Raw genomic sequence first — 57,671 nt, 5'->3', positions numbered from 1 at the left:
GCTACGCCCTCACCTTCGACGCCTCCGATGTGGACGGCTTCGTCGACGTGTTCACCTCGGACGGTGTCTTCGAGGCGGTCCTCGTCGGCGGCGACGAGCCGCTGATGACGTTGCGGGGCGCAGCGGACCTGCGTGGCTTCGTCGAACGCGGGGTGCCCGGTGGCGGGATCGCCGTGCACCATGTCGCGGGAGTCGTGTTCGACGTGCTGGACCGCGACGAGCCGCGCACCCGGGCGACCGTCATCGTCACCGCGCAGTTGGCGAAAGGCCCGGCGGTGGTCACCCACGGCTGGTACCACGACCGCTGGCGCGAGACGGACCGCGGCTGGCGCATCGCGCACCGCCGGTACGTCTCGGCCGGCTATCCCCCTGCTCCCCGTGCGACGAGGGAGGGATGACGGCTCCCGTACCGGCTGCCTGATCCGGCTTGGCCGAGCAGCTGCTTTGCCGTCGCGATACGGCCATGGCGGTCCGCTACTTGAGCGTGCGGGTGGCCGGCTTGTCGAACTCGCGGTCCGGCAGTGTCTGGTTGAGTTCCAGGAGCTTGTCCGCCATCCAGCCGACCGCGGCCGTTACGCGTCATGGCAGTCAGGGCCGAGCCGGCGGCGGCCCACTCATTCGTACCGGCCGTGCCCTGCTGTTGAGTGCCGGCGTTCTCGAGCCGCCGCGACGGCGGAGTTCACCGCTGGCGTTGCATGGAGAGGACCTGCCGCCAATGCTCTGCCGCCTGGCCCATGTCGTGGCCGAGGAGCTCGAAGAACTGGGTGGTGGTACGGAGCCGGTCGCCGGTGGGTGTGTCGGTGCCGAAGATCCCGACGCCGTGTCGCGTGGTGTCGGCCCAGAGCGCTATCGACCTGGCGCTGGCCGCCCATGTGTGGTACCAGACGTCCACGTCGACGAAGTACCGCACCCGGCGCGCCTCCCGCTCCCGGGCGACCATCTGTCGCTGCTCCAGCCACTTGATGGCATTGGAGATCGTCGCCGGACTGACATGGAGTTGCTGGGCGAGCTCCGTGGCGGTCAGGCTGCCGCCCTCGCTGAGGAACAGCGCGGCGAACACCCTGGCTGTCATGGGTGCCATCCCGCCCTCGATCATCATGGCGACGAACTGTTCTTCGAACTCCCGGGCTGTGCGGACGTCACGGTTGTCGGTGGTGTGCGGAACGCCGGCGTGGGGAGCGCGCTTGCGGCGGCGGGCGCGCCAGCTCGTCGCATGTTGGGCGCGCGCCGCCCGGTAGCCGTGCGGGCCGCCGTTCCTGGCGATCTCACGGGTGACGGTGGACCTGGACCGTCCCAGCCGGCGGGCGATCTCCGCGTACGTCAAGCCGGCCGTCAGGCCTTCGGCGATGCGGCGACGATCCTCGGCGGTCAGCCGGTCTCCTGGCATGTCATCCTCCCCGGTTGAGCCCTCGCCGGCCATGGCGAGTGCAGTTGCACTCAGCTACACACTCATTGCACCAAAATATGACTTCTGACCTGCGCAAATGAATTCTTCGAGTTGTCTCATCTCAGAACACGAGCCTAGCGTTTCCCCAGACCGAAGAGGAGGTTTCACCATGGAAAAGGTCATTCTCGTCACCGGCGCCTCCGCCGGCATCGGCAAGACCACCGCATTCGAACTCATCCGCGCCGGCCACATCGTCTACGGCGCCGCGCGGCGCGTACACAAGATGGACGACATCCGCGACGCCGGCGGACACGTCCTGGCGCTGGACGCACGCCGGCCGGAGGACCTGGAACGCGTCATCGGCACCATCGTCGCCGAACAGGGCCGTATCGACGTCCTGATCAACAATGCCGGCACCGTCCTGCACGGCGCGGCCGAGGACATCCCCATCGACCTGGCGCGCGACCAGTTCGAGGTCAACGTCTTCGCCCCGGCCCGGCTGACCCAGCTCGCCCTGCCGTACATGCGCGAGCGGGGGTCCGGCACGATCGTCAACGTCTCCTCCATCGGCGGCGAGATCGCGCTGCCGCTCGGCTGCTGGTACTACGCGACCAAGCACGCGCTGGAGGCCTACTCCGACAGCCTGCGCATGGAGGTGGAGCCGTTCGGCATCGACGTCGTGATCATCCAACCCGGCATCATCAAGACCGAGTTCGAGGACCACACGGCACAAGACCTCCGTAAGATCTCCGGCACGACCGCGTACGGGGAGATGGCCGAAGCCATGGCCGAACGCGCCGAGACACAGCTCGGCGAGAACACCCCGGCCAGCGACCCAGGTGTCGTCGCCACCGCCATCCGGCAGGCCATCGAAGCCGACAAGCCCGAGACGCGCTATGCGGTCGGCTACATGGCCGACAGGCTCCTGGAGCTCAACAGGACGTTGCCGGACCGCGAATTCGACAAGCTCCTCACGAACGCCGCGAAGTAGGCCGGCCACGATGTCGCACCAACCCAACTCACGCAGATGGTGGGCGCTCATCGCGCTCGTGCTCACGTCTCTGGCCGTGGGCTTCGACGTGACCATCCTGAATCTGGCGCTGCCGAGCATGGCCGAGGACCTGCACGCCGACAACGCCCAGCTGCAGTGGTTCGTCACCATCTACACGCTGGTGCTCGCCGCCGGCATGATCCCGGCGGGAATGGTGGGCGACCGCTTCGGCCGCAAGAGGACGCTCCTGGTCGCGCTGGTCATCTTCGGGGTCAGCTCGCTGGTCGCCGCCTACGCCCCCTCCACCGGGATCTTCATCGCGGCGCGTGCCGCGCTCGGCCTGGGAGCGGCGCTCATCATGCCCACGATGCTGGCGCTGATCCCGACGATGTTCACCGCGAAGGAGCGGCCGAAGGCGATCGGAACGCTGGCGGGCGCCTCGATGCTGGCCTTCCCCATCGGCCCGCTCCTGGGCGGCTGGCTGCTGAACCACTTCTGGTGGGGCTCGGTCTTCCTGATCAACATCCCCGTGGTCGTCCTGGCGTTCCTCGCGGTCGCCGCCTGGCTTCCCGAATCGCAGCGGGAGCGCGGCAGGCGGATCGACGTGGGCGGCGTGGTGCTGTCGAGCGCGGCGGTGACGGCGTTGACCTACGGCCTCATCGAAATCGGTGAGCGAGGCTGGACGGACGCAGCCGTGTTCGGACCGATCCTCGGCGGGATGGCCGGGCTGGCGCTGTTCGTGGTCTGGGAGCGACGGGCCGGCGAACCGCTGGTGGACCTGTCGCTGTTCGCCAACGCGCGCTTCACTGTCGGCACCGCGCTCGCCACGCTGGCCAACTTCACCATGTTCGGTGTCCTGTTCGCGCTGCCGCAATACTTCCAGGCGAACCTGGGCACGGACGCGATGGGCAGCAGCTTACGGCTGTTGCCGCTCATCGCAGGGATGCTCATCGGGATGTCTACGGCAGCCAGGCTGAGCAGGATGATCGGCCCCAAGCTCGCGGCCGGCCTGGGGTTCGTCCTGCTCACCGCGGGCCTGTTCTGGGGTGCCACCACCGATACGGGCAGCGGCACCGGGCTGGCGGCCGCGTGGACGGCCTTGTACGGACTCGGGCTCGGCTGCGTCCTGCCCACGGTCATGGACGCGGCGCTGGGTGCCCTGTCGCCCGGCAACGCCGGCGTCGGCGCCGCGGTGAACCAGTCCATCCGCACCCTCGGCGGCAGCTTCGGCGCGGCGGTCCTCGGCTCGATCCTCACGTCCGTCTACAGCGCCGCGGTGCCGCAGCAAGCACGCGAGAGCGTCTTCGCGGGGCTGGCCGCCGCACGATCCGCCGGCTCCGCGAGCCTGGCAGACACGGTCCGCTCTGCCTTCGTCCATGGTCTGGACATCGTCCTGGCCACCAGCGGCGGCCTCGGCCTCCTCGGCGTCCTCGTCGCCCTGGCCTGGCTGCCCGGTACGCCCGAGCGCCCCCGGCCGAGCACACCCCGGCACGCACAGGAGGCCCACGTACCAGATACTCGCGGAGCACGAAGATCAGGTGGCGTTCACTGAGGACAAGATCCGGCCCAGGAGCTCGCGGCGCAGGGTTCCGATGACCCGCTCACAGATGGCGTTCATCCTCGGCGTCCGCGGCAGAGCGGTGAGGCCCATAGCCCTTCGGCTTTGAAAACCTCCCGAAAGACGGAAGTGAAGAGCGGTCCCGATCGTGGATCAGGAACCGCAGCTCGGCGATACGGTCACCCACGTCCATGACCAGGTTACGGGCCTGCTGCACCATCCACGCCCCGGTCGGGTACGCGGTCACTCCGGCCAGGTGCAATCGCCGGGTGCCGTGCTCGATGAAGACCAGCACATTCAGCCGCTTGAGCAACACCGTCTCGACCACCAGGAAGTCGCACGCGATGATCGCATGGGCTTGAACGGTCAGGAACAGCCCCCAGGCCGGCCCGGTCCGGCCGGGGGCACCGGACCGATACCGGCCGCGTGCAGAATCCCCCACACTGTAGATGCTGCGATCGTGGAGCCCAGACGGGCCAACTCGCCCTGGATCCGCCGATGCCCCAGGTCGGGTTCTCCCGCGCCATCCGCACGATCAGCGCCTTGACCGGCCGGCGAGTGCGAGGGCGTCCCGGCCGTCGTCTATCGGTGAAGGTCCACTTGCGTGCTACCAGGTGACGATGCCAGCGCAGGATTGTCGCCGGGGCGACCGGAAACACCTCCACCCATCGGCGGCGATGGACCAGCCGCGACAACACCGTGAGCCAGAGCCGATCGGCATGATCCCACCGCAGCCGACCACCGAGTCGACGGCGGAACACCTGGTGCTCGTGACGCAGCACCAGCAACTCAGCCTCTATGGACAGATCAGAGCAGATCAGCGCCGCCGCAAGGCCGAACAGGCATCGCACCAACCGGTAGACCAGCGACAAGAACACCCCGCGATGGTGGCAGCCGCCGTTCTGATCGCGCAGCAGAATCCCAGTTCACCGCACGAAACCGTGTTTCCGAGCGGGACAGGCGCGCCGGTGGACCTACCCGCCCGAGCATCCTGGCCGTCCTCGGACACGACCACCGATCCGGGAGGCGGTGCTGCGACTGGCTCCAGAGAACCCCTTGTTGGGCTATCAACGCATCAGTGGCGAACTCGCCGACGTCGGCATCACAGTGCCACCCAGAACGGTTCGCGACATCCTGACGCGAGCCGGTCTCGAACCGGCGCCACGCCACACCGGCCCGGACTGGCGCCAATCATCAAGACGCTGATTCGCGCGCGCCGAACGCTGGATCGGTTCCGTCCGGCGCGAATGCACCGACTGGCTCCTCGTCTACGGCGAACTCACTCCGAATGATGCCGACGAAGTATCAGCGACACTACAACGACCATCGGCCGCACCGAGACCGAGACCTGACGATCATGTCACACAGCCTGATCTGGGATTTTGCCGTGCTCGGCGACTCGGCTCCCCCAGGGTCACAGCATGGCTCCACGGTTGCCATACATGATCGTCTTGCGGGTGTTCGGCTGGTTCGCGCTGTTCGCCCGGTCACAGACGTCGAAAGAGATCGAGATCCTCGTACTGCGCCACCAGCTCGCGGTCCTCCGTCGCCAGGTCGCCGCTCCCCGGCCATCGTGGGCAGACCGAGCGGTCCTTTCCGCGCTGGCGCGTGCGTCGACCCGACGACGTTGAAACGCATGATCGCTGGCGAGCTGGGCACGGTGCTGGCCGCCCGCAGCGGTAACACCAACAGCCCCATGCCCCGCCTGAGCAGCCGTGTCGGGCGCCCGCGGCACCGACCTGGCGGGGGTGCTGAGCGCGGCTGTCGCGGGCGGTCGCGACGACGTCATCAGGGGCCCTGGTGGTAACTTCGTCGAACCGTTCCACCCCGCGCAGTGTCGTGCTGAAAGGGCATTCCTTGCTGGTCGAGACTCTCATCACGGCGGTCGTCACCGTGGTGCGCCGCTGTGTGCGACGGCTTCGTGACCCGAGAGTGATCGGCGCCGTGGTGCTCCTCACGGCGTTAGTGGTGGTCGGGTTGTTCGTCACCTATCCGGACGCCGAGCAGATCCGCGGCTGGGCACGCGCGGCCGGTCCGTGGCTCCCGCTCGCGTTCTTCGTCACGCACGCGCTGGCGACCGTCGCCCTCCCGCGGACCCCGTTCACCCTCGGCGCCGGCCTCCTGTTCGGGCCGGTCACCGGCATCGCCCTAGCGATCTCCGCCAGCGCGATGAGCGCGGCGCTGGCCTTCCTGCTTGTGCGGGCGATCGGCCGCGCCGCGTTCGCCGCGCGGTTGACCCACCCGGCGGTCGCGGCGGTCGACCGTCGCCTCGCCCGTCGCGGCTGGCTCGCCGTCGGGTCACTGCGGCTGATCGGGCCGGTGCCGTTCCCGCTGGTCAACTTCTGCGCCGGCGTGTCGTCGATCCGGCTCGCGCCCTTCCTGATCGGCACGGCCGTCGGTGTGCTTCCCGGCACGATCACCGTCGTCGTTCTCGGCGACGCGCTCACCGGACGTACCGATCCGGCGCTGGTCGTCGTCTCTGCGATCTGCGCGGTGATCGGACTGGCCGGCCTGCTGGTCGACGCCCGGCTCGGCGTCGAGAAAGCGGACGCGGACGATCCGGCATGACCGGCCTGCGTTGCCGCAATCGCTCATGCCCTCAGGAATCGCCTCGGCGGAGGCCTCGGTCCAGCAGTAGTCCCTGCCTCCGACCTCACCGATCGTGGCGAACTGGACCGAGTAGCCGACCGCGCGCCTGCCCGGCAGCACCAGGCCCGCCACGCCGTCGCGGCACACCAGTCTGGCCACTCCGTCCGCGTCCGTGGTGCCGTCGCCGATCTGCTCGCCCGGCTTCTCCCCCGCCGCGCCGATCCGCGCGAAGAATTGGACGCGCGCGGAGGCGACGGGCCCGCCGTCCGCGGCGAACAGGTCGATGATGTAGTCCTGCACCTGGTCGTCCGGGTCGAGCAGGGTGACCATCTGCCGGCCGTCGGCTCCCTTCAGCGTGATCGTGTTCGCGCTCTTCGGCGGGACGAAGCCGGGCTTGGTGCTGAGCGACAGGCAGAACAGGTCGATGCCCACCTCGAACTGGAGCTTGGAGCTGATGTCCCGCATCTGCTGGTCGTAGCGGTGCAGCTGCACGCTCGTGGCGGGCCGCAGCCGCAACGTGTCGCTGAACGCGTCCTCGGCGGCCGAGTTGTCTTCCTCGGCCAGGGGTCCTGGAGGTCTCCGGGCACTCCGACGGCGGGGGCGGCTCCGGGCTGTCGCTGTGGCTGCAGGTACGCGATGTGGCGCGGGAGGAGAAACGGCTCCTGGAGGCCGGGGTCACGGTGGTACGTGAGGCGCGCCTGGAGCCATGGGGCGTCATCGAGCTGTGGATCGAGGATCCCACCGAGCATCGCATCCTGCTGGTGGAGGTTCCGTCCGATCACCCACTGCGCCGTGATCCCCGCTGAGGGGTTCACGCGGAGAAAACCGCTCGTCAGGGCAGGACTAAAATGAGAGCCTCGATGTTCGCGAACCCGGACACGCGGTCGGGTCGAGAGCCGGGGTGAGGAAACGACCTGATGGCCGTGAGCATGCACGACGTCGCGCGCGCCGCCGGAGTGTCCCAGCGGACCGTCTCCAACGTCGTCAACGACTACGAGTTCGTCCGCCCGGAGACGCGTCAGCGCGTGCTCGACGCCATGGCGGCGCTCGGCTATGTGCCCAACGCCGCCGCCCGTAGCCTTCGGGCCGCCCGCACCGGGCTGATCGCGCTCGTCGTGCCCAACTTCGAGTCGCGATACTTCGCCGACCTCGCCGGTGCGGTCGTCCACGAGGCCGAGGTGCGCGGATACACGGTGCTGATCGAGGTGACCGGCTCGGATCGGGAGCGCGAGCTGAAGGTCCTGGCCGGCGGCGCAATCAGCTCACGGACGGCGCGATCATGTCGGCGGTGTCGCTGCGGCCCGACGACGGGCAGCGCCACCGCCCCGACTATCCGATCGTGCTGGTGGGCGACGAGGTTCCGGAGGGACCGGTCCCGCACGTCGGCATCCCCAACCGGCAGGCCGCCCAGGCTGTGGTGCGCCACCTGGTGGGCCTGGGCAGACGGCGGCCGATGCTGCTCGGGTACGCCCCCGCCGGCAACGCGTCGGGACGGCTGCGCTCGCGGGGCTTCCTCGACGGGCTGGCGGAGGCGGGGCTGAAGCCGTGCGATGAGCTGCTGATCGCGATCGGCTGGACGCGCGCCGACGGTCAGCGGGCCATCGAGGAGCACCTCGCGGCAGGACGGCCGCTGCCGGACGCCATTTTCGCGATGAACGACTCCCTCGCGCTCGGCGCGCTGCGGGCACTGCAGGCTGCGGGGGTCCGGGTGCCTCAGGAGGTGGCGCTCGTGGGCTTCGACGACGTCGAGGAGGCGCGCTACGCGACGCCGTCGCTGACCTCCGTCTCCCCTGACGTGGACGCGCTGGCCGCCAACGCCGTCGCGTTGCTCCACTAGCAGATCACCGGCAAGCCCAGCGGGCGTGACCAGCACGTCCTGGTGGACTTCCAGCTGAAGGTCCGCGAGTCGAGCGGTTAGCCGGGCGGCACGACCACCCTGCGTCCGGTCTCGAACGCCTCAATGATCTTGTACGCGACCAGCAGCGCCCGCCGTCCGGCCGCCGCGTGGACCGGGGGCGGCGCACCGGCCCGCAGCGCCGGGACGAGCGCGTCGAGATGGGCGTCGAACGTCTCGTGGAAGGAGCGCGCGCGATCGTTGAAATACCCTGCCTCCCACACCGTGCGCGCCTCCGCGCCGGCGGCCGACAGCTCGTACTGTCTGACGGTGTCGTCGATCAGCAGGCGGCCGGCGTCCCCGTTGACCTCGACGTGGTGCGTGCGCGGGTAGGCGTAGGAGGAGTCGTACGAGCCGACCAGGCTGCCGACCGCTCCGCCGGCGAAGTGGGCGGCCACGGCCAGCGTCAAGCGCCCGGCGGTCATCTCGGCGCTGATCACGTCGATCGGGCCCAGCAGGTGTTCGAGCATGTCGATGCCGTGGCACTGGGTTTCGATGAGGTTGGCGTACGGGTGGTGGGCGGAGCCGCCCTCGCCGCCGAACCGCCAGGTCGCGAACGACAGGCGGCCCAGCCGACCGTCGGAGATGTCGCGCCTGGCGCGCACGACCGGCCCGGCGTAGCGGTGGTTGAAGTTGATCGCGAAGAACAGGTCGCCGGCCTCGGCGAGCAACCGGTCTGCCTCGTCCAGGTCGAACACCAGCGGCTTCTCCACCAGGAGCGGGATCCCGTACCCGATGAGCTCCAGGGTGGGCCGGTAGTGCTCGGTGTTGGGCAGGACGGACTCGACGGCCAGGCCCAGCGCGTGGACGGCCATCCGCGCAGGCCCGACCAGTTCCCGGCCCGCCTCGGTCAGCACCACCCCGCGGCCGACCCGGTGGAACAGAGCGTCGCCCATCTCGCGTTCCAACTGCTTGATCGACTGCGACAACGAGGGTTGCGCGACATAGAGCACCTCCGCCGCGCGGTGGAACCCACCGTGGTCCACGACCGCGAGAAAGCGCTCGAGCTGCCGGAAGTCCATCACAGGATCATCCGTTCGCGGCGACGCGGGTCCAGGAAACGCGCGCTCGTCTGACCGGCAGTCAGACGAGCGCGTCACGAGCAGACGCTGAGCGCGGCGCCCAAGCTCGACTCCCTCAGGAGTCGTGAAACTTGACACAAACGTCCAGAAACACGAGACCGAAGATCGCTAGGAGACGATGTCGAGGGCCTCGATCGAGACCTCCGGGCCGATGGTCAGGAAGGGCCGCTCGTCGCCGTCGTTGAGGTCGGCGGTGACGAGCCGTCCGGGCGCGGAGCCCGGCCGGACGACGCGGCCGCCGCTGATGGCGAGGTAACCGTCGAAGCTCCGCCGGGTGAAGCGGCGCTCGCCGCCGGTCGGTACGTCGATCGCGATCAGCGGGCTCTCGTCGTCGGGCTCCGGGTAGACGATCAGCTCCCGCTCGGAGGCCCAGACGGAGTGCGGGCCCGGCAGGGCGACACGTTCGGCGAAGGAGCCGGCCTCCTTGCCCGACAGGTCGAGGACGACGGTGGTGAGGACGTCGTCCAGCGTCAGGTACGTCGCCGCGAGGTGCAGCCCATCGGATGACCAGCTTATGGAGGCCTCCTCCCAGTAGCCCTCGGCCGCCCAGAGCGTGCGCCGGTCGCCGGTGCCGGTGTCGATCAGCACGATGCCGGCGACCTCGTCGCCGACGCCGGGGATGCCGGGGCCGTTCGAGAGGTCGGCGAGTACGGCGAGCCGGTCGCCGTCCGGCGAGAGGGCAGCGCGCAGGTAGTCGTCGGAGGTGAACTCCTGGCGGGCGCCGGTGGCGAGCGTGTGCAGCACCACCCGGGGCGGTCCGGCGCCGTCGTCCTGGCGCGCCGTGCACACGAGCCGGGTGCCGTCGCTCGACAGCGACACCGTCTCCGGCACGAGGTGCGGCGGCAGGCCTGGGACGGTCACGAACGCGTCGCTATCGGCGTCCAGCACGATCACGAGGGCCCGGCCGGGCCCTCGGGCCGCCAGGACCATCCTGGCCGCGCGCACCGGCCGTGCGGCCAGCGCGTCGAATGTGATCTCCCATGACCGGTCGACGACCACGACATCTCCTCTTGCTGATCCGGAGGGCAGCCTAGTCAAAGATCACAGATTTAGGGAGATCCCGGCATCTACCGCAAAACGATCTTATTGGTGTACCGTCCCGCTGCCAGACTTATGTTCTCTTTATTCGGGGTGAGCGTGCGGCGTCTCTGCGTGATCATGGTGGCCGTGCTCGTGGCCGGGTTCCTCGTTCCCGTGCACGAGCTGTTATTACCCAGATGGGCGGAGGCGGCCACCGCGTGCTCCCCCAACAGCAACGACTGGTCCAACGGCCGCAGCGGCCAGAAACGCTGCGTCTTCAACCACATGTACTCCACGCGCCGCCGCATCAACGAGGCGTGCCTGCGTGACCGTCCCGTGCTCGGGACCCACATCTACCAGCAGCCCAACGAGTGCAGCCCGTCCGGCGGCATCGAGGCCATCGGACAGGCCCGGGCCATCAAGTACCTCAGCGACCAGATCGGCGGGGGCGGCGGGCTCATCAACCCCGAGCTCCAGTGGGAGCCCACCCTCAGCGGCGGCAGCGACCGGCCCGACATCATCTACTACGATCGCGCCGGCAACAACTGGGGCCAGGTGATCGAGGCCAAGGTCAAGGACAACCCGGACTACTCCGGCTGGGGCGGGCAGGTCGTCCGGTACGTCAATGTGCTGACCCAGGACGGCGTCAGGAACGTCACCGCCGGCACGGTGCTCAACCGCTGGGGCACCTACGAGGACTGGTTCCAGGTCTACAGCAAGAACGCCTCGTGCAAGGTGGGCGACAAGGACGGCTACCAGCTCTCCACGTACCGGGCCCTCTCGCCCGTTCCCGGCCTGCTGCACATCGAGGAGGTGCGCAAGGAGCGCAAGTGCGAGGAGAGCAAGCGGCAGCCCACGCCGGGCAGCCCGCCCGCCGACATCCCCGAGCTGGACGAGAACGACGACGACCGCGACTGGCCCATCCCGGAGGCCCTGCGCCGGCTTCTCGACCGCCTCACCACCCCCCGCGGCGACTCCGGCTCCGAGAACAACAACGACGTGGCCAGGTACGGCAGCGCCGCCGCGGGCGCGGCCGCGCTGACCGCCTCCGTCGTGATGTTCCTCAGAACCCCGCAGGGCGTGCTGTTCATGCGCGCGGCCGGCTTCGCCACCGTCGAGATGGCGCTGGCGCTCGGCGTGAGCGCGCTGGTCGCGCTCATCCTGTTGTGGTACTTCTCCGAGTACGGCGGCCTGGTCAAGGGCGAGCCGCACTTCACCACCCTGGACGGCCTGGGCTACGACCTGCAGTCCGTGGGCGAGTTCGTCCTCGCCAACTCCGACAGGTACGGCCTGGAGGTCCACGGCCGGCTCAGCCCCGCCAGCGGCGGGCGGGACGTGTCGGTGATGTTCGACGCCGCGATGGAGGTCGGTGACCACAAGGTCGAGTTCCACGAGGACGACCTGTACCTCGACGGCCAGAAGTTCACGCTCGCCACCGACAAGATCCTCTACCTCGGCAAGGAAGCGTTCATCCTGCGCAAGGACGGCAAGTGGCTCGTCATGTTCGACGGCCTGGAAGGACCCGTCCTGTCCTGGAGGCGCGGCGCCGCCGGCGTCTACCTGCCGCCGTCCGCCGACAGCGACCTCGTGGGCCTGCTCGGCAACGCCGACGGCGACCCGAAGAACGACCTGAAGCTGCGTGACGGCACCCAGTTGCCCGCCAACGCGACGCCCGCCCAGCTCCACACTGACTACGCCAACTCGTGGCGGCTCGACGACACCGAGTCGATGTTCACCTACGGCCCGGGGGAGAGCACCGCGACCTTCACGAACCTGCAGTTCCCCTCCCGCATCGTCACCATCCACGACCTGACGCCCGAGCAGATGCAGCTCGCGAGCGCGCAGTGCGAGGAGAGCGGCGTCCAGCCGGGCGTGCCGTTCAACGACTGCGTCCTGGACATCGCGCTGACCGCGGACACCTCGTTCGCCGAGGCCGCCGCCGAGCAGAAGACGGTGAGCCTCGACCCGGCGACGCAGGTCGTGAACGCGAACGGAGACCTGACGGTCGACTTCGACGGCACGCTCGGCAAGAACGTGCTGCCCTCGCGGGTGTCGGCCGATCCTTCCGCGGGCACGTTCGCCGGGCCGTTCAGCGGCGACGACTCCTACCGGTTCTTCGTGCAGTCGCTGCCGCCGCACAAGAGCGGAACCCTCGGCTTCGACCTGCTGGCGGTCGGCGACTGGTCGTCCGACTCCGACACCGAGACGGTCAAGGTCGAGACCGACCGCGGCGACCCGCACACGATCACGCCCAGCGAGCTGACGCCCATCGCGTCCGGGACGCTGGCCAACGGCCTGCCCTGGACGAAGTACCGCGTCACGGCGCCCATCACTCACAAGAAGAGCCAGATCGAGGTCAAGGTCTCGGCCACCGGCATTGCCGGCCTCTCCAACCAGGCGTACGGCGTCGACAACGTCACGCTCGACCTCGACGTCGTCCCGCCGCAGACGTTCGCGGTCACGCTGCCGTTCACCGCCTCTGACGGCGTGCCCGGCGAGGGCGCGGGCAACCTGGAGGGCGAGGTCGCGGTGGACGAGTACCAGTTCACCCTCGCCCAGCCGGCCTCGATCTTCGTCAACGCGCAGGAGTGCCCCGGGTTCGGACTCAGGTGGGAACTGCTCGACGCCGCGGGCGCCAAGGCCGCCACCTCCAACCTGTGCGGCGCCAAGCGCGTCGACGGGCTGGCCGCCGGCGCCTACCGGCTGCGCGTCTCCCCGTGGAACGACGTGTTCGGCCCGTACAAGCTCAGCGTGAACACGCTGGGGGCCGACGTCGTCACGACCGCGGCGATCGACGGGCCCCAGGTGCCGATCCAGGTCACCGACCCGGGCCAGCGCGGCACCTGGACGTTCACCGGCACGGCCGGGCAGAAGGTCTCCGCCGTCCTCGGCGAGGGCACGCTGTCCTCCCTCGGTGACGCCACCGTGCAACTGCGCGGGCCGGACGGGAAGATCCTGGCGCAGGAGTCCTGCGGCAAGGAGTGCTTCGTCGACACCGAGACGCTGCCGGTGACCGGCACGTACTCGATGGTGTGGGACCCGAAGGACGCCAAGACCGGCTCGATCGCGCTGCGGCTGCACGGGGTGCCCGGCGCGGTCACCGGCACGGTCGCGATCGGGGCTCCCTCCACGCTGACGACCTCCGTCCCCGGGCAGACCGCGTCCTGGTCGTTCGCCGGCACGCAGGGCCAGCGGGTGGCGTTCGCGGTCAGCGGCCTGACCGGCGCCGCCAGCGCGTCGATCAGCAACCCGGACGGCACCCGGCTGTTCGGCTCCACCTACTGCCCGGCGGCCTGCGCCTTCGACACCACCACGCTGCCCGCGACCGGTACCTACACGCTGCTCGTCGACCCCACCGACCTGCACACGGGGCCGATCACGGCGAGCGTGATCGAGGGTGACGTCACCGGGACGCTGACCTCCGGTGGCGGGCCGGTGAAGCTGACCACGACCGGGCCGGGGCAGCGGGCCTACTGGACGTTCGCCGGCACGGCCGGGCAGCGCGTCGCCTTCGCCCTGACGGACGGCACGTTCAGCGGCGCGTACGCGTCGGTGCGCAAGCCGGACGGCACGGACCTGTTCAGGTCGACCTGGTGCAAGACGTCGTGCGCGTTCGACACGGTCGCGCTGCCGGTCGACGGCACCTACACGCTCGTCGTGGACCCGTCCAAGACGGCGGTGGGCTCCATCGCCGCGCAGGTGACCGAGGGCGACGTCACGGGCACGCTGACCGCCGGCGGCGAGCCGGTGAAGCTGACCACGACCGGGCCTGGGCAGGTCGCCGTCTGGTCGTTCGCCGGCACGGCGGGGCAGCGCGTCGCGTTCGGGCTGACGGAGGGGACGTTCGGCAGCGCGTACGCGCTGGTGCGCAAGCCGGACGGCACCGAGCTGTTCGACTCGACCTTCTGCAAGACGTCGTGCGCGTTCGACACGACGTCGCTGCCGGTGAATGGCGTCTACACGGTCGTGCTGGATCCGTCCGGCACGGCGGTGGGCTCCATGACCGCGCAGGTCACCGTGGGCGACGTCACCGGGACGCTCACGGCGGACGGCCCCGCCGTCAAGCTGACCACGAAGGGGCCCGGCCAGTACCCGATCTGGACGTACGCGGGCACGGCCGGGCAGCGCGTCTCGGTCACCTTCTCCGGCGGCACGTTCAGCAGCGCGAACGCGTTCATGCGCAAGCCCGACGGCTCGGTCTTGGTACCGTCGGTGTTCTGCGCGGCCTCCTGCTACTTCGACACGACCGTGCTGCCGGTGAACGGCGAGTACCAGGTGGTGGTGGACCCGGCCGGCATCCAGACCGGCTCCATCTCGGCCGGGCTCAACATCGTGCCGCCGGACGTCACCGCGCCGATCAGCGTCAACGGCGCGGCGGCCACGCTGACCACCACCATCCCGGGGCAGCGCGGCGTGTGGACGTTCACCGGCTCGGCCGGGCAGCGGGTGTCGTTCGACTTCACCGGCTCCACCTTCACCTACGCCTCGGACGCCACCGTCAAGGTCAGGAAGCCCGACGGCGCCGACCTGGTCGCCGAGACCAACTGCGGCACCGGCTGCCTGCTGGAGCCGATCACCCTGCCGGCGGCCGGCACGTACACGGTGGACCTGCGGCCCAAGGGGTCGAAGACCGGCGCGCTGACGCTGCGGGCGTACCAGGTGGACGACGTGACCGCCACGATCGCGATCGACGGCGCGACCTCCCGGTTGACCACGACCGTCCCCGGCCAGAACGGCAGGTGGACCTTCTCGGGCGCCGAGGGCCAGTACGTCAACATCGCGTTCCTGGACGGCACGTTCTCCCTCGCGTCCGACGCGGCGGTCTCGGTGCTGGATCCGGACGGGACCGTCCTGCGGCAGGACACCTCCTGCGGCAAGGTCTGCATGCTCGACCCGGTCACCCTGCCGGCGACCGGCACGTACACGATCCTGTTCGACCCGCGCAAGGCGCTCACCGGCTCGCTGACCGCGCAGCTCACCGAGGGCGACGTCACCGCGACGACCTCGATCGGCGGGCCCGCCTCGACGCTCACCACCGTCGGGGCCGGGCAGAAGGCCGTCTGGTCGTTCACCGGCGCCGCGGGCCGGCGGGTGTCGTTCAACTTCACCGCCACGACGCTCACCAGCCTGTACGACGCGTACGTGGCGGTGCGCAAGCCGGATGGCAGCGTGCTCGTAGACGACACCCCGTGCGGGAAGAACTGCCTGCTGGAGCCGGTGGTCCTGCCGGCCGGCGGTGTCTACACCGTCGAGTTCAGGCCGCAGAGCGCCAAGACAGGCTCGATCACCCTGCAGCTCCACGAGGTCGCCCACCTGGCCGCGAACGTCACCGTCGGCGGCACCGCCTCGACACTGACCACGACGACGCCCGGCCAGAACGGCATCTGGTCGTTCACCGGGACGGCCGGCCAGCTCGTGTCGTTCAACCTCACCGACGCGAACTTCGCCGGCTCGGTGGACGCCCAGGTGTCGGTGAAGAAGCCGGACGGCACGGTGCTGGTGTCGCCGACCTACTGCGGCAAGAACTGCTTCCTGGAGCCGGTGGCCCTGCCGGTCGCCGGCACCTACACGGTGGAGTTCGACCCGCAGGACGACAAGACGGGCAAGCTGACTTTGGCGGTGTACGCGGTCGCCCATCTGGCCGCGAACGTCACCGTCGGCGGCGCCGCCTCGACACTGACCACGACGGCGCCCGGCCAGAATGGCATCTGGTCGTTCACCGGGACGGCCGGGCAGCTCGTGTCGTTCAACCTCACCGACGCGAGCTTCACCGGCTCCACCTACGCGCGGGTGTCGGTGAAGAAGCCGGACGGCACGGTGCTCGTGTCGCCGACCTACTGCGGCAAGAACTGCTTCCTGGAGCCGGTGGCCCTGCCGGTCGCCGGCACCTACACGGTGGAGTTCGACCCGCAGGACGAGAAGACCGGCAAGCTGACCCTGCGGGCCTACCCGGTCACCGACCTGGCTCCGGCCGCCATCACCATCGGCGGCGCCGCCTCCACCCTGACCACCACGACCCCGGGCCAGAACGGGAGCTGGACCTTCACCGGCACCGCCGGCCAGAAGGTGGCCGTCACCTTCACCGGCACGACCTTCGCCGGCTCGACCGACGTGCGCGTCTCGCTGGTGAAGCCGGACGGGACGGCGCTGGGCAGCTCGCCCTACTGCGGGCGCAACTGCACCATCTCGGCGACGACTCTGCCCGACACGGGCACGTACACGATCGTCTTCAACCCGCAGAACGACAAGACCGGCTCGCTGACCGCGAAGGTGGCGGCGTCATGATCTGGTAGGAGAGTCGCGCAGGCCCGCCACCCCATCCGGGGGTGGCGGGCCTGCGTCTCTTGCGGGGAAGAGCCGCTCAGGTCACGGGCGGCGGCGTGAACGGCGGCGGAGGCATGTGGCGGTGGCGGGCCTCCGCGCGGATGCCCTTGTCCTGGAACGCCTTCTTGATGAGGGTCTCCAGCTCAGCGGCGTCCCGCACGTTCGGGTTGTCCTGGAGCACCGAGGCGATCACCTTGGCCCGTGACATGGTGAAGCTCTGCCTCTCCTCCACGGACATGTACTCCTCTGCCTCCTCTGCCCACGAGACGGCCTCGGTCAGCCGGGAGTAGAAAGGGCTGACGCTGATGTTGGCGTCGCCCGGCCGGATCGCCCCGTCGATCGTGCTGATCAGCTTGTCGCCGACCGCGTCGGCGCCGCTGCCGTCGGCGTCCTCGCCGACGACGTAGTAGACCACCATTTTGTCGTTCTTGACGGGCTGGTTCGGGTACGCCTTCGAGGACAGGTAGACCTTGAACTGGGAGAAGTTGTCGCCCAGGGTCGGGTCCTTGAACAGCGGGGTGAGCGCCTTCGCCACGCGGAGCCCGGCCTCCTGCGAGTTGAGATTGACGATCAGGCGGCGAGACCTGTTGCGGACGTCCTCGGCGGACAGCGAACCCGATGGGCTCTTGAGCACCCTGAAGTAGTCGCCGCCGGAGAGCCCGCGCCAGAACTCAACCGGCGGGTCGTCCTCCGCGCCCTGGTTCTCGACCACGTAGCCGTCCGTCTGGCCCTGCCGCACGAAGTCCCAGACCTCCATGGTGTCGATGGCCTTCTTGAGGTAGCCGGCGCTGCCCACTCCCATGAGACCGTAGACGTCCTCCCAGGTGTCGGCGTCGGTGCCGCTCCGCCGGTCGCCGCTGGCGCCGTCGTACCACTCCTCGTACAGCTCGTCGACGAATTTCTTGTCGCGGTTGTCGTTGAGCCGGTAGCGGTCCTGGTCAGACAGCATGCCCGCGCCGGTCCGGGTCACCCTGGGCGACGCGATCCGGTCGGAGGTGGGCTTCACCACCGACAGGTCCAGGGGCGGCACGACCGGCCGCCCCACCGGCTTGGTCGGTGTCGGAGGGAGCGGCTTGGGCGGCTTGATGACCTTGACCGGGGTCGGCGGCAGCGGTTTCCCGGGAATCGGTGGCAGCGGTTTGGCCGGCTTCATGGGAGTCGCCGGCGGCGGTTTGGCCGGGAGCGGCGGCAGCGGCTTCCGCGCGGCCGTGCGGGTGGGCACGGGCGGCCTGCTCGGTATCGGTGGCAGCGGCTTGGCCGGCGGCCTGCTCGGTATCGGTGGCAAGGGCTTGGCCGGCGGCTTCATCGCTTTCACCGGTGGCCTGGGCAGCGGCTTGGCGGGGGGCCTGACGGGGATCGGCGGCAGCGGCTTGGCCGTGGGCCTGGCCGGGGGCCTGGCCGGGGTGGGCGGCAGCGGCTTGGCCACCCCCACCGGCGGCTGCGGCAGCGGTCTGGCCTTGCGCGTCGACGGCGATGGCTTGATCTTGTTGCGGTTCATGGAAGCCCCGTTCAGACGGCTCGGTAACTGAGGATGAGGCCGACGTTCACCAGCGCCGTACGGTCGCCGTCGGCCACCAGCGTCAGCGGCGTGCCAGCGACGCTCAGGCCGGGGGTGCGCACCGCCGTGCCGTCCTCCAGCGCCAGCCGCTGGTCGCCGTTGAGGAGGAGGCGCGCGGCGCCCGGCCGGTCGGTCTGGTATTTGACGTAGACGGCGGTGATCTGCCGCCCGTTCATGCCAGGGAACATCTCCGGCGTGATCGGCAGCGAGAGCACGCCGTCCTCGCTGTCCAGGAAATGCTGCCACTCCTCGGCGAACTCGCCGGCGACGTCGATGTAGCGGCCCGCCGGATACGGCTTGAGCATGCCCTTCACCGCGTTGCCGAAGACCGCGCCGCCCTGCTCGGCCGTGTACTTGACGGTGACGATCACGTCGAACAGGTCGGGCGGCGGCGGCCCGTCGCTCTCCAGCCGCCAGGTGGACACGGCGCCCGTGCCCTCGAACGGCAGGTACCTGTCGTCGTCGTAGCGCAGCTCGAACAGGCCGTTGTTGTCCCGGCCCTGCTCCAGGTCGGACAGCGCGATCTGCTGGCCCGGCCGCCAGTCGGCGCGCACGGCGTCCGGCTGCGAGCCCTTGGCATCCAGCAGGAACCGCACGGCCCGAGGGTCGGCCGCCAGCACGGTCTTGTGCCCGAGCTGGGTGAGCGTGGCGTTGACCCCGATCGGCTCCTCGCCGGTCGTGAAGGTGACCGACACCGTCTTGATGCGGCGCCGGAAGTGGCCGGGGAAGTCGCGGGCGAACAGCGCCTCGGTCAGCGCGAACTCGCAGCGGCCCTCGGACCTCAGCTTGAGCACCGCCAGCGGGTCGAGCTGCAGCAGCGACACCCGCTTGACGATCTCCAGACCGCGCGCGTCGCCGTCGGAGTACGCCTTGCCGAGCCGGTCCAGGTCGACGGCCAGGGTCTCGCCGGCCAGCAAACCCTTGCGCTGGCTGTCCCAGTAGACCGGCTGCAGGAACGTGTCGTTCACGCCGCGCTCGTACTGGTAGGCCCGCTCGGCGGCCTTCGCCGTCTCCAGGGCCAGGTGGTAGCTCTGGAAGTACAGGGACGCCAGACGCGAGGACATCCACTGGTAGAGCTGGACGCCGGTGAACTTGCCCGTGAGGAACGTGACGACGGCCTCCGCGTGGGCGATCTCCTTGTTCGTGATCTCCAGCTCGCGCTGGGCGACGGCGAGCTGGAACCCGGCCCCCGCCACCTGGTGGCCGATCTGGACGATGTCGGCCTTGGCCGACATCGACTGGAACTTCCACTCCTGGATCTGGCGCTCCTGCTCGGCGCGCACGCCGAACAGCTCACCCAGGACGCTGAGCCCCTCCGCCGCCGTCTGCACCGCGTCGGCGCCCTTGTCGATCATCTCGCCGGCGTGCGTACCGCCTTCCTCGATGCCCATGATGAACGGGCCGAGGTACACGTTCGGCGCGAGGTAGGTCAGGCCCGACGCGACCTTGAGCACGGTGGAGGCGTAGTGCGCGTAGACGGCGCCGGCCATCGTCGCGAGCTGCGCGATCTGCAGCGGGCTGATCCCCTCGTCGATGAGCTGGTCGTACCAGTCGCGGCGCTGGATCGCGGCGGCGAGCGCGGCCTCCGACTCCCGCAGCGTCTCGGTGGCCGCCCTGACCTGCGCCTCCTTGACGGCGCGGGTCATGGCCAGGATGGCGCTCTCCTGCCGGGAGTGCAGCAGTGTGAGCTCCTCGCCGTCCCGCTTCTCCAGCGTGGCCAGCAGGTCGGCGCCGAACTGGCGCAGCCGGTCCACCAGCTCCTGCGCCTTGCGGAAGGTGGCCGCGAACCTCTGGTGCGGCACCCTGGCGGACGACCCGTTGACCGACTGGTCCGGCGAGAGCCCGGCGGACGCGCCCCGGACCAGCGCCATCACGTCGGCGGGCGGCTCGAACAGCGGCAGCGGACGGCTGACGCCCATGAGGTCGAGCGAGGCCCTGATCTTGCGCAGCCGGTCCTCGACCCGGGTCCAGTAGTCGCCGAGCTGCGTGTTGCCGGGGATGTGGAAGTACCCGTCGGCAACGCTCTTGTGGATCAGGCCCAGGCCGTCGAGCAGAGTGCCGCCCGCCGTCAGCCGCACCGCGTCGGGGTCGGGCGGCAGCTCCGTCTCCAGCGCGCGCAGCCCGTCGTAGGTCTTGGTGGCCGCCAGCGTACGGGTGCCGACGCCCTCGGGACGGCGGCCCAGCAGGTCGTAGGCGAGGACGTAGAGCATCCGCGCCTCGTCGATGCTCTCCATCGTGTACTGCCCGAAGAGCAGGTCGCCCCAGTCGAGCAGGTTGTCGACGTAGGCCATGACGACCGCCCGGCGGTAGGCCGACGGCCGCAGCTCGGCGATGGCGTGCGGGTCGAACGGGTCGTCCCGGTACGCCGCGAGCAGCGCCCCGTGGTCGCCCATCAGGTCGTACTGGCGGCGCAGCCGGGCGAGCATGCCCACCTTCTCCCGCAGGGAGCGCGCGAGGTCGCCGGTGAGCGCGGCGAGCTGGGACAGGATCGGCGGCAGCGTCTCCGTCTCCAGCTTGGCCAGGTGGTCGAGCTCGGTGCCGGTCAGCTCGCGGGCCTGCTCGAACGCTGGGATCAGGTCCGCCACGTCGTCCAGAATCTCGCGGAGGCCGGACTCCACGCCGGCCGGCTTGAGCGTGTCGAGGTCGGCCAGGCAGCCGTCTACCAGCGCGCGGACGTCGATCGCCAGGAACGGCAGGAACCGCCAGTATCTGTCCTCCGTCGGGTCGAAGACGTACTCGTACCAGCGCCTGGCGTCCTCGAAGCGCTGGCCGGTGTTGAGCGCCTGCGCGATGAGCAGCGGCGCGTGGAAGAAGATCTCCCAGTAGTAGCGCCCGTTGGCACTCTGGAAGTCGAGGTGCGAGCTGGCCGGGGTGCCCGCGACGTCCGCCGTGACCTTGATCGTGGTGGGCCCCGACACGGTCGCGCTGAAGGCGGGCAGCTCGTCGGTCTCCTGGGTGTCCGGGGCCAGCAGCGCGGGAACCCCGCCGACCAGCAGCCGCCGGTTCAGCTCGAACGCCGTGCTCGACGTCAGCCTGACGATCTCGTGCTGCAGCGACGCGAACTCGTACGGGCGCAGCAGGCTCACGCCCTTGGGATAGGCGATGTACCGGGTGCCGAGGAAGAACAGCAGCTTGTCGTCGGCGTCCATGGCCCCGGTGAAGGCGTCGGAGAAGCCGGGCGGCAGGGAGCGCCAGCTGCCCTCGATGCCGAGGAACGCGGTGCGGTCCAGGTCGGCCGGCTCCTTGCCGGCCGCCAGCACGGCGTAGACGCGGTCGCCGAACACGTAGTGGCGGTCGCCGCGCTTGAAGACGGCCCGGACCCGGGTGGACAGCTCCTTCGGGTAGTCGGCGTCGATGTAATCGGGAATGGCCCCCTTCTCGACCGTGTAGCGGACGTACTCCATGCCGCTGGTCAGGTAGAGGTGGCCGGCGTCGTCCAGGTAGGCGGCGTCGACCCTGCCGGTGCGGGTGATCGCCGTGGGGACCCGCCCGAGCGCGGCGGTCTGCTGGGCCGGCCCCACGGTCTTGCCCGTGTACGCGGCGTAGGTGTGGGCCTCGTTGTCGAAGAAGTACGACGTGGTCCCGTGGCAGTAGGCCGCGTGCACCTTGCCCGTGAGCGGCAGGTTGTCGTCGCCGCTGTCGGACAGCTCCTTGGGCCCCTCGTCCGGTTGCTTCGTGGCGCCGGTGTAGCGCGCGTAGCGGGTGCCCGCGATGACGTACAGGATGTTGCGGTTCCTGGTGCCCTTGCGCAGCAGCAGCGCGTCGAGCTGCGGCACCGCGGGCGTGTCCGCCACGCGCCGGTCATTGTCGTCCTTGCCCTTGGGCGGTGGTGACAGCCAGCCCAGGTCGATGTCCGGCGACCAGGAGGAGGCCGTGCCCTTCAGGACGTTCGAGCTGGTGAAGCCGTGCTCGCCGGAGTAGAAGTACTCGACGCCGTTCGCCGTGTAGGCGGCGTCGATCTTCGGCCATCTCGGCAGGGTGTCGTTGTTGGTCGCGATGGTCTTCGGATAGCCGGGCAACATCAGGCCGAAGGGCGCGCCGTCGTAGCAGTAGTACTCGGTGCCGGCGAAGACGTACGTGACGTCGTCGCGGACCAGCATCGCGTCCACGGAGCGCGACGTGGTCAGCGGGCTGCGGGCGTGGCCCCACCGGTCCGCGATCTTGTCGCTGGCTCCGGCGGGCTGGTAATAGCCCTGCCTGAAGAAGTACTTGGTGTCGCCCAGCTCGAAGCCGGCGTCGGTGACGCCCCATTCGGGCACGCCGTCGCCGTTGCCCGCCACCGGGAGGGCCCGCGGGTCGCCCGCGGGGTCGGGGGTGATCGGGCGGCACAGGAAGCTGCCGCCCTTGTGATCCACGCTGAACCAGGTGCCGTCCTGCGACCCGGCGGCGTTGCTGAAGGGCACCACGCAGGCGGGGTCGATGGGCGAAGGCTCAGCGAAGATCTTCGACAGCTCCACGAGCCTGGTCGGCTCGGTCGGAGTCGCGACCGGCACCGCGTACAGCTCGGGGGTGAGCGCGTACGCCACCGACCTCGGCTCCGGCTTCGGCGGCTTGCCGGGCTCGCCGGGCACGGTCTCCAGGTACGAGCACGACACGACGATCGAGTCGTGCGCGCCCGGGTCGCCGCCCGGCACGGTGGCCGAAGCCTGCACGGACAGCCGCACGTCGCTGATCGGGAAGTCCACCGCCGGGCCGAGGGGCAGCTCCTGGGCGCTCACCCACTCCTTGTTGAGGTTGTAGAAGGAGTAGGAGATCCGCACCCGGTACTTCGACGGCTGCGGCTCCACGTTCTGCTTGTCGCCGTCCTTGCGGGCGACGATCGTGGTGGTGCCGGTCGTGTCCGGCGGCACGGTCTCGACGACCGGCCAGAACACGAAGACGCGCCCGAACGCGTGCACCGGGTAGACCCGGTCGCCGTCGATCTGGGCGTCCACCTTCAGCCACGGCTCCCAGGTGGCCGACAGCCGCTCGCCGTCGCGGAACTCGGCCTCACGGTAGTAGTGGCGGCGCGGCTCGGTCCTGGTGCGGCCGAACAGCACGAGCTTGCGCACGTTCTCGTCGGCCCCGTCCGCGTGGTAGACGTACCCGCCCGCGACCGACAGCCGGGAGACCTCGGTGTACTCGTCGAGGTAGCGCTTGTAGGCGGCCTGCACGCTGTCGGCGCCGATCTCGCTCTGGAGCAGGTCGTTCTCCAGCTCGCGGAACGCGGGCGTCTTGGTGTCGCGCAGCTCCGGCCTGATGTAGTTCTCCGGGTAAAGGAAGACCTTCCTGTTGGCCTCCCAGATCCGGTAGTTCTTCAGCCACGACCACCAGACCCTGACCCGCCGGCGCAGCTCCTCGTCGCCGGGGAGCACCTTCTCCAGGTCGAGCAGGTAGCGGTGCACGTAGAGCTGGACCGCCGCGACCGCCTCGCGGACATGCGAGGTGTTGCCCTCCGGGCCCATCTCGACGTCCACGAGCAGCCGCTCGTACAGCTCGCGCACCCCGTCGACGTCGGGGTTCTTGTGCAGCGCGGCGGGCACTAGCGCGTCACGCTTGATCACGTTGAGCTCGTCATGCACCGTGCGGGAGACGATCTCCCAGTCCTGGTCGCCGAGCTTGCGGCGCAGCATGAGGGCGAGGGCCTCGGCCGGGTCCGGCTTGGTCCAGGCGTCCTGGTAGAGCCGCGATGGGCCGGTGCCGGCCCTGGCGGCCAGCGCGAAGACCTTGACCAGCTTGAGGAGGAACTCGATCTCGAATCGCTCCTCCTCCACCGGGAACTCGGTGATCAGCCCGGCGTTGCGCTTGACCCAGCGCAGCTCGTCCACGTCCCAGCCGAAGAGCCCGGCCAGCCGCTCGTACGGGTCGGGCGCGCCCGTCCAGAGCAGGTCGGCCAGCCCGGGGCGGGCGTGGGCCAGCTCGGAGAACAGGCTGATGATGTGCACGTCGGTGAGCCGGTAGTCGGCTGTTTCCGACCATCGGTGCCTGATCGGCTGGGCGAAGGTCCAGTCGGGCAGGTCGTAGCGGCCCGGGTAGCGCATGTACAGCTCGTCCTTGAGCAGGTACGTGACGTCCTCCAGGACGCACGCGCCGGTGATCCCCTCCTCGAACGGCGCGGGCAGGTTGCCCCAATCGTCGTCGATCGTGCGGGGGTAGCCCTCGTCCACGACGTCGAGCGCGCCCGAGTAGCGCACGTACTGCTTCTCGCGGAAGGCGTACAGCTCCCCGGTGGGGGCGACGAACGCCGCGTCGACGACGGCCCGTTCCGTGAACCGGTTGAACACCGTGCCCCACTGCCCGGCGACGTCCGCTCCCCTGCCGTCCACCAGGTACTTCTTGCCCTTGAACAGGTATACGCGGCGGTCGCGGGCGCGGAAGGCGGCGTCCAGGCCATCCTCGAACTCGGGCGGCAGCGCCCGCAGGCCCAGCTCGGCGGCCAGCGACCCGGCGATCGTGCGCGGGTAGCCGTCGTCGGCGAGGCGGTAGTCGCGGCCGGTGTAGCGGACGTACTGGTCGCCGGAGAACAGGAACGTCTGCTGGTCGCGGACCAGCACCGCGTCGACCCGCTCGCGGTCGGCGATGGCGTTGCGGACCCGTCCGATCAGCCCGAGCTCGTACGTGGCCGTGGCGGCGCGCGAGACGACGTGCAACTCGCCGTTCACGACGAGGTAGGCGCTGCGGCCGTTGGCCACCGCCGCGTCGATCCGCTTGCCCGCGACCGCGTCCTCGAAGGTCTCGGGCAGTCCGGCGAACTCCGGCTCGGCCCGCAGGTTGACCGCGATGGCCTTGGGATAGCCGGGATCCACGTAGCGGTACTCGGCGCCGGTGTAGCGCACGTACTGCTTGCCCGAGAACAGGAACGTCGCGTCGTCGCCGAACACGATCGCCGCGTCCACGGACCCGCCCTCGTCGGGCACGAACGGGGTGGCCGCCTTCCCCCAGCGGTCGCGGATCGCCAGCAGCGGCGAGAACGCGCGGTCGTGGTAGCGCGTGTACTGCTCGGCGAAGAAGAAGTACGTCGAGCCGTCGGCGGCGGTGAACGCGGCGCGCAGCGTGTCTCCTGGCTCGACGCCTCGCCCGAAGTTGCGCCAGACGCGCTCGATCGGCCGCGGGTAGGACCACTGGCCGGTCTCCTCGTTGAGCTGCACGTAGCGCTCGCCGGCCAGCAGCAGCATCGTGTCGTTCTCGAACAGCACGGCCTGCGGGAAGGGGAACGGGTCGGGGGCCTTCCAGAACGACTCGTCAGCCGGCGCGGGGTAGCCCTCGTCGGGCCGCGTGTACGCGCCGCGCTCGCCGGTGTAGACGACGTGGCGCATGGCGCCGCTCTCGTCGGGGTGCTCGAAGAGGTAGGTAACGCCGTGCCGCACGTAGGCGAGGGCGACGCTGGTCAGCCCGCCCCAGTGGTCGGCGATCGGCCTGGGCTCGCCCTCGATCGTCTCCATCGACTCGCCGTAGACCACGAACTGGTCGCCGCGGAAGAGGTACGTCTTCCCGTCGCGCCCCACGAACGCCGCATCCACCGCGTTGTCCTGATAAATCGTGTTTCGTGGTCGGCCCCACTCCTCGGCCAGCGGGTAGACCTTGTTGACCGCCGTGTTGTAGCAGTCAGGCCCCTTGAACAGGTACGTCGTCCCGTCGCGGCCGGTGAGCACCGCGTCGAGGCCCGTACGGTAGTCCTCGGACACCGCGCGCAGCGCGAGCGGCCGGTACGGGACCGACGACTCCGGCCACCCCTCCAGCGCCGAGTGCCGCGACCACGCGCCCGCCCGCTCCACCAGGACCGCGCCGTTCTCCACGAACGCGCACGACAGCCCGCTCAGCGCGAGGTCGCCGTACTTCTTGTAGACGGCGTCGGACACCACGTGCCACTCGCCGTCGCGGAACAGGTAGACGTTGCGCCGGTCGGCGAAGGCCGCGTCCACCCCGGTCAGCTCGACGGTGAGCGCCCCCAGCCGCGGCTCCTCCGGCAGGGACGACAGCGTGCGCGGATACCCGTCCTGGACGGCCGAGTAGTCGTGGTCGAGATAGCGGACGTACTGGTCGCCGGAGAACAGGTAGGTGTAGGTGCGCGTCACGTCCACGCCGTCCACCTTCTCGACGGCGTCCATGACCAGCGTGGCGTCCACCCGGCCCGTGCGCGCGACGTTGTTGACCACGTTCCCCCAGAACGCGCTCACGCTGGAGGGGAACCGGTCGTCGAGCCTGCTGTAGTCGCCCGTGGAGTAGCGCGCGTACTGGCCTTTGGAGAAGACATACGTCCTGCCGTCCTTGCCCACGAAGGCCGCGTCGACCTCGCGGAACGGCAGACTGTCCCAGCGCTCGGCCAGGGCGTACGGCTCGGACCACCAGCGGTGCCTGCTGTCGAAGACGACGAAGCTGCCGCCGGAGAACAGCACCGTCTGGTTGTCCTGGTCGGTGAAGACCGCGTCGATGCCCCTGAAGTCGGGGCGGGCGGTGAGCGTCGCCGGCAGGTTCCACCAGTTGTCGCCCAGCGGGCGCGGGTAGCCCGCGTCGGGGACCCGGTAGTCCCTGGTCGAGTAGCGGACGTAGAAGGGCGTGTCGTCGCCGTACACCTTGATCCGGTCGCCGGCGCGGCGGATCGTGAGCACGATCCCGCCCTCGGCGGTGACGCGCCAGTCGCCCGCCGTGCCGGTGACACGCGCGTCGTCCGCGGTTGTGACGTGGTGCTCCCGCAGGCGGCGGCGCAGCGCCGCCGAGAGCCGGCCCGTGGTCAGCTCGGCCTCATAGTCGGCGTGCAGGTCGAGGATCAGGCCGACCGGGCCGAACAGGTGGGTCGCGCCGTCCATGACGAACGCCGCGTCCACCTGGTCGAGCCCGCCCCAGTCGCCCGCGATGGCGCGCGGGTAGCCGACGTCCGCGATGGAGTAGTCGGCCGTGGAGTAGCGCACGTAGCGGTCGCCGCTGAACAGGTACGTCTTGCCGTCCAGGCCGACGAACGCGGCGTTCACCTTGCCGTCCGTCAGCACGGGCCGCATCAGCCCCCAGCGCTCCGCGGTCGGCGTGACCGGGCCGGCGCCCGACGGGCTCAGCGCGACGGTCTTGCCGTCCCTGAACAGGTGGACAGTGCGCGACCCGTCCTGGAAGGCCGCCTCGACCGCGTTCTCGAACTCGGCGGGGACCTCCGGCCGCCACGACTCGATCCTGCGCGGGTAGCCGTCGGCCACGCGCACGCCATCGTTCTCCAGGCTGTCGGTGTAACGCACCACCTGGTCGCCACGGAACAGCAGGCAGCCCTCGCCGTCGGCGTAGGCGGCGTCGATCCGCTCAGCCCCGTCGAACGTGTTGCGCAGCAGGCCCCAGCGCTCCGCGATCGGCGCCTCGGTGCCGCCGTCGAACCACCGCTTGCCGCTGAAGACGTGGGTACGCCCATCGCGCCCCTGGAAGGCCGCGTCCACGACGTGGCGGAACGCCTCGGGCAGCGGCGCCTCACGTCCCTCACCCTCCCACCACTCGCCGATCGAGCGCGGGTAGCCCTCGTCGACGTAGGTGAAGTCGTCCGTGGAGTACCGCACGTACTGGTCGCCGCTGAAGACGTACGTCCTGCCGTCGCCGTCCACGAACACGTTGTCGATCCGCTTGGGATCGGTGAAGTTGTTCCTGACCTTGCCCCAGACCTGCTCCTTGGGCGCCCAGCGGGTGCCGCCGGGGTTGCGGGTGAAGGCGTGCGAGAGGCCGTCCAGGCCCCTGCCGATGATCCATTCCACGCCGTCAGGGCGGACGAAGGCGGCGTCCACGCCGGCCAGCGTGCCGAAGTTCGCCGACAGCTCGGCGAGCTGCTTGGCGCGTGGGTCGGTGAGCACGTGCGTGGCCGCCGAGTAGACCCAGTAGTTCGTGGCCTGGAACAGGTAGACCTTGCCGTCCCAGCCGGTGAGCAGCGCGTCGAAGCGGTCGATGCCCGGCGGCAGGGCCAGCGGCTCGGGGAACTTGCCGGCCAGGTCCTGGTCGTGGAAGGAGACCCCGGCCTCGGAGGCGTCCAGGCCGAGCTTGGCGGCCAGCCGGGCGAAGCGCCGGATCCTGCGGTACGTGCGCCGGAAGTGCGGGGCGAGGGTGTCGCCGGTCAGGGCCGGCGCGACGAGCACGTCGAACGTGTCGAAGGCGACCGCGTCGCAGATGACCTCGGCCACCTGCGCGGGCACGCCGAACGAGTCCTGCAGCACGGTCAGCAGCGCCTCGCGCTGCGCCGTGGCCAGCCCGCCCAGCCGCGCGGCCACCTCGTCCACGGCCGCGATGATCTCCATGGCGACGGTGTGCAGCAAGAAGAAGACGTCCATGCCGTAGTCCTCGGCGCCGGGCAGCGTGAAGTCCAGCGCGTTGGTGACCGTGGCGAAGTAGTCGAGCCGGTCCCATGGCACGCCCAGCGCGGCGTCGAGGTCTCCCGTCGCGGTGAGCAGCTCCACCAGCTGGGTCCGTTCGTCCTCGGTGAAGCCGAGCGCGGCCACTGCGTCCAGGTCGAGCCGGTAGGGCCGCTGCGCCTCCAGGATCTCCGAGATCCGCTGGTAGATGACGGCGCCGTCGGCCGCGGTGAACCCCGCGCCGAGGTCGAGCCTGCCCTCCGGGTCGCCGAAGAGCTCGCGTGCCTGCTCGCGTACGCGTCCGTCCTCGGTGATCACGCCGTCGAGCAGGCCGGTGATCCGCTGCCCCACCGCGTCCTCGGCGATCGGCGCGAAGTCGTCGGGCGCGAAGGTGTACAGCTCGGTCCGGACGGCGGAGATCTGGTCGCGCATCGCCTCCAGCACGAGGCGGCGGATCGGATAGAACTCCAGCATGAGGCCGAGGTCGTCGGGGAGTTCCTTGCTCACGTATGCGTCGTGCGCGTCGATGACGCCGTTGAAGCGCAGGCTCTCGACCAGCGCCGTGAGCTGCGCCTCGGTCAGCCCGAGCCCGTCGAAGACGCCGGGGTCGAGCGTGATCGTGAGCTGGCGGAACCGCTCGCCGCGCTCGGCCAGCGCGGCGAGGACCGCCTCGGTCACGTCGCCGAGGTCCGCGGAGGCGGTGAACAGCGCCTCGTTCGCCGGGTCGGCGAAGAAGCCGGGGTCGGCGACCTGGCCCTCGTCATCGAGGTAGCCGTGGTAGAGGAGGTTGCCGTACAGCTCGGCCCGCTCCGCCTCGGACAGGTCGGGGAAGTGCCCGGCCAGGTCGGAGGGGTAGAGGGCGCCGTCCAGGCTCGCGATGACGGCGAACAGGGCGCCCGCCAGGTCGTTGTAGTCGCCGGCCAGGACCGGCTCCTGGGGCGGCTCCTCGGTGGCGAGCACGCCGTCGGCCCCGAGCAGGCCGTAGGTCACGAGATTGGAGAAGATCTTGACGATCAGCCGGTCGGCCAGGCCGAGACCCTGGAAGTCCTCCATTGCCAGCACGGCCACGTCGGTGACCGCGTCGTACACGGCGGCCCCCACCGCCTCCGGGTCGAGGCGCAGCAGGCGCGGGTCGCGCGGCGAGACCACGCCGTCCGCGTACGCGGCCAGCACGTCGTACACGACCTGGGCGGCCCGCCCGTCGAACCGGTCGGAGACGAACAGCTCGGGGCCGAACGCGACGGTCTCGAACCGGTCCCTGATCGCGGCCAGGACCGCCTGTTGCTCCTCCTCGGACTCCGGCGTGGCCGGCTCGCCGAGCACCTCGGCCAGATCCCGCGCGCCGAACCCCCAGTCGCGCATCCACGAGGTGACGGCCAGCAGCGTCTGCGTCAGCCACAGGCTCGACTGCGCGTTGGAGCCCTCCAGGATGCGGTAGCAGTCGGCCGTGCCGGGGTCGAGCACCGGCAGGATGGGGAACGTGGTGTAGCGGCGCAGCGCCGGATCGGCGTCCAACGCCGACAGCAGCGTGAACAGCTCCTCCACCGACACGCCCAGCGCGGCAACCAGGCGGGAGACGCGGTGCAGCAGCGACAGCGCCGCCTCCCCGATCCCCTTGTCGAACGGCCCCGCCTCCAGCGGCGTGGCGTAGCGGTCCCTGAAGCGCTGGACGACCGTCACGATGTCGGACTCGGCCAAGTCGAGCGTACGCGCCAGGTGCAGCCGGTAGTCGCGGTTCTGCGGCGCGAGGAGGTCGCCGGGCGGCGCGGGCACGTCGTCCACGGTGTCGGGCATCGCCCTGCTCGTCAGGCCCGCGATCACGTCGTACCCGAGGTCGTGCGTGCGGTGCAGGTGGACGGCGGTCGCCAGGGCGGTGAGCGCGCGCAGGTCGATGACGCCGCCTGCGCACGAGGCCAGCACGACGTCGAGGTCGGCGAACGACAGGCCGGTGCGCCGCGACAGCCGGACGAACCGGTCGACCTTGTCGAGCCAGCCGAGCGAGACCTGCCGCAGCGTCTTGTCGTCGGGCGCGACCGTGACGATGCCCCCGTTGAAGCGCGACTCGATCAGCACAGTCAGCTCCGCCCCGGTCATGGAGGCGGCAGCCAGGAACGTCTCGATGTCGGACAGCTGCGACGACGGCCTGCCGTACCGCTCGGCGACGCCGGCCTCGTCCGTGCGGACGACGGTGACGGCCTCCACGTCCACGACCGACAGCCCCAGATACTCGCGGGCGACCCGGTCGCGGTCCACCCGGGCGGCGAACAGCCGGTAGAACTCGACCGGGTCGATGCCGAGGTGACGCAGGTAGACGCGGATCCGGGCGTCCGTGAACGAGAACGGCAGGGCGAAGGGGTGCTGGATGCGGAGCAGCTGCCCGTACGGGTCGTCCCCGACCAGTTCCTCCAGGACCTCGTTGACGATGTCGAGGTAGGGCGTGACCGTGAAGGTGTGCTCCTTGTCGAGCGGTATCTCGCCGATGTCGGGCCTGCGCCGCAGCACGGCGGTCTCGTCGGACGATCCGCGCATCAGATTCAGCAGATCGACCAGATAGGCGGCCGGCGAGTACACCGACCTCGCTTCGTCGCCCTCCCTCAGATCGAGATCGCCGAAAAGAATCTCGTAACTGGGTAATGATGCATCGTTGCGCATGCCGAGTTTCCCCCTCGCATGAAATACCCCGAATGACACCCCGATTCAGACCGCCTTGCGCCCCGCCGCGATCATTTCCCGGTCGGGCGCTGCTCCTGTTCTCTCCGAAAGCGGTCAGAGACGATTAGTCGAGACCGATCAGATGGGTCTCGCCCAGGAAATAGGCGGCCCGGAAATTGTCCGGTCCTGCGATTTCCCGAATTTCGGCGGCCGGGCCCGGCGTCGCCGGTCGCGCCGGCGGCTCGCCCGCGTCTCCGGCCAGCTCCCGCCGGACGGCCGGGTCCGCGCCGTACGCGGCGGCCAGGGCCTCCGCGGTGAGCAGTTCGGCGCAGCCCTCCGTCAGCACGAGCGGGCGCGTGACGGCCCTGGCCCGCTCGACGAACACGGGATGCGCCAGCCGGTGCAGCAGCTCGTGGATCAGGAGACCGACCAGCCGCCACCGCCACTCGCCCCGCGGCATGGCGGGGGCGGTGTCGGCGGGCAGGTGGGCCTCGGCGACCGGCGAGCCCCGGTCGAGGTCGTAGAAGGTGCTCGTCTTCCGCCAGGTGTCGGGCAGGTCGTGCGACGGCGTGCGCTTGATGAGCCGGGCGACCTGCCCGGCCGGCGCCCGGCCGGACTCCAGCAGGTCGCGCAGGCCGGCGAGCACCTCGTCCGCGTCTCCCCTCCACCCCTCCGCGCGCAGCTCGCCGTAGAGATAGGCCACCTGGGCGTCCCGGTCCTGTGGCCGTTCCATCGAGCCGCGCACGTGGTCGGCGTAGTGGAACTCCTCATTCAGCGGGCTGTCGAACCGGGCGCGGACGTACGGCGAGAAGACGTCCGCGACGATGGACTCGACCCGCGCGGCGGCCTCGGAGAGCCGCTGGAGGTCCTCGGGCTGCCCGCCGCCCGACGGCGGGTCCCACAGGGCCGTGCGCCCGGCCACGATCCGCGCCACCGCCTCCCCGATCCCCGCGAGCCCGCCGTTTTCCCCGCCGGCGGCCTCCTGGGGGTCGTAGACGGCGCGCAGCCGCGCCCGGTCCTCCGGGGACGGGCCGGCCGCCAGGTGCCCGAGCACGGCGCCCGTCCATCCGCTGACCGTCAGCACCTCCCGCTCGAACGAGCCGTCGGCCGCCGTGGGCTCGGTGGCGCGCGCGCCGGCCCAGCGCGTCAGCCGCGACAGGGCCCCCGTCCGGCTGAAGCTCGCGGGGGCCGCCTCGTCGTTGAGCGTCAGCAGGTGCACCGCGCGCAGGAACCAGCGCCGGTCGGCGTCGGCGAGCGCGGCCACGTCGGGCCACATCGAGGGGAAGCCCTCGGGCAGCGCGCCCAGCGCGGCCTCCGCCTCCTCGAAGAAGTCCTGCTCACCGAGGCGCAGCCGCAGCTCCAGCCCCGTGTAGTCGGCGACCACGAGCTCGGACGCGGGCCCGAGCCGCAGCCTGGAGCCGGTCGCGTCGGCGTCACCGGACCGCTTGGTCTTGGCGAGCCCGCCGTCCTTCTGCCGGACGTCTGCCACTGCCATCACTCGTCCCCGCCCTTGCCTGGCTTGGTGCCCGGGAAGGGCTTGGTGCCCGGGCGGCCCAGCCCGACGGACTCGGTGTCGCCCAGCAGGAGCCCCGCCGACGCGCGTTGCAGGCCCACCAGTTCCAGGACGGACTCCGCCTTCTTGCCGCTGTCGCCGTACCCGGTCTTCCCCTGGTCGCCGGTCGCCGGCCTGACTGCTCCCAGGTCGCCCATGAAACGCTTGGCCAGCTCGGGATCGGCTTGGATGTCACCGGAGAGTTGCCGGAAGATGATGGCCGCGAACATGTCGACGAACCCTTCTCTGATGATCTGCCCCTGCCCGATCTGGTCGGCCTTCGCCGCGAAGCCGGGATGCGTGAGCGCGTGCAGGAACTCGTGGATCATCGTGCGCAGGTGGTTCCACCGCGCCTCGATCCTGTCCTGGTCCCGGGGGATCAGCGGGTTCAGCCGGACCGCGCCGCCCCCGAAGTGCAACCCCGAGAGCTGGGTGAGGCGTGTCACCTTCTCGCTCGTCCTGGGGTCCGCGAGGAGCTCCTTCATCAGGCCGCGCAGCACGTTCGCGTCGCGTACGCCGTCGAAGCCGGCCTCTATGAACCTCCTGCCGAACTCGGGGGCGTAGCCGAGGAAGTTCGCGACGTTCATTGCGTACGACAACAGCAGTTCGTCGGTGAGCTGGACGGACTCGCTGCTCTCCACGCGCTTGGACAACTCGTATCCTGTGTTGTATGGCCCGTCGGGATTCGCCAGGATGTAAGGCCCGCACGAGAACTTCATGTACTCCTGCAGGAACCCGGCCAGCTCACGCAACCGGTCGAGCGACTCCCGGTCGAGCTTCTGCCCCGGGCCCGCCTCGAAGCGGGCCAGCTGCAGATCGAGGAACTGCCGGATGGCGCTGAACAGCCCGGACTCCAGCTTGCCGAAGTCGAGGGGCCGCGGCACCTCCATGACGCGCGTCGGGTTGTAGATCTTGCCCAGCTCCGTCACGGTCACGTCGGACAGCGGCGGCAGATCTCGGAGCAGCAGGCTCTTGGACAGACCGCTGGCGCCCCCGACCTCCCGCTCGAACCCCAGATCGATGGCACCGGGGAGCACCTTCGTCCGTCGCGCCCACCTGAGGAGCGCCTTGATTCCCTTGTGGTAGTCGAGCCCGTCCACCGGGTTGCCGTCGAGGATGGACATCCCGTAGGCCATCCGGAGGAGGGCGTCCTGGTCGAGCCGCATCACCTCGCTGGCGTCGATGTCCGGGGCCAGCCGCTCGGCGGTGTCCTCGATGTAGTTCTGGCTGTCCTCCGTGTTCAGGCCGAGGAGAGCCCTGTAGTCGATGATCAGGCTGCTCTTGCTGCCGGGGCCGAAGAACAACTGGGAGTCCCGGCTTCCCGGCTGGATGAGCAGCTGTGTCTGCACGGTGCTCGGTCGCTGTCTCGACCCGGCGTCGGACGTCGAGTACCGCCTCGTCAGGGACATGGGCTTGGTGTGGCCCTTGTCCTCCTCCTTCTCCTTCTTCGGAGGCAGGGTCACCGTGGAGAATCCCCGCGAACGTTGTCCCTGCCTGAATGAATTACTGCTCGAAGTCCCCTTCGGAGTCATGCCGGAGAAACTGCCACCCTTGCGAGCCGCACCGGTTAACATTGATCAACCCCCCACCCTGGACCCCGGCTCATGTTTCCTCATTCGCTCCGGACCCCGAACTAACCAAAACGCCACGCTCTGCTTTCGCCCTTTATGGACCACGGCCGAAAATGATTGCGACCGGTAATTAATCGGCGCTCAGAAAGGCCCATAATCCGTCCTGAAGATCAAGGGCATCGTCCATGTCGTCGATCAGGCCCTACATGCTCAGAACGAACGGCGTCCTGCAACCGACCGGCTCCACAACGCGGAAACCGTCCCTCCGCAACTGACGTGGTCGCGTCCTTTCCCCAGGTCGACCGGTTGGTGGCGCACTCCCAGCCAGGTCCGGCATGCGGCCGCACCGCTCTCGGTCGGCGCCGGTACCACCATCACGCTGCAAGGTTCGGGCCGCTACAGCGAGAGGTTGCGGCTCACGGATGTGGCCGCGACGGTCTGCCCCACCGGTCCTGGGGTGATCTGGCCAAGGGCGCGGCGAAGACCGCTGAGCGGGCTTCCCCCGCACTTTGGCCTGAAGGACATCCGGTATTCGATGTTTGAGGCGCGCCAAATGTAACGGCACGACCCGGTGATGGACAGCCGCTCTCAGCTGTACGCCGTGATCGGCGGAATCTCGCCGGTGAGCAGGAACGCGCCGAGTTCCCGCGCCTTGTACACGACGGGGTCGTGCACGGTGAGGGTGCGGGCGTCGCGCCAGAACCGGTCCAGGCCGGTCGATCGGGTCGTCGCGCGGGCGCCGGTGAACTCGAAGATCCGGCCTGCCGCCTCCGTCGCCAGCCGGGTGGACACCACCTTCGCGGCGGAGATCGTCAGGGCGGCCCGGCCCCGCTCTGGCGCGGTCAGGTCGAAACCGCCGGCGTCGGCTTCCGCGAGCGCACGCGTCGCGTCGTCGGCCAGGAGGCGTGCTGCCCGGAGGACCGCGGCCAGTTCCCCGTACCCGGCGAGAACGTGCGGGTCGTCGACCGCTCGCTCGAGACCGCTGGCCGGCCAGGGGCGTGCGCACTCGCGGGTGTACCGGGCGGCTTCCTCGAGCGCTCCCTCGGCGATGCCGACGAGAACCTGCGTGAGCACCGCCTGGAAGGCCAGCGACACCAGCGACAGTCGGAGCCGGCGAGGGCTCGACTCGTCCTCGCCTGCCGGGAAGGTGCCCAGCACGTCACCGCGGCGGACCCGGACCTCCTGAAGGACGATGCTGCCGCTGGCCGTCAGGCGTTGGCCCAGGTTGTCCCAGTCCGGTGGGTGCGAGACCCCTTCTGCGCCGCCGGCTACGACCGCGACGAGGCGGGCTTGGCGGTCGTCGCAGATAGTGCTGACGAACAGCCGGTCCGCGACCGCGCAACCGGTGGCGAACGTGCCTCGGCCGGAGATGGACAGCGTGTCGCCGTTCGGGCTGATCGTGAGAGTGTCGCGCGGGTTGCTGACCGCGGCCACGAAGAGCCGGTCGGCGGCGACCTCCTGCCGCAGGGAGCGGACCAGTTCGGGGTTGTCGTACAGCGAGGCGCGCCACAGGTGCAGGTAGTGGTAGCCGAGGAGGTGCCCGATCGAGGCGTCGCCCGCCGCGACGATCCGGGTCACCGCATGCGTGGTCCGGTGGTCGTCCGGGTCCACGGAGAGCAGGCCGCTGTCGCGCAGCAGGTCGATCTCGGCTCTGGGCAACCGGTTGGCCTGGTCGCGGGCGACGGCGTCCTCGCGGAGCCGTTCGGCGACGGCATGGGCGGCTGTCAGCGCTTCCGCCGGGTTCATCGGGAACCCGCCGGTGTGATCGTGGGACGCCCGAACCGGCGATGCAGCAGAAGCACGACCGCGGGTAACACCAGGCACTGGGCGGCGACGGCCACCCAGAAACCGGGGAGGCGCCCGGCGGTCTCGAACACCTGGTACGCCGCTCCCCCGGCGAGCCCGCTCAAACATGCGCCGGCGCCCTCGGCCAGCCGCTGGTGACCGAAGACGACCGCCGGTGAGCGGGGCGTGCGGGCGAGCGCCTCCAGAACGTTCTTGAGAAAGAGGACGGAGTTGCCCGCACCGATGGCGGCGATCCCGGTGGCGATCGCGATCTCGTTCCCGCCGGTGAACGCGATCATGCCGACGGCCAGGCCGCCGAAGCCGAGCACCATCGCGTGCGAGTACCGCATCCGCTCGACCCGGTCCGCGATCAATGGCTGTAGCACGACGAGCAGCAGAGAGTAGCCCATCATGGCCGATCCGTAGAACACCGTGGACACCCGACCTTCTGCGTAGGAAGAAAGGTACTGGTAGAAGTGCATGTGCAGGTAAATAGTCAGGGCGGTGACCGCGAACGGCAGGACTGCGAGGCCGTGCAGGGCCCGCCGTAGTGGCTCGACCACCTCGCCGTCCTCGCGGGTCTCTTGCGGCAGAAAGGCGTGCCCGATCGTGAGAGCCCCGTGCAGCGCGGCGGCGACGGCGAACATCCCGCCCGGGTCGTGGATGAACAGGGCACCCACCACCGGCCCGAGCGCGATCCCGACGTTGCCGGTGGCGTAGCTCGCCGACACCAGCCGCGGTCGCTCGTCCGGGCCCGCGCCGTGCACCGTGTAGCCGCGGACGCTCGGCGAGTACAGCGCGGTGGCCGCCGACCGGAGGAAGAGCGCGGCGATCGTCACCACCGGCCAGGCCCCGCCTGCGAGGAACCCCAGCGATGCGACGGTCTGCAGCACCATTGCCAGGAGCAGGGACCGCTGGAGCCCGAGGCGTTCCGCGACGGCCGCGCCCGGCAGTCCTCCGGCGAACTGCACGAGCGTCGCCAGCCCGAGGATGACGCCGATCTGGTCCATGCCGAAGCTCATCCGGTCGCGGAGCAGGACCGCCAGGTACGGGTAGACGGAGAAGCTGATGAGGTTGACCAGCAGCCCGCTCCCGAGCAGGGCGAACTGGACGCCGGTGAACGAGCGGACGCCACCCGGTGTCACGCCGGCCGTGCCTTGATGCCCCGGACGATCAGGCGGGTGGCACCGGCGTCGTACGGGCCGCCGTCCAGGGTGCCGAAGCACTCGATCTCCTCGAATCCGGCCTGGGCGAACATGCCCCGCAGCTCGGCGGCGCTGTAGACGTAGCAGATGAGCGAGGCGTGTTCGGCCTTGTCGCCCCGGACCAGCGTCCAGTCGGTGCGGTAGCGGGCCCAGTCGTCCAGGATCGTGTCACGCATGACCACCATGCCGCCGGGCACGTCAACGATCTTCGGAGTGCCGGCCCAGGACGCGTACGTCTCCTTGCTCAGCAGGTCGACGATCAGCCGGCCGCCCGGGGCGAGGGACCGGTGGGCGTTGCGCAGGACCTGGAGATTGTCCTCATGGTCGTCGAAGTAGCCGAAGGAGGTGTACATGTTCACCACCACGTCGTACGCCTCCGGCGCCACGTGTTCGCGCACGTCCGCCTGCACGAACGACGCCTTCACCCCGGCGGCGGCACACGCGGCCGCCGCGCGTTCGAGCAGCTCGGAGTGGAGGTCCACCCCGGTCACCCGGTAGCCGCGGCGGGCCATCGGCTCGGTGAAGAAGCCGACGCCACAGCACTGGTCGAGCACGCGGCTTCCCGGGGGGAACGCGAACAGGGGTGAGGAGGCCACCACCTCGGCGGCGGCCCGCGCCCGCTCGGGTGTGAAGAGGACCTCCGAGAAGCCCGACCACAGGTTCATGTCCTCGTACCAGTTCACGGTCGCCGCCAATCAGGATCGGATGTGGAAAGGGTCCCGGGCGCCACCCCGAGGCCGGGCTCCTCGCCGAGGACGATCCGCCCGTCCTCGAGGCCGAGCCCGTGGAACGGCGGTTCGCGCAGGTAGAGGTGGCCGTCGAGGTCGATGTGGTCGGCCAGGGGCGCGAGTAGCGCGGCCTGGCTGATGGCGAGCTCCGACTCGCACATGCAGCTGAGCAGGACCGTGAGCCCTGCCTGACGGGCGGCCTCCATGACCCGCCGGGCGCCGCGGACGCCGCCGGCCTTGCACAGCTTGACGACGATGCCGTCGGAGTGTTTCCGGGCGGCTTGGACGCTGGCCACGTCGGTGCACCCCTCGTCGAGGACGATCGGGAGCCGGTCGGGAAGCTCCCGGTAGCGGTGGTAGTCGTCGATCTCGGTCCTGGGGAACGGCTGCTCGATGAGCTGGATGCCGAGCGCGCGCAGGCGCGGGGTGAGGGCGCGGGCGACGTCGAGGTCCCATGCCTCGTTCGCGTCGATGCGTACCGGCAGCGGGGTCACCCGCCGGATGGCCTCAAGGACGTCGATGTCGTCGGAGCCGCCGACCTTCACCTTGAACGCGCCCACCGGCGGCGCGTTCCGGACCGCGCTCGCCGCCTCGTCCGGGCTTGCGATCCCGATCGTGTACACGGTCGGTCCGAGCGTCCGGGGTGTGCCGAGCACCCTCCAGGTCGGCTGCCGGGCGGCCTTGCCGATCCAGTCGTGCAACGCGCCGTCGAGCGCCATCCGGGCGCCTGCGGGTGCGTCCCATCGCTCGACGCGGTCGAGAGCCGCCTCCGGGTCGCTCAGGTCCTGGCCGAGCAGGGCCGGGCCATCGGCCTCTACCGCTCGCGCGACATCGTCCGCGGTGACTCCGTCGTACTCGATCGGCGTGCCCTCGCCGTAGGCGACGACGCCCCCGTGCGCGATGGCGACCATGCAGGTGTCGACAGAGTCGATCTCACCGCGGGAGCTTCGCACCGTCTCGGTCAGCCGCAGGGACACGCGCCGGACGGACAGACTCAGATCCATGAGGAGCTCTTTCCCATTGTCGGGGGAGGCAGGAACCAGCCAGGCATCAGCGGCGACCTACTGCATAGCGGATATGGTCGATGGCGAAGGGAACGGCGATGGAGTGGTTCGAGGACGAGACGCTGTGGGCCGACTTCTCGGATGTGTTGTTCTCCCCTGAGCGTGCCGGTGAGGCCGAGGTAAGGGCTGCCTCGTCGCCGCTGCTGCGGGTGCCGCCCGGGACCAGGGTGCTCGATCTGGGATGCGGGCCGGGAACGTACACGATTCCGCTGGCCCGCCGGGGTGCGCAGGTCACGGGCGTGGACCTCAGCGCGGCGCTGCTCGATCGCGCCGCGCAGGCCGCGTCCGGGGCCGGCGTCGACATCCGGCTCGTCCGGGCGGACATGCGCGAGTTCGTCGAGCCGGACCGGTTCGACCTGGCGATCAGCATGTACACCTCGTTCGGCCTGTTCGACGACCATGACGAGAACATGCGGGTCCTGCGCAACGTACGGGCCAGCCTCGCGCCCGGCGGCCGGCTCCTGATCGACCTGTACGGCAAGGAGATCATGGCCCGGGACGGAGCCCAGCCGAAGATCCTCGACGTCGACGGGGGCACGCTGATCGTGCGCGGCACGGTCCTCGACGACTGGACCCGGTTCCGGGACGACTTCTACCTCGTGCGGGAGGGCCGGGCACGGCAGGCGTTCATCGTGCACCACCTCTACAGCGCCGTCGAGCTCAAGCAGATGCTCGGCGAGGCGGGTTTCACCGGCATCGAGTGCTTCGGCGGGTTCGACGCCGAGCCCTTCGACAACCACGCACGCCGGCTGATCGTGCGGGGCAGCCGGGCCTAGCACGCGGGACGCGTCTCGACGCGCAGGGCGCCCGCCGCGGCGACGGCACGGTGCGTGGCGATCTCCGCGGTCGGCCCCTCGGCGAGCAGGATTCCGGCGTAGCCGCGCCCGTCCGTGACGTGCGCGATGTCCGTGCCGATCGCCTTGGTCGGATACCACTCGGGCCGTCCCGGATAGCGGGCGACGTGGTCGAGGCCGTGAACCGCGACCAGCTCACCGGCCCGGTCCGGATAGGCCAGGACGAACGCCACGGCCGGTCCGCCGCCCAGGGGCGCGTCGAGCAGTCGTGGACGCCGGCCCAGCGCGAGGTCGACAAGTCCTTCGTAGACGTTGATCTTCAGGGCACGGCACATCGACTCGCCGACGAGCGCGCCGCCGATGCGGGGATTCACCTCGATCAGGCGCGGCCCGTCGGCGGTCATGGCCAGCTCGATGTGGGCGAACCGGTCGGTGTAGCCGAGGACCGCCAGCACGTCGCCGAGCCACTTCTCGATCTCGCGGACCTCGTCGGGCGGCAACGCCACCGGGAACGCGGTCACGTCCTCGCGGAACCACGGCTGCGGCGACATGAGGCGGCTCGACAGCCCCAGCAGCCGGGTGTGCCCGGCCCAGGTGACGGTCTCGGCGCTGTAGACCGGCCCGGCGAGGAACGGCTCCGCGAACAGCCGCCCGAACAGCGTCGCGCCCGCGGCCTCCCGGCGGAGGCGGGCGAGGTCTTCGGCGTCGCGCACGAGCCACACGTTCCGGCTGCTGGTGCCGGCCGTGTCCTTGACGACGGCGGGAAGCCCGACGGCCGCGGCGAGCCGGTCGAGGTCCAGCGCGGCCACGTCGTCCACCGGGGACGGCGCGAACGGGCTCAACCCGTTCCGGTGGAGCAGGTCCCGGACCTGGGACTTGTCGCGCACCAGCCGGATGACCGCCGGGTCGATGCCGGGCAGGCCGAACTCGATGGCGAGTTCGGCGCCGGTCACGCCCCACGTATCCGTGGAGCTGATCAGGCCCCGGAGGTCCTCGACCGTGTTCAGGGCTTCGGCGACCGCCTGGCGGTCGTTCGTGTCCACGGGGACGACCTCGATCGATCCAGGTGGCAGCGTGGCGAGCTCGTGCAGGTACAGCGGTTCGGTACCGGTCAGCAGCACCAGGCGCTCGCCGGTGTCACCAGCGGCCCGGGCGAGGTGGGCGAGTCCGAAGGAGAGCATCTCTAGGCAGGCGATGGTCACGATCGACATGTCGGACGGGCTGCCCGAATGGTTCCCGGCCGTCGTCACATGGTGGGCGTGGCCGAGAGCAGCAGACGCGTGTACGGGTGCCGGGGGTCGGTGGTCACCTCTCTGGTCGGGCCCTGTTCGACGATCCGGCCGCGCCGCATGACCGCGATCCGGTCCGCGAGCTGCGAGACCACCGCGAGGTCGTGGGCGATGAACAGGCAGCCGAACTCGAGCCGGTCCCGCAGGTCGCAGAGCAGGTTCAGCACCTTCGCCTGGACCGACACGTCGAGCGCGGTGACCGGCTCGTCGCAGATCAGCAGGCGTGGCTCCAGGGCCAGCGCGCGGGCGATCGCCACCCGCTGCTGCTGCCCGCCGGACAGCTGCCCGGGTCGGCGGTCGCCCACCTGCGGGTCGAGCCCGACCAGGTCCAGCAGCTCGCTCACCCGCGCGGCCCGGGATCTGGCGTCACCGACCCGGTGGATGGACAGCGGCTCGGCGAGGGCCTGTCGCACGGTCTGCCGCGGGCTGAGCGTCAGATAGGGGTCCTGGAACACCATCTGGACCTGCCGCCGATGTGCTCGCAGCGCCCGGCCCCGGAGCGTGTGCACGTCCACCCCGGCGACGCGGACGGTTCCCGCGCTGGGCCGGTGCAGGCCGGTGACGACCCGGGCCAGCGTCGACTTGCCGCAGCCGGACTCCCCGACCAGGCCGACGATCTCGCCCGCCGCCACCCGCATCGTGACGTCCTCGATCACGGGCGTGTCGTCACGGCCGTAGCCCGCGCTGACGTTCTCGATCTCTAGCATGTCCCGTCCGTGGTCGTGGAGCGGCTGGGATGGCGCAGGCACGCCGACCGGTGCGCGGCCGAGGCGGCCGGCGGTTCCAAGGCCGGCGGCGCGGTCGCGCAGGCCGCCACCGCGAGGGTGCAGCGGGGCGCGAACCCGCACCCGGCGGTGTCGTCCGGTCCGATGCCGGACCGGCCCGGCATGGTACGGAACCGGGTGCCCGGTGCCGCACCGGAACGTGGCACGGCGTCCAGCAGTCCGCGGGTATAAGGGTGGTCAGGAGCTTTGGTCACCGCGTCGAGCGGGCCCGACTCCACGATCCGCCCCGCGTACACGACGGCCACGCTGTCGGCCAGGCGTGCCACCACCGCCAGGTCGTGGCTGACGACGACCATGGCCATGTCCAGCTCGTCGCGCAGGCGGGCCAGCAGGTCGAGCAACTGTGCCTGCACGGTCACGTCGAGCGCGGACGTGGGTTCGTCCGCGATCAGCAGCTCCGGCTCCCCTGCGAGCGCCATGGCGATCTGTGCCCGCTGCCGCATTCCACCGGACAGCTGGTGCGGGAACCGGTGGGCGACCACCGCGGGATCGGGCAGACCGGCCAGGCCCAGCAGCTCCTCGGTGATCCGCCGGGTCGCGCCGCGCGGGCCGCCCCGGCCCGCGTTGCGGACCGCCTCGTCGACGTGCGCGCCGATCGTCCGCAACGGGTTGAGCACCGCGGCGCTGTCCTGGAAGACCACGCCGACCCGGCGCCGATCCTCCGGGGCGAGCCCGGCAAGCTCGCGGGCGCCGAGCATCGCCGAGCCGGTGACCACCGCATGCGGATCCAGGAGGCCGAACGGCGCCAGCGCGGCCGTGGTCTTACCGCTTCCGGTCTCGCCGACGAGCGCCAGAATCTGCCCGCGACGCACCTCGTAGGAGATCCCGGCGGCGACGCGGCGAAGCCCGCCATCGCCCGGGTACGCGACGGACAGGTCCCGCACGATCAGGACCGCGTCCGGGGCAGCGGCCGGTTCCGCTCCGGCGGCCGCTCCCGCCGCCCGCCGCATCCGTCCGGGGCGGACCAGCCGGAGGACCGACGGCCGATCCCCACCGGCCGCCAGCCGCTCGCCGAGCAGGTTACTGGCGAACACCACCGCCGTGATGGCGATGCCGGGCGGGTACGCCAGCCACCACGCGGAGGCCAGGAACGGCCGCCCCTCGATGAGCATCTGCCCCCACTCGGCGTGCGGCGGCGCGACACCGAGGCCGAGGAAACTCAGCGTGGCGACGCCGAGAACGATCGTGCCGACGTCCGTGCTGGCGTAGACCAGACATGGTGCCAGCGCCGGGGGCAGCAGATGCCGGCCGATGATACGCGCGCGGCCGGCCCCGAGCAGCCGCAGCGCGTCCAGGTGAGGGCTGCCGCGCATCCCGGCGACGCGGGCGCGGGCGATGCGGGCGTACGGCGCCCACGACCACAGCGACAGCGCGAGGACGAGGTTCTCCACGCCGGGTCCCCGCACGCCGATCACCGCCAGCGCCACCAGCATCCCGGGCAGCGACACCACCACGTCGATCACCCGGGCGACGACCCGGTCGACCCATCCGCCCAGGTAGCCGGCGATGGTCCCGACGACGGCGCCGGCGGCCAGCGAGACCGCCAGCACGGCCGCCGTGATCGTCAGGGAGATCCGCGCACCGTAGAGGAGCCGGCTGAGCTGGTCACGGCCGAGCTGATCCGTGCCCAGCAGGTGCTGCGGCGACGGCGGCAGCAGCGAGGCGGCCAGGTCGTTGGCGGTGGGATCGGCCGGAGCCAGCAGCGGTGCCAGCCCGCCCGCGACCGCGAACAGGACCAGCGGCGCCGCGACCAGCGCCGTGCGCGCCCCCGGCCGGCGGAGCAGCCCGTTCACCTGGCCCACCGCCGCCGGGAGCGAGGATCGATGAGCCCCTGCAGGACATCCGCGCACCGGTTGGCCAGGATGAACCCGCCACCCATCACGAGCGTGGCCGCCTGCAGCGCCGGTACGTCCCGGGAACCGGCCGCGTGCACGAGGTAGGCCCCGAGACCGGGCCAGGCGAAGATCTGCTCCACCACGACCACGCCGACCAGCAGGCCGCCGACGGCGAACGCGGCGACGGACAGGATCGGTCCCGCCGCGTTGGGCAACCCGTCGCGGAGCACGATCGACAGCGGGCCGCTGCCTCGGGCCTGCGCCGCCCGCACGTACGGCCGATCCAGCGCCTCACGCAGCGTGACCGCCACGACCCTGCTGAGCACGCCGGCGGCCGGCAGCCCGAGCACCGCCATAGGCATGATCCACGTCTCCGGGCCGGCCATCCCCGACGTCGGCACCAGCCTCAGCCGCAGGGCGAGCGCCAGCACCAGCAGGTAGCTCAGCCAGAATCCCGGAACCGAGGTGACCAGCAGCGCGCCGACCCGCAGGGCGCCGCGCAGCACACCGCGATGGAGCACCGCCCCGGCCACGCCCACGGCCAGGCCGACCACGACGGCGATCACCGCGGACCCGGCGACCAGCCCGAGCGTGACACCGAGCCGGTCGGCGACCTCAGGCCCCACGGGCGTGTTCGTCCGCAGCGACACCCCGAAGTCGCCGGTGCACGCGTGGGCGAGCCACCGCACGTACCGTATCGGAGCGGGCGCGTCGAGGCCCAGCTCCACGCGGACGGCCTGGATCTGCTCGGGCGTGGCCGGGCGGCCGGCCCGCGTCGCGGCGAGCACCGCCGCGGGGTCGCCGCGGGCGAGCAGGACCAGCGCGAAGGTGCCGATCGACATCGCGAGCAGCACACCGGCGGTGTCGAGTGCCCAGCGTGCGACGTATCCGCCCGCGGCGGTCAGCCGATCGGGAGCCTTCACCCGACGGTTACCCCGGCGACTTCGAGGTCGAGGTCGGTGGGCGGCACCGCGAAGCCCTTGACCCCGTCCCGGACCGCCCACAGCCTCGTCCGGTAGGCCAGCGGCACGAAACCGGCGTCGGCGGCCACCGTGTTGTAGAGCTCCTGGTAGGCCGTGGCGCGGGCGGCGGCGTCACGGGCGTACACGGCCTTGTCGACCGCGGCCTCGGTGGCCGGGGTGACCCAGAGCGGTCCGCGGGCGCCGGAGGTGAACATGGACACGACCGAGCCGGAGGGATCGTACGGCGCGCCGAGCCCCTCGAAGAACGTGATGTCATATGTGCCCTCCGCCCGCTCGTCGTAGTAGGCGGCGGCGTCGACCGGGGCGATCTCCACGGCGATGCCGACCTCCTTGAGGGCGGCGGCGATCGCGGCGGCCGTGGACCGGGGGTCGAGCTGACCCTCGGCCGGTGAGGCGGGGATGAGCAGCTTCAGGGAGAGCGGCTTGCCGTTCTTGACCCGGGTGGTGCCGTCGAGCCGGTATCCGGCGGCTTCCAGGGTGCTGCGGGCGGCGGCCTGGTCGAAGTAGAGCGGGAGGTCGGTCCCGGAGTCGGGCACGTCCGGCGGGAACACCCGGCGCGCGGGCTCGGCGTACCCCATGAACAGCGCCTTGGTCAGGGACGCGGTGTCGATCGCCTGACGTACGGCCTCACGGACGGCCCGGTCTCCGGCCGGGCCCTTCGGGTTGAAGCCGAGCATGATCGAGACGTCCGGCGCGCCGGTGAGCAGCTTGACGTCGGCGCGCTCGCTCAGCGCCTTGGCCTCCACCGGCGTGATGGGGGCCAGGTACGAGCCGCCTATGAGATCGATCTCCTTGTTGGCGAGCGCGTCCACGCGCGCCTGCGAATCGGGGATGACCTTGAACTCCAGCCGCTCCAGCTTGGGCTTCGTCCCCCAGTAGTCGTCGTTGCGGGCCAGCGTCGCACCTTCGGCCGAGTTCGACACGAGCTTCCACGGCCCGGTGCCGACCGGGGTCCGGAACTTACCGGCGGCGTCCGCGGACTTCGGGCTGAGTAACCGCACCGGCCGCACGATCGACAGCTCCTGCAGCAGCGGCTCGTACGGCTCGGACAGTGTCAGCCGGACCGTGCCGGCGTCCGGGGCGTCGACGGCGGAGATGACCTGCGAGGCACGGAAGAAACCGAACTTCTTGTTGCCGACCCACCGGTCGAAGTTCCACTTGACGGCGGACGAGTCGAGCGGCGTCCCGTCGGTGAACCGGACGCCGTCGCGCAGGTCGAACGTGACCCGCTTGCCGCCCTCCGCGACGGTCCACGACTCCGCGAGCCCCGGTGCCAGCTTTCCCCCCTCGGTGTAGGTGACGAGCGGCTCGTAGATCGCGTCGAGCAGCAGGAAATTGCCGGTGAAGGCGTGGGGATCCAGGGCGCCGGACTCTTCGCTCAGGCCGATACGCAGCACCGGGCTCGTGGCCGGACTCGTGGAGGCGCTGCCGCCGGTACCGGCGCCACACGCGCTGACCAGCATTATCGACGCGGCAAGGGCCGCGAGTGGACGAAGTCGTGACACAGGGTCTCCCGGCGAGCGGTGGCCATCGGCGCGGCAGGCGATTGCCTGCCACAGACCTAGTCGGCTGGGTCATACAACTGGTTCCCGCAACATCTACGATCCATCGCGATGGAACCACTTCGATCGTGAGTGCGACTTGTCCCAAGACCGGTCAATGCATCGACAGATGTACATCTGCCGCCCTACTCGGCGGCACGACCCGAGGGACGACCGCCCATGCCATTCCTGGTCCCGCCCAACGTCTCCACCACCGTCCACGGCCACGTCACCGACGCCATCCGGGCGCCGAGCCTGATCCGGCTGTCGGAGAATGTGGTGCTCCTCCGGTTCGAGACCCTGAAGATCTACGCCGCACTCGGCGCGGTACAGGCCCTGCTCGCCGACGGCACGGTGCGGCCCGGAGACACCCTCGTCGACAGCTCGAGCGGCATCTACGCACTGGCCCTGGCGATGGCCTGCCACCGCTATGGCCTGCGCTGCCACATCGTCGCCTCGACCACGGTCACGCCGACCATCCGGGCCCAGCTGGAGATCCTCGGGGCGACGGTCGACCAGATGCCGGCCGAGTCCGATCTGCGCCTCGATCAGGACCGCCGGATCGAGCGGGTACACCAGCTGTTGCGCGCCAACCCCGGGATGCACTGGATGCGCCAGTATCACGACCCGGTGCACTGCCTCGGGTACGCCGAGCTGGCCGACCTGGTACGCGTCGCGCTGCCGGACGTGCCCTTCGCCGTGGTGGCCAGCGTCGGCACGGGCGCGTCCAGCGCGGGCCTGATCCAGCCGCTGCGACGGCACGACCCGTCGATCCCGCTGGTCGGTGTCCAGCCCTTCGGCAGCGTGAGTTTCGGCAGCGAACGGTTCCAGGACCCGGAGGCGATAATCGCCGGCATCGGCAGTGCCATCCCGTTCGGCAACGTCCGCCCCGAACTCTACGACCAGGTGCACTGGCTGACCTTCCGGTACGCCATGGCCGGCACGATCGGGCTGATGCGCGCGCACGCCGTCTTCGCCGGCCTGTCCACCGGGGCCGCCTACCTGGTCGCGGCGTGGGAGGCACGACGCCACCCCGAGCGCACGCACCTCGTCATCGGCGCCGACACCGGACACCGGTATGTGGAGAAAGTCTTCGCCCGGCACCGCGATGCCCTCGACCCGGACACGCTGAAGCCGACCGAGATCGAATCCCTCGATGACCTCACACCGCACTGGTCGGCCATGGGTTGGGGGCGCCGCCGATACCCGGGTGCATGACGCGCGCCGACATGGTCCTGATCACCGGGGGGTTAGGGGCGCTCGCTGAACTTCCGGACGTTCGGCCGCGTACCTGCCAACGTACGAGCCGTGTCAGGGAAGATCGGTGCATCGACCTTCTCATCGGGTCGTCGGGCTGGAAGGATGAGTGCCGTGTCCGCCGTGGAACAGGCCACGCGCCTGGCACGCGCCGCCGTCTTCGCGGTCGTGTGCGTCGTCATGTCCGCGGGTGGACACATGCTCGCCGGGGGCGCGCTGGTCGCGGCGCAGACACTGTTCGTCGGTATGGCGGGCGCCTTCGCCCTGGCTCTCGCGCTCGGCCGGCACGAGCGTGGGCCCGAAGTCGTGGTCACGGTGACGGTGGGCGCGCAGGCCCTGTTGCATGAGCTGTTCGCCCGGAGTGCTCCGCTCGCCGTCGCCCAGGCTGATCACACTCACACCAGCTCCCCCGGCGTCGGCATGTCCGTGGCGCATCTCGTGGTCGCGGTGGTGACCGGGTGGTGGCTGTATCGCGGGGAGAACGCGACCTGGCTGATGCTGCGGTTGTGGGCCATGGCGCCCCTGCCGAAGCTTCGCCGGCTGCTCGTCGGGATCGTCGAGCGTGTCACGCTGCCGATTCGGGTCGTGCTCGTCGCAGAGGCGAAGGCGTACCGCGGCCCTGAGCTCGTCCGGGCGATCCTGCGGCGCGGACCGCCGGCGCTGCTCGACGTCCGCTGACGACCGCCCACCGGACCCGCAGGCCGGCCCATTTCTGATCCGAACGTGCTTCGAGAGTGAAGCGCGTCGGTCTCTGCCGTTCCCACGGGATGCGTTCATCACCGCGCCGGCCCGCCACCATGGAGTGACAGCCGTAGAAATGCCCGCTGGAGTGACGTTCCGCCTGGTTCGCGCCATGGTCTTCGCCGTGGTGTGCTGTGGGCTGGGCGCCTTGGCGCACCTGCTCGGGGGCGGGCGCGTGCCCGCGCCGGCAGCGGCGATGGCTTTTGCGATCTCTTTCGCGGCCGCTGTGCCGGTGACCGGCCGTGAGCGAGGGACGAAGGCGATCCTTCCTCTCCTCGCCGGCGCGCAGGTGGTGCTGCACCTGCTGTTCTCCACCGCACCGGTGGTCGTGCCGGGCGGGCACCCGCATTCCGGTCTCGTCCCGGACGTGGGGATGCTGGTCGCTCACGGCCTGGCGACCGTCATGACGGCGTTGTGGCTGGCGCGAGGTGAGGCGGCGCTCTGGGCGTTGCTGCGCCGGCTCGGTGTGCGGTTCCGCCTGCTGATGTGCGCGCCGCACCGCACGCCGTACGGCACAGCGGCCGTACAGGCGGTTGAGCCCGCGCCCCTTCGCGCGGCGCTGCTGGAGCACTCGCTGAGCGGGCGCGGCCCGCCGCGTTTCGCCGCCGCCTGACCTTCCCACCTCTGTAAGTACCGGACGGACCTGATCCTGCCCGGCCGTCGTCGTACGCCCATTCTCGCGATCGAAGCCGGCCGTGCCCGCCTCCGTCCGAACCCTGACGCAAGGAGTGATCGACAATGAGCTCCAGCCATGAACGCGCCGCCGACGATCGGCGTCTTACCTTGCTCGCTTTGGCCGCACGCGACGGTGCCCCTGCGGATGTCGAGGCCTTCGCTCGCGCGATGTACGCGGACGTGCGCCGCTTCCTTGCCTATCTGACCGACACCCAGTCGGCGGACGACCTCACCCAGGAGACGTTTGTCCGGGCTCTGCGGAGCCTGCCCAGGTTCGCCGGGAAGTCGTCGGCCAGGGCCTGGTTGTTGTCCATCGCCCGCCGGGTGGCCGTCGACGGCTTCCGCGCCGCCCGGGCGCGGCCGGTGGCGGCGGACCTGGCCGACTGGCAGGCTGCCGCGGAGCGCTGTCAGCCGCGTGACCTGCCGGGTTCGCAGGACGGGCTGGAACTGGCCGAACTGCTGGCCGAGGTACCGGCCGAACGGCGCCGGGCCTTCGTGCTGACCCAGGTCCTGGGCTTGCACTACACCGAGGCCGCCGACTTGCTGGGCTGCCCGGTCGGCACCGTCCGGTCCAGGGTGGCCCGGGCCCGGCACCAGCTGTCGACGTCCTGGCTCGCCGCGGAGCGGGCTGCCTGACCCGCTGTGTCAGGGGTTCACGAGCCGTTCGCATAGCGTCTCGGTCTGGTTTGCCCGCCGGGGTGAGCGGAAAGGAGTCGCCCACCCCACCCCACTGCACGTGCGCGCCACCCGGGTCGGCGCCGATCCGTGCTGCTCCGGCTGACCTGCTCGCCGCTATCCGCCAGATTGCCGGTCCCACGCACTTCTATCGGGGAAGGCCGGCTCGGCGAGGTCGAAGAAGCGTGCGTCAAACGCCCTTCAGAACACGATCAAGTGCCGCCCGGCCTGCGGGTCCCCAGTTCGGCTTGCCGCCGGGGAGGCCCCGATCTCCGTTCTGCCCCATGAGCATCAGGAAGAGGCTCTTCATGGCGGCCAGCCCGCGGGCGCGCCGGATCGTTGCCTCGTCCGCGTGCGCGTACGCGTCGAAGAACCGTGCGGCCGTGCCCGCGGGTAGCAGCACCCACGCGGCGCCGAGGTCCCACGCGGGATCGCCGGCGAACAGGACACCGAAATCGATCACGCCCGAGAGCGTCCCGTCCGAGACGACGACATTCGCGGGATGGAGGTCGCCGTGCACCCAGACCGGCGGGCCCTCCCACTCGGGGGCCGCGACGGCATCGTCCCAGACCGCCCGGACGGCGCGGACATCGCCGACGGCGTCGGGGTCAATGGCCTGCAAGAACTGCTCGAAGCCGCCCGTGCACCTCTTGGGGTGAGCGCCGAAGTCCGAACTGGCCGGGGCCTCGGCGGGCGCCTCCACATGGAGCGCCCTGAGGAAGCCCGCCAGCGTGTCGGCCGCGTGGGCGCCGCGGCTGATCGAGCCGTGGTCCAGCGGCTCGCCGGGAACCCACGTCATCACGGTCCAGTGCTTGGGGAAGCGCTCGGACGGTTCGCCGAACCGCACCGGGGTCGGCACCGGGAGCGGCAGGCGCGGGGCCAGCACGGGTAGCCACCGCCGCTCCTTGAGCTGGAGCTCCGGGGTGGGGTCCATGCGCTGCATGCGCACGGCCAACTCGTCCCCGAGGCGCCACATTTGGTTGCCCCAGCCGCCCGCCACCTCGCGGATGGCCAGCCCTGCAAGGTCCGGATGCTGCTCCTGCAGCAGGTCGCGGACCAGGTCTGCGGTGATCTCGATCTCGGTGTCGGTCATGCGAAGTCACAGTACCGAGGCGGCAGGCGGGGCGGCTCTCGCTCTCCGGAACATCTCGCTGTGATTCCTCTGGCATCACCGATGCGGTTTCAGAGAGCTGCCGATCAGAGGCTTTGGGACGGACCGGCCCCAAAGTTCAGAGAAGCCTGCGTTCAGCGCCCCCATGCTTCGAGTCGATCCCGCCCAGCGCCACCGACTCGAAGAGATCATCCGCAACCTCGGCGACCGCGGGACGAGGCCCACGCCTACGGCTGGCCGAGTCGTCACCACTGACCAGCTCCTCACCGAGGTGTGGGGAGAGAGCCGGGCGGCGACGGCGCCGAAGCCGCGACCGGTCCCCTTCCAGAGCCCGAAGCGGACACAAGCGGGAAGGAGTCGGGCAAGCCGCATGACCTGCGCGGATGACATTATCGGCAGGCAGAGAGCGCCTACAGCATCGTCGGTGGAGTCTTCTTGTCAGCTGTGTGTCATAGCTGATGGAGATCGCTGAGGAAGGTGCGGATGTCGTCGGCCTCGGGGACGTCGAGGGCGGTGTACAGGTCGAGGGCCTGTTGGGCGTGGTCGCGGGCGAGATCGATATGGCCGAGGTCGCGGTGGACGTGCGCCAGGCCGTCGTGGGCGCGGGCTTGTTCGGGGCGGTAGCCGACCTCGCGCGCAACGGCCAGCGCGGCATCGTGGTCGGCTACGGCCTGGGTGAGATCGCCCATGGATCGGGCAGCTTCCGCCAGGGCGTTGAGCGATTCGGCCTCGTCCCCGGGGAAACCGTGTCTGCGGCACAGGTGCAAGGCGTCGCGGTGATGGCGGCGGGCCTGGTCGTAGCGGCCTTCCCGCTGGTACACGAGGCCGAGGTTGTTCAGGACGATGGTCTCGCCGATGCGCGATCCGGTCTCGCGATAGACGTGCAGGGCCTGGCGATGGTGGTCGTGGGCTTCCTCGTAGCGTCCCTGGTGCTCGTGGACAAGACCGAGGTTGGTCAGCGAGCTGGCTTCGCCCGCGCGGTCGCCGGACTCGCGGAAGAGAGCGAGGGACTGTCGATAGTGGTCGTGGGCCTGGTCGTATTCTCGCTGCCGCTTGTAGACGTTGCCGAGATTGTGCAGCGCGCGGGCTTCAGTGCCCTGGTCGCCGATGTCGCGCGAAAGGTTCAGGGCGTGCCGGTAATGCTCGGCTGCCTGCTCGTAGTGACCGTGCCACCAGTAATGCACCTCACCGAGGTCGAGGAGCGTGCGTGCTTCGGCCACCGTCTCGCCGAGTCGCCGGCTGGCTTGGAGTGCCAGGCCATGGAGGGCCAGCGCGTCGGCATGATGGGCGTGGCCAAGCAGGTAGCGATGCAAGGTGGCCGCCAACTGGCTGGTGTGCGTCAGCCAGCCGTGGCCGGCGGTGTGATGGCCGACCGCGATGAGGTTCGCGCGTTCGGCGTTCAGCCATCTGACCGCCTCGGCCTCGTCCTGCGGGGACGAGGCCAGGGTGTCCGGCGCGGGGATGTGTGGCCTGCGGTTCTTGTTCTCGGGGTAGAGGTGATCGATGGCCGTGCCCGCGGTGTGCAGATAGTGGTCGAACAGCCGGCCGAGGGCCTCCCGCTGGGCGCTCGGCGATTCCTCGGCGGCCGCGGTGGCCAGGGCGTGTTCGCGCAGCAGGTCGTGAAAGGTGTAGCGGCCGGGCTGGTACTGGGCCAGGACGTGGGCGTCCAGAAGGTCTTCCATGAGCATCTCGGCCCGCTCGAGCGGAAGATTGACCAGCGCGGCGGCCGCGTCGGGACCGATGTCACGGCCCGGCTGCAGCCCCAGAAGCCGGAACATGCGTTGCTGATCGGGATCCAGTTGCTGATAGGACAGGGTGAACGCGGCTGCCACCCCTCTTTCCGAGGTGGCCAGCTCGGAAAGCCTGCGGCGCTGGTCGCGGAGCCGGTCGGCCAGGTATTCGACGGTCCAGCGGGGGCGATGGTGCAGGCGGGCGGCGGCGATGCGGACGGCCAGTGGCAGGAAACCGCACAACTGCAGCACGTCGAGGACCGCAACCGGTTCGGCGAGCGCCCGCTCGCCCACGATCGCCGTGAACAACTCCACGGCGTCCGCGGCCGGCAGCACATCCATGGACAGGGCGTGCGCCCCGTCCAGGTCGGTCAACCGCCGGCGGCTGGTGATCAGGATGAGGGCGCTGGAGGTGCCGGGCAGCAACGGCCGCACGTGATCGGTGCCGAGGGCGTTGTCCAGTACGGCCAGCACGCGACGGCCGGACAGTTCGGACCGCCACACCGCGGCGCGATCGGCGACCGAGGCCGGGACGCGTTCCGCGGGCACGCCGAGCTGCCCCAGGAGGACCTCCAGCGCGGTGCCGGCATCGAGCGGCGCCTGACCGGCGGTGTGCGCCTGCAGGTCGACGAAGAGTTGCCCGTCAGGGAAGTGGTCCGCGAGGAGGTGTCCCGCATGGACCGCGAGCGCCGTTTTGCCGATCCCGGCCATCCCGTCGATCGCCGAGATCGTCACGACTCCACCGTTGTTGCTCGTCCACGAGCGGGCGAGCCTGTCGAGCTCGCCTTCTCGTCCGGTGAAATCCGGGACGTCGTAGGGCAGGAAGTTCACCCGCTGCGACTTCGTCGGCGCGGCGGCCGGGGCCCGCAGGCCGGGGTCGTCACGCAGGATGGCCTGTTCGAGCTTGCTGAACGCGTGGCCGGGGTCCAGCCCCTGCTGTTCGGCAAGGGCCGCCCGGAACGTTCTTGCCACGTGCAACGCGTCAGGTTGGCGTCCGGCGCGGTGCAGGGCGAGCATCAACTGGCCGCAGAGCCGTTCCCGCAGCGGATTGGCCGCCACGTGAACGGTCAGTTCGTCAATGAGGTCGTCCTGGTGGCCCAGTGACAGCTCTAATTCGGCCAGGCGTTCAATGGCGGTCAGTCGCTGCCCGTTCAGGCGTGCTCGGGCGCTCTGGACGTAATCGGCGGTGATATCGGCCAACGGCTCTCCCCGCCACAGCGCCAGCGCGGCACGGATCTGGTCCGCGGTGTCCTGCGGGTCGCCGGAGGTGGCCTGTGCCTTGGCGATCAGGTTGGTGAACTCGTCCAGGTCAAGCCGGCCGGGCTCGGGGGTGATCATGTACCCGGCCGGATGGGTGGCCAGCATCTGGTCGGCTCCCGAAGCGCGCAGTATCCGGCGGATCGCGGCGATCGTGGTCTGGATCTGCGCGCGGGCGGAATCCGGCGGCAGCGGCCCCCACATCGCGTCGATCAGCCGATCCGTACTGATCACGACCCCGGCGTGCAGCAACAGATAGGCGAGCACCGCCCGATGCCGGGGTGCCAGCCCGGACGGCTGGGAACCCGGAGCCACGGCCTCCACCGGGCCGAGGACCGTGAACCGCATGCCGTCACTCCTAAGGCCGCCAGCGCTTGCATCGAGAACGCATCGGAAATCTATCAAGGCCTGACTGCAGGATTACCGGCATGCACATCGTTGATCCGGAGATCGCCACCGGTGAAGCCGCACAACTGTTCACCGCCACGCACCGGGCCCTCGGGGTCGTCCCCAACCTGGCCAAGGTGATGGCCAACAATCCGGCCGTGTTGAAGGGGTACCTGGGCGTCGTCGGCATCCTGGGCGCGGAGGGCACCCTGTCGGCGGACCTGCTCGAGCGCATCGCGTTGCTGGTGGCGCAGGAGAACAAGTCTGACTACTGCCTGTCGGTGCACTCGTTCCGCGGAACCAAGGTGGCCGGGCTGACCGTGGTCGAGGCCGACCGCGCGAGGAGGGGCGAAGCCGGCGACCCCTGGGCTGCCGCGGTCTTGGGACTGGCCTCCGCCGTGGTCCGGGACCGCGGGGCTGTTTCCGACGATCAGCTGGCCATGGTCCGGCACGCCGGCCTGTCCGACGGGCAGATCGTCGAGGTCATCGCCCACGTGGCGCTCAATGTGTTCACCAACTACCTCGCCAAGGCGGCCCGCGTTGACATCGACTGGCCGCTCGTGCGCCACACCGACTGAAGGAAGCGATGACACAAGTCATGACCGGTGTCCAAGGCATCCCCCAAGGAGTTTCGCATGACCCGTATTGTCCCTATGTCTCGGGTTTCGGCCGAGAATGCCACCGCCTGGCATGCGGTTGTGGTGGCCTCGCTCGCCGGCGATCAGCCCGATGAGCCCCGGCCCACGTCCAAGCAGGTCCATGCCCAGCTGACCGCCGGCGGGCTGGACAGCCGCCGACTGTTCTGGCTGGCCACCGAGACCGGCGGCGCGGTGGTCGGTGTAGCCGGGCTGCGGCTGTTCACCTCGCCCGGCCAAGATCACCTGGCGGAACTGGAGCTGCACGTCGACCCGGGCCGGCGGCGCTCAGGGGTCGGCTCGCAACTGCTGGCCACGGCCGTGTCGGCAGCAGAGGCGGAGCAGCGCCGGAGCCTGATCACCGCCGCGGCCGGCGGCGGGCCGGGTGAGGCCTTCTGCACCGCGCGCGGCTTCCGGCAGGTGCTGACGCTGGACCATCTACTGCTCGACGTCGCGCAGGCCGACGATACCGAGGCCGACATCGAGCATCCCGGCTACGAGTTGGCCGGTTGGACCGGCATGGTTCCCGACGAGCTGGCCGAAGCCTTCGCCGCGGCCAAGAACGCGATGAACGACATGCCCACCGGCGACATGGACTACGGCAACCAGACCTGGACCTCCGACCGGGTCCGTGCCATGGCCAAAGTGCTGGCCGACCGCGGTGATCTGCTGCTGACGACCGCTGCGCTCGGCAAGGGAGAGATCGCCGGATACACCGAGATCGTCATCCGGGCCGGGGAGACCCGCCGGGCACTGCAGTACGACACCGCCGTGGCGCCCGCGCACCGCGGCCACGGGCTCGGGCTGTGGGTCAAGGCCGCAATGGTGCGCAGGCTGCGTGCCGAGCACCCCGGCATCGTCGAGATCGAGACCGACAACGCCCAGGACAACACCCACATGCTCGCCGTCAACCGGCGGCTGGGCTTCCGCTTCCACCGCCGCAGCCACGAATACCAGCTCGGCCTGCCCACCACCTGACCACTTCGCGTGGAGAGCCTCCGCGACCGGCCCGATCGGGCACGTGCTCGCCGCCAAGACAGAGGGCGTGAACCTGAACGGCACGTCCGTCGCCGAGCTCGCCGACCATGCGCTGCCTGCGCTGACTGAAGCCATGAGCCTGCTCAGGAAGCGCCGTTTGACTGGATGTCGACCTGCGCTGGCCCGGCTTTGCACTCGCCGCTTACCAGGCGGTGTCGTGTCAGCGGCCGTGTCAGGACGACAACTGCCCGGTATCAGAGCGGTCGGCGATGGTGGCTGCCATGAGCGGTTCGGCCATGGACGCCCCCGTGCGTGGCTCATCGAAGCCATGAGCGCCAGACGGGGGCAGGACTCGCAAGATCGAACACTCTATGTAAGGAGATTCATGATGGGAACCGACAACAGCGGCTTCTCCGAGGCGGGGCTGCGTAGGCTCCGTGAGGTGCTGGCGCGGTATGTCGAGTCCGGGAGGATTCCCGGGCTGGTCGCCCTGGTCAGCCGGGGCGGCCAGACGCACGTCGAGGCGGTCGGGTCGATGCGCCATGACGGTGGTGCGCCGATGCGTCGGGACACGATCTTCCGGATGGCCTCCACGTCCAAGCCGGTGACGATGGCGGCGGCGATGGTCCTGCTGGATGAGTGCAGGCTGCGGCTGGATGACCCGGTCGATGAGTGGCTGCCGGAACTGGCCGACCGTCGGGTGCTGGCGCGGGCCGACGGCCCGCTGGAGGACACCGTGCCGGCGCGGCGGCCGATCACCGTACGGGACCTGCTGACCTCCACGTTCGGGCTCGGCGTGGACCTGACGCTGATGGGCTCCCCGATCATGACCGCAGTTCTGGAGCGGGCCAACTACAGCGGAGGCGTCGGGCCGGCGCCCGAGCCGGACAAGTGGATGCGCAGCCTCGGCGAGCTGCCGCTGGCCTACCAGCCCGGAGAGCGGTGGCAGTACGAGCTCAGCCACGACGTGCTCGGCGTGCTGGTCGCCAGGGTCACCGGCCAGCCGTTCGAGACGTTCCTGCGCGAACGTGTCTTCGACCCGCTGGGGATGAAGGACACCGGCTTCCACGTGCCCGCCGACAAGATCGACCGGCTGCCGCCCAGCTACGCCCCCGACCCGCAGACCGGAGAGTTCCACGTGTGGGACGAGGCCGAGAGCGGACGCTACAGCCGGCCTCCGGCCTTCCAGCATGGCGGCGGCGGACTGGTCTCCACCGCCGATGACTACCACGCCTACTTCCAGATGCTGCTCAACGGCGGCACGCACGGCGGCGAACGGATCCTGTCCCGGCCCGCCGTCGAGCTGATGACCACCAACCGCCTCACGCCCGAGCAGAACGCCGCCCGCAACGACCTGGCCAAGAACAACGTCCACCTGTCGTTCGGCCAAGGGCAGCAGGGCGGCTGGGGCTTCGGCATGGCGGTGCGCACCTACCGCGGCGACTACGCCCCCGTCGGCCAGTTCGGCTGGGACGGCGGAACCGGCACCGCGGCCTACGCCGACCCCGGCAAGCAGCTCACCGGGATCCTGCTCACCCAGGTCGGGCTGTCCACCCCGGATCCGGCGCGGCTGATCCACGACTTCTGGACCACCCTCTACCAGGCACTCGACGACTGACCAGGTCGGGTCACCCGACTTCTCCAACAGATTCGAGTCGGGTCGGGAGCAGGCGAGGTGAATGATGCTCGACGGTAGGGCCCAGGGCCTTTCTTCCGCCGGTTTCCCGGTCGGCTGTGCCACTCCTG

General features: G+C 70.3%; 35 protein-coding genes and 2 pseudogenes (1 of these 37 running past the window's edge). 17 read left to right on the top strand and 20 right to left on the bottom strand.

Features of this window, described 5'->3' with window-relative positions; genetic code table 11:
* Positions 1-398, top strand: the 3' portion of a protein-coding gene (locus ACIBQ1_RS53920) for a nuclear transport factor 2 family protein (protein WP_397290440.1). 55 nt of this gene lie to the left of the window's left edge; 398 of the gene's 453 nt are visible here — the last part of the coding sequence; its start codon lies off the left edge, out of view; the stop codon is at positions 396-398.
* Between the two features lie 281 nt (positions 399-679).
* Here ACIBQ1_RS53920 and ACIBQ1_RS53915 read toward each other — a convergent pair whose 3' ends face one another.
* Together ACIBQ1_RS53915 and ACIBQ1_RS53910 are read right to left on the bottom strand one after the other, a co-directional pair.
* Positions 680-1,264 (bottom strand): GbsR/MarR family transcriptional regulator, encoded by a 585-nt coding sequence (locus ACIBQ1_RS53915; RefSeq protein ID WP_397290516.1) that lies wholly within the window; start codon positions 1,262-1,264, stop codon positions 680-682.
* Positions 1,253-1,387 (bottom strand): annotated as a pseudogene (locus ACIBQ1_RS53910) (helix-turn-helix domain-containing protein); the annotation flags it as partial. The pseudogene ACIBQ1_RS53910 and the gene ACIBQ1_RS53915, both read right to left, overlap by 12 nt.
* A gap of 169 nt (positions 1,388-1,556) precedes the next feature.
* Between ACIBQ1_RS53910 and ACIBQ1_RS53905 the strand changes: the two are divergent.
* Positions 1,557-2,378 carry an oxidoreductase gene (locus ACIBQ1_RS53905; RefSeq protein WP_397290438.1) on the top strand — a complete coding sequence of 274 codons (822 nt, stop codon included), beginning with the start codon at positions 1,557-1,559 and terminating at the stop codon, positions 2,376-2,378.
* A gap of 10 nt (positions 2,379-2,388) precedes the next feature.
* Positions 2,389-3,930 (top strand): DHA2 family efflux MFS transporter permease subunit, encoded by a 1,542-nt coding sequence (locus ACIBQ1_RS53900; protein ID WP_397290436.1) that lies wholly within the window; start codon positions 2,389-2,391, stop codon positions 3,928-3,930.
* Between the two features lie 49 nt (positions 3,931-3,979).
* Here ACIBQ1_RS53900 and ACIBQ1_RS53895 read toward each other — a convergent pair whose 3' ends face one another.
* Positions 3,980-4,378, bottom strand: coding sequence for a hypothetical protein (locus tag ACIBQ1_RS53895; RefSeq protein ID WP_397290434.1), 399 nt, complete (start codon positions 4,376-4,378; stop codon positions 3,980-3,982).
* Positions 4,379-5,868: 1,490 nt separating this feature from the next.
* Between ACIBQ1_RS53895 and ACIBQ1_RS53890 the strand changes: the two genes are divergently transcribed.
* From ACIBQ1_RS53890 to ACIBQ1_RS53875, 4 genes and pseudogenes are all read left to right on the top strand, one after another.
* Positions 5,869-6,504 carry a TVP38/TMEM64 family protein gene (locus tag ACIBQ1_RS53890; protein WP_397290432.1) on the top strand — a complete coding sequence of 212 codons (636 nt, stop codon included), beginning with the start codon at positions 5,869-5,871 and terminating at the stop codon, positions 6,502-6,504.
* A gap of 659 nt (positions 6,505-7,163) precedes the next feature.
* Positions 7,164-7,331 (top strand): VOC family protein, encoded by a 168-nt coding sequence (locus ACIBQ1_RS53885; protein WP_397290430.1) that lies wholly within the window; start codon positions 7,164-7,166, stop codon positions 7,329-7,331.
* Positions 7,332-7,442: 111 nt separating this feature from the next.
* Positions 7,443-7,577 (top strand): annotated as a pseudogene (locus ACIBQ1_RS53880) (LacI family DNA-binding transcriptional regulator); the annotation flags it as partial.
* Positions 7,578-7,660: 83 nt separating this feature from the next.
* The gene (locus ACIBQ1_RS53875; protein WP_397290515.1) at positions 7,661-8,362 is read left to right on the top strand and encodes a substrate-binding domain-containing protein; all 702 of its coding nucleotides are present in this window, start codon (positions 7,661-7,663) and stop codon (positions 8,360-8,362) included.
* 77 nt (positions 8,363-8,439) lie between these two features.
* Here the strand turns inward: ACIBQ1_RS53875 and ACIBQ1_RS53870 are convergent, their stop codons facing one another.
* A complete protein-coding gene (locus ACIBQ1_RS53870; protein WP_397290428.1) occupies positions 8,440-9,441 on the bottom strand; it encodes a LysR family transcriptional regulator in 1,002 nt (333 codons plus the stop codon).
* 168 nt (positions 9,442-9,609) lie between these two features.
* Complete coding sequence (locus ACIBQ1_RS53865; protein ID WP_397290426.1) at positions 9,610-10,500, bottom strand: hypothetical protein; 891 nt, start codon at positions 10,498-10,500, stop codon at positions 9,610-9,612.
* Between the two features lie 132 nt (positions 10,501-10,632).
* Between ACIBQ1_RS53865 and ACIBQ1_RS53860 the strand changes: the two genes are divergently transcribed.
* On the top strand, positions 10,633-16,806 hold the full coding sequence (locus ACIBQ1_RS53860; RefSeq protein ID WP_397290424.1) for a VWD domain-containing protein: 6,174 nt from the start codon (positions 10,633-10,635) through the stop codon (positions 16,804-16,806).
* A gap of 76 nt (positions 16,807-16,882) precedes the next feature.
* Here the strand turns inward: ACIBQ1_RS53860 and ACIBQ1_RS53855 are convergent, their stop codons facing one another.
* Positions 16,883-17,875, bottom strand: coding sequence for a T3SS effector HopA1 family protein (locus ACIBQ1_RS53855; protein ID WP_397290422.1), 993 nt, complete (start codon positions 17,873-17,875; stop codon positions 16,883-16,885).
* Positions 17,876-17,918: 43 nt separating this feature from the next.
* Between ACIBQ1_RS53855 and ACIBQ1_RS53850 the strand changes: the two genes are divergently transcribed.
* Complete coding sequence (locus ACIBQ1_RS53850) at positions 17,919-18,374, top strand: hypothetical protein (RefSeq protein WP_397290420.1); 456 nt, start codon at positions 17,919-17,921, stop codon at positions 18,372-18,374.
* Here the strand turns inward: ACIBQ1_RS53850 and ACIBQ1_RS53845 are convergent.
* The 7 genes from ACIBQ1_RS53845 to ACIBQ1_RS53815 all read right to left on the bottom strand — a co-directional run bounded on the left by ACIBQ1_RS53845 (position 18,355) and on the right by ACIBQ1_RS53815 (position 39,192).
* Complete coding sequence (locus tag ACIBQ1_RS53845; protein ID WP_397290418.1) at positions 18,355-31,347, bottom strand: hemopexin repeat-containing protein; 12,993 nt, start codon at positions 31,345-31,347, stop codon at positions 18,355-18,357. The two genes, ACIBQ1_RS53850 and ACIBQ1_RS53845, sit on opposite strands and share 20 nt — an antisense overlap.
* A 124-nt stretch (positions 31,348-31,471) precedes the next feature.
* Positions 31,472-32,842: a hypothetical protein gene (locus ACIBQ1_RS53840; protein WP_397290416.1), complete on the bottom strand. Its 1,371-nt coding sequence runs from the start codon at positions 32,840-32,842 to the stop codon at positions 31,472-31,474.
* Positions 32,842-34,362 (bottom strand): hypothetical protein, encoded by a 1,521-nt coding sequence (locus ACIBQ1_RS53835; protein WP_397290414.1) that lies wholly within the window; start codon positions 34,360-34,362, stop codon positions 32,842-32,844. Before ACIBQ1_RS53835 ends, ACIBQ1_RS53840 begins: the two co-directional genes overlap by 1 nt.
* A gap of 696 nt (positions 34,363-35,058) precedes the next feature.
* The gene (locus tag ACIBQ1_RS53830; protein WP_397290412.1) at positions 35,059-36,216 is read right to left on the bottom strand and encodes an acyl-CoA dehydrogenase family protein; all 1,158 of its coding nucleotides are present in this window, start codon (positions 36,214-36,216) and stop codon (positions 35,059-35,061) included.
* Positions 36,213-37,400, bottom strand: a complete 1,188-nt coding sequence (locus tag ACIBQ1_RS53825) for an MFS transporter (protein ID WP_397290410.1) — start codon at positions 37,398-37,400, stop codon at positions 36,213-36,215. The genes ACIBQ1_RS53830 and ACIBQ1_RS53825 overlap by 4 nt, the downstream gene beginning before the upstream one ends.
* A complete protein-coding gene (locus tag ACIBQ1_RS53820) occupies positions 37,397-38,143 on the bottom strand; it encodes a class I SAM-dependent methyltransferase (protein WP_397290408.1) in 747 nt (248 codons plus the stop codon). Before ACIBQ1_RS53820 ends, ACIBQ1_RS53825 begins: the two co-directional genes overlap by 4 nt.
* Positions 38,140-39,192, bottom strand: coding sequence for an enolase C-terminal domain-like protein (locus tag ACIBQ1_RS53815; RefSeq protein ID WP_397290406.1), 1,053 nt, complete (start codon positions 39,190-39,192; stop codon positions 38,140-38,142). Before ACIBQ1_RS53815 ends, ACIBQ1_RS53820 begins: the two co-directional genes overlap by 4 nt.
* Positions 39,193-39,272: 80 nt before the next feature.
* On the opposite strand from ACIBQ1_RS53815, the gene ACIBQ1_RS53810 reads away from it, so the two are divergent.
* On the top strand, positions 39,273-40,028 hold the full coding sequence (locus ACIBQ1_RS53810; protein ID WP_397290404.1) for a class I SAM-dependent methyltransferase: 756 nt from the start codon (positions 39,273-39,275) through the stop codon (positions 40,026-40,028).
* On the opposite strand, the gene ACIBQ1_RS53805 is transcribed toward ACIBQ1_RS53810, so the two are convergent.
* The 5 genes from ACIBQ1_RS53805 to ACIBQ1_RS53785 are packed head-to-tail and all read right to left on the bottom strand — an operon-like array spanning position 40,025 to position 46,335.
* Complete coding sequence (locus ACIBQ1_RS53805) at positions 40,025-41,257, bottom strand: ATP-grasp domain-containing protein (protein ID WP_397290402.1); 1,233 nt, start codon at positions 41,255-41,257, stop codon at positions 40,025-40,027. The genes ACIBQ1_RS53810 and ACIBQ1_RS53805 overlap by 4 nt on opposite strands.
* A gap of 35 nt (positions 41,258-41,292) precedes the next feature.
* Complete coding sequence (locus ACIBQ1_RS53800; protein WP_397290400.1) at positions 41,293-42,042, bottom strand: ABC transporter ATP-binding protein; 750 nt, start codon at positions 42,040-42,042, stop codon at positions 41,293-41,295.
* A complete protein-coding gene (locus ACIBQ1_RS53795; RefSeq protein ID WP_397290398.1) occupies positions 42,036-43,913 on the bottom strand; it encodes a dipeptide/oligopeptide/nickel ABC transporter permease/ATP-binding protein in 1,878 nt (625 codons plus the stop codon). The genes ACIBQ1_RS53800 and ACIBQ1_RS53795 overlap by 7 nt, the downstream gene beginning before the upstream one ends.
* The gene (locus ACIBQ1_RS53790; RefSeq protein ID WP_397290396.1) at positions 43,910-44,878 is read right to left on the bottom strand and encodes an ABC transporter permease; all 969 of its coding nucleotides are present in this window, start codon (positions 44,876-44,878) and stop codon (positions 43,910-43,912) included. The genes ACIBQ1_RS53795 and ACIBQ1_RS53790 overlap by 4 nt, the downstream gene beginning before the upstream one ends.
* Positions 44,875-46,335 carry an ABC transporter substrate-binding protein gene (locus ACIBQ1_RS53785; RefSeq protein WP_397290394.1) on the bottom strand — a complete coding sequence of 487 codons (1,461 nt, stop codon included), beginning with the start codon at positions 46,333-46,335 and terminating at the stop codon, positions 44,875-44,877. The genes ACIBQ1_RS53790 and ACIBQ1_RS53785 overlap by 4 nt, the downstream gene beginning before the upstream one ends.
* A gap of 324 nt (positions 46,336-46,659) precedes the next feature.
* Here ACIBQ1_RS53785 and ACIBQ1_RS53780 point away from each other — a divergent pair, with 324 nt between their 5' ends.
* From ACIBQ1_RS53780 to ACIBQ1_RS53765, 4 genes are all read left to right on the top strand, one after another.
* Complete coding sequence (locus ACIBQ1_RS53780; protein ID WP_397290392.1) at positions 46,660-47,697, top strand: pyridoxal-phosphate dependent enzyme; 1,038 nt, start codon at positions 46,660-46,662, stop codon at positions 47,695-47,697.
* Positions 47,698-47,850: 153 nt separating this feature from the next.
* Positions 47,851-48,414 (top strand): MFS transporter, encoded by a 564-nt coding sequence (locus ACIBQ1_RS53775; protein ID WP_397290390.1) that lies wholly within the window; start codon positions 47,851-47,853, stop codon positions 48,412-48,414.
* Between the two features lie 139 nt (positions 48,415-48,553).
* Positions 48,554-49,090 carry an MFS transporter gene (locus ACIBQ1_RS53770; protein WP_397290388.1) on the top strand — a complete coding sequence of 179 codons (537 nt, stop codon included), beginning with the start codon at positions 48,554-48,556 and terminating at the stop codon, positions 49,088-49,090.
* A gap of 125 nt (positions 49,091-49,215) precedes the next feature.
* The gene (locus tag ACIBQ1_RS53765) at positions 49,216-49,788 is read left to right on the top strand and encodes a sigma-70 family RNA polymerase sigma factor (RefSeq protein ID WP_397290386.1); all 573 of its coding nucleotides are present in this window, start codon (positions 49,216-49,218) and stop codon (positions 49,786-49,788) included.
* Between the two features lie 229 nt (positions 49,789-50,017).
* On the opposite strand, the gene ACIBQ1_RS53760 is transcribed toward ACIBQ1_RS53765, so the two are convergent.
* Positions 50,018-50,920, bottom strand: coding sequence for an aminoglycoside phosphotransferase family protein (locus tag ACIBQ1_RS53760; RefSeq protein ID WP_397290384.1), 903 nt, complete (start codon positions 50,918-50,920; stop codon positions 50,018-50,020).
* A gap of 467 nt (positions 50,921-51,387) precedes the next feature.
* Entirely contained in the window at positions 51,388-54,273 is a 2,886-nt protein-coding gene (locus ACIBQ1_RS53755; protein WP_397290382.1) for a tetratricopeptide repeat protein, read from the bottom strand.
* Between the two features lie 80 nt (positions 54,274-54,353).
* Between ACIBQ1_RS53755 and ACIBQ1_RS53750 the strand changes: the two genes are divergently transcribed.
* The 3 genes from ACIBQ1_RS53750 to ACIBQ1_RS53740 all read left to right on the top strand — a co-directional run bounded on the left by ACIBQ1_RS53750 (position 54,354) and on the right by ACIBQ1_RS53740 (position 57,543).
* Positions 54,354-54,890, top strand: a complete 537-nt coding sequence (locus ACIBQ1_RS53750) for a carboxymuconolactone decarboxylase family protein (protein WP_397290381.1) — start codon at positions 54,354-54,356, stop codon at positions 54,888-54,890.
* 57 nt (positions 54,891-54,947) lie between these two features.
* A complete protein-coding gene (locus ACIBQ1_RS53745; RefSeq protein WP_397290379.1) occupies positions 54,948-55,925 on the top strand; it encodes a GNAT family N-acetyltransferase in 978 nt (325 codons plus the stop codon).
* A gap of 385 nt (positions 55,926-56,310) precedes the next feature.
* Positions 56,311-57,543, top strand: coding sequence for a serine hydrolase domain-containing protein (locus ACIBQ1_RS53740; protein ID WP_397290377.1), 1,233 nt, complete (start codon positions 56,311-56,313; stop codon positions 57,541-57,543).
* The last annotated feature ends 128 nt before the right edge of the window (positions 57,544-57,671 follow it).

This window comes from Nonomuraea sp. NPDC050153, assembly GCF_044460125.1.
Taxonomy (GTDB): Bacteria; Actinomycetota; Actinomycetes; order Streptosporangiales; family Streptosporangiaceae; genus Nonomuraea.
Note: the sequence above shows the minus strand (reverse complement) of the source record. Positions and strands in the feature narration are given on the sequence as shown.

What these genes read in the sequence shown, in the direction of transcription:
- ACIBQ1_RS53905 (WP_397290438.1), top strand. Translation starts at nt 1,557, where the DNA reads ATGGAAAAGGTCATTCTCGTCACCGGCGCCTCCGCCGGCATCGGCAAG.
- ACIBQ1_RS53900 (WP_397290436.1), top strand. Translation starts at nt 2,389, where the DNA reads ATGTCGCACCAACCCAACTCACGCAGATGGTGGGCGCTCATCGCGCTC.
- ACIBQ1_RS53870 (WP_397290428.1), bottom strand. Translation starts at nt 9,441, where the DNA reads ATGGACTTCCGGCAGCTCGAGCGCTTTCTCGCGGTCGTGGACCACGGT.
- ACIBQ1_RS53845 (WP_397290418.1), bottom strand. Translation starts at nt 31,347, where the DNA reads ATGCGCAACGATGCATCATTACCCAGTTACGAGATTCTTTTCGGCGAT.
- ACIBQ1_RS53840 (WP_397290416.1), bottom strand. Translation starts at nt 32,842, where the DNA reads ATGGCAGTGGCAGACGTCCGGCAGAAGGACGGCGGGCTCGCCAAGACC.
- ACIBQ1_RS53830 (WP_397290412.1), bottom strand. Translation starts at nt 36,216, where the DNA reads ATGAACCCGGCGGAAGCGCTGACAGCCGCCCATGCCGTCGCCGAACGG.
- ACIBQ1_RS53815 (WP_397290406.1), bottom strand. Translation starts at nt 39,192, where the DNA reads ATGGATCTGAGTCTGTCCGTCCGGCGCGTGTCCCTGCGGCTGACCGAG.
- ACIBQ1_RS53810 (WP_397290404.1), top strand. Translation starts at nt 39,273, where the DNA reads ATGGCGAAGGGAACGGCGATGGAGTGGTTCGAGGACGAGACGCTGTGG.
- ACIBQ1_RS53805 (WP_397290402.1), bottom strand. Translation starts at nt 41,257, where the DNA reads ATGTCGATCGTGACCATCGCCTGCCTAGAGATGCTCTCCTTCGGACTC.
- ACIBQ1_RS53800 (WP_397290400.1), bottom strand. Translation starts at nt 42,042, where the DNA reads ATGCTAGAGATCGAGAACGTCAGCGCGGGCTACGGCCGTGACGACACG.
- ACIBQ1_RS53780 (WP_397290392.1), top strand. Translation starts at nt 46,660, where the DNA reads ATGCCATTCCTGGTCCCGCCCAACGTCTCCACCACCGTCCACGGCCAC.
- ACIBQ1_RS53770 (WP_397290388.1), top strand. Translation starts at nt 48,554, where the DNA reads ATGCCCGCTGGAGTGACGTTCCGCCTGGTTCGCGCCATGGTCTTCGCC.
- ACIBQ1_RS53765 (WP_397290386.1), top strand. Translation starts at nt 49,216, where the DNA reads ATGAGCTCCAGCCATGAACGCGCCGCCGACGATCGGCGTCTTACCTTG.
- ACIBQ1_RS53760 (WP_397290384.1), bottom strand. Translation starts at nt 50,920, where the DNA reads ATGACCGACACCGAGATCGAGATCACCGCAGACCTGGTCCGCGACCTG.
- ACIBQ1_RS53755 (WP_397290382.1), bottom strand. Translation starts at nt 54,273, where the DNA reads ATGCGGTTCACGGTCCTCGGCCCGGTGGAGGCCGTGGCTCCGGGTTCC.
- ACIBQ1_RS53750 (WP_397290381.1), top strand. Translation starts at nt 54,354, where the DNA reads ATGCACATCGTTGATCCGGAGATCGCCACCGGTGAAGCCGCACAACTG.
- ACIBQ1_RS53745 (WP_397290379.1), top strand. Translation starts at nt 54,948, where the DNA reads ATGACCCGTATTGTCCCTATGTCTCGGGTTTCGGCCGAGAATGCCACC.
- ACIBQ1_RS53740 (WP_397290377.1), top strand. Translation starts at nt 56,311, where the DNA reads ATGATGGGAACCGACAACAGCGGCTTCTCCGAGGCGGGGCTGCGTAGG.